The 56,584-nt window shown below is 38.8% G+C and carries 63 protein-coding genes (1 of these 63 cut by a window edge); 31 read left to right on the top strand and 32 right to left on the bottom strand.

Annotated elements, in window-relative coordinates; all coding sequences use genetic code 11:
* The 3 genes from AQF98_RS16450 to AQF98_RS16440 form a co-directional block, all read left to right on the top strand.
* Window positions 1-1,056, top strand: the final stretch of a protein-coding gene (locus AQF98_RS16450) for a transglycosylase domain-containing protein (protein ID WP_055133064.1). It extends 1,098 nt beyond the left edge of the window; only the last 1,056 of its 2,154 coding nucleotides appear in the window; its start codon lies off the left edge, out of view; its stop codon occupies window positions 1,054-1,056.
* A 9-nt stretch (window positions 1,057-1,065) separates the two neighbouring features.
* Window positions 1,066-1,602, top strand: coding sequence for a hypoxanthine phosphoribosyltransferase (hpt, locus tag AQF98_RS16445; RefSeq protein WP_055133063.1), 537 nt, complete (start codon window positions 1,066-1,068; stop codon window positions 1,600-1,602).
* A 68-nt stretch (window positions 1,603-1,670) separates the two neighbouring features.
* Window positions 1,671-2,330 carry a phosphatidylserine decarboxylase family protein gene (locus AQF98_RS16440; protein ID WP_055133062.1) on the top strand — a complete coding sequence of 220 codons (660 nt, stop codon included), beginning with the start codon at window positions 1,671-1,673 and terminating at the stop codon, window positions 2,328-2,330.
* Between the two features lie 415 nt (window positions 2,331-2,745).
* Here AQF98_RS16440 and AQF98_RS16435 read toward each other — a convergent pair whose 3' ends face one another.
* The 9 genes from AQF98_RS16435 to AQF98_RS16395 form a co-directional block, all read right to left on the bottom strand.
* Window positions 2,746-3,882, bottom strand: a complete 1,137-nt coding sequence (locus tag AQF98_RS16435) for a mechanosensitive ion channel family protein (protein WP_055133061.1) — start codon at window positions 3,880-3,882, stop codon at window positions 2,746-2,748.
* Entirely contained in the window at window positions 3,882-5,108 is a 1,227-nt protein-coding gene (locus tag AQF98_RS16430) for a Glu/Leu/Phe/Val dehydrogenase dimerization domain-containing protein (RefSeq protein ID WP_055133542.1), read from the bottom strand. Before AQF98_RS16430 ends, AQF98_RS16435 begins: the two co-directional genes overlap by 1 nt.
* Before the next feature lie 92 nt (window positions 5,109-5,200).
* On the bottom strand, window positions 5,201-5,548 hold the full coding sequence (rplS, locus tag AQF98_RS16425) for a 50S ribosomal protein L19 (protein ID WP_055133060.1): 348 nt from the start codon (window positions 5,546-5,548) through the stop codon (window positions 5,201-5,203).
* Window positions 5,549-5,735: 187 nt separating this feature from the next.
* Window positions 5,736-6,410 carry a tRNA (guanosine(37)-N1)-methyltransferase TrmD gene (trmD, locus tag AQF98_RS16420; RefSeq protein WP_055133059.1) on the bottom strand — a complete coding sequence of 225 codons (675 nt, stop codon included), beginning with the start codon at window positions 6,408-6,410 and terminating at the stop codon, window positions 5,736-5,738.
* A gap of 34 nt (window positions 6,411-6,444) precedes the next feature.
* Complete coding sequence (locus tag AQF98_RS16415) at window positions 6,445-6,861, bottom strand: hypothetical protein (protein ID WP_055133058.1); 417 nt, start codon at window positions 6,859-6,861, stop codon at window positions 6,445-6,447.
* Window positions 6,862-6,962: 101 nt separating this feature from the next.
* Window positions 6,963-7,646: a DUF4369 domain-containing protein gene (locus AQF98_RS16410; protein ID WP_055133057.1), complete on the bottom strand. Its 684-nt coding sequence runs from the start codon at window positions 7,644-7,646 to the stop codon at window positions 6,963-6,965.
* Window positions 7,647-7,648: 2 nt separating this feature from the next.
* A complete protein-coding gene (locus AQF98_RS16405; RefSeq protein WP_055133056.1) occupies window positions 7,649-7,849 on the bottom strand; it encodes a helix-turn-helix transcriptional regulator in 201 nt (66 codons plus the stop codon).
* On the bottom strand, window positions 7,839-8,723 hold the full coding sequence (locus AQF98_RS16400) for a hypothetical protein (RefSeq protein WP_055133055.1): 885 nt from the start codon (window positions 8,721-8,723) through the stop codon (window positions 7,839-7,841). Before AQF98_RS16400 ends, AQF98_RS16405 begins: the two co-directional genes overlap by 11 nt.
* A 170-nt stretch (window positions 8,724-8,893) precedes the next feature.
* A complete protein-coding gene (locus AQF98_RS16395; protein ID WP_055133054.1) occupies window positions 8,894-10,039 on the bottom strand; it encodes an FAD-binding oxidoreductase in 1,146 nt (381 codons plus the stop codon).
* A gap of 86 nt (window positions 10,040-10,125) precedes the next feature.
* Between AQF98_RS16395 and AQF98_RS16390 the strand changes: the two genes are divergently transcribed.
* On the top strand, window positions 10,126-10,821 hold the full coding sequence (locus AQF98_RS16390) for a zinc metallopeptidase (RefSeq protein ID WP_055133053.1): 696 nt from the start codon (window positions 10,126-10,128) through the stop codon (window positions 10,819-10,821).
* A gap of 127 nt (window positions 10,822-10,948) precedes the next feature.
* On the opposite strand, the gene apaG is transcribed toward AQF98_RS16390, so the two are convergent.
* Window positions 10,949-11,335: a Co2+/Mg2+ efflux protein ApaG gene (gene apaG / locus AQF98_RS16385; RefSeq protein ID WP_055133052.1), complete on the bottom strand. Its 387-nt coding sequence runs from the start codon at window positions 11,333-11,335 to the stop codon at window positions 10,949-10,951.
* 30 nt (window positions 11,336-11,365) lie between these two features.
* Window positions 11,366-12,373 carry a tRNA dihydrouridine synthase DusB gene (dusB, locus tag AQF98_RS16380; protein WP_055133051.1) on the bottom strand — a complete coding sequence of 336 codons (1,008 nt, stop codon included), beginning with the start codon at window positions 12,371-12,373 and terminating at the stop codon, window positions 11,366-11,368.
* A 53-nt stretch (window positions 12,374-12,426) separates the two neighbouring features.
* Here dusB and AQF98_RS16375 point away from each other — a divergent pair, with 53 nt between their 5' ends.
* The 9 genes from AQF98_RS16375 to AQF98_RS16335 all read left to right on the top strand — a co-directional run bounded on the left by AQF98_RS16375 (window position 12,427) and on the right by AQF98_RS16335 (window position 22,841).
* Window positions 12,427-13,377: a CPBP family intramembrane glutamic endopeptidase gene (locus AQF98_RS16375; protein ID WP_055133050.1), complete on the top strand. Its 951-nt coding sequence runs from the start codon at window positions 12,427-12,429 to the stop codon at window positions 13,375-13,377.
* Window positions 13,374-14,183: a phosphatidate cytidylyltransferase gene (locus AQF98_RS16370; protein ID WP_055133049.1), complete on the top strand. Its 810-nt coding sequence runs from the start codon at window positions 13,374-13,376 to the stop codon at window positions 14,181-14,183. Before AQF98_RS16375 ends, AQF98_RS16370 begins: the two co-directional genes overlap by 4 nt.
* A 146-nt stretch (window positions 14,184-14,329) precedes the next feature.
* Window positions 14,330-17,071 carry a M14 metallopeptidase family protein gene (locus tag AQF98_RS16365; RefSeq protein ID WP_055133048.1) on the top strand — a complete coding sequence of 914 codons (2,742 nt, stop codon included), beginning with the start codon at window positions 14,330-14,332 and terminating at the stop codon, window positions 17,069-17,071.
* Window positions 17,072-17,241: 170 nt separating this feature from the next.
* A complete protein-coding gene (locus tag AQF98_RS16360; RefSeq protein ID WP_055133047.1) occupies window positions 17,242-17,964 on the top strand; it encodes a LytTR family DNA-binding domain-containing protein in 723 nt (240 codons plus the stop codon).
* 125 nt (window positions 17,965-18,089) lie between these two features.
* Window positions 18,090-19,817, top strand: a complete 1,728-nt coding sequence (locus AQF98_RS16355; protein WP_055133046.1) for a hypothetical protein — start codon at window positions 18,090-18,092, stop codon at window positions 19,815-19,817.
* A complete protein-coding gene (locus AQF98_RS16350) occupies window positions 19,774-20,610 on the top strand; it encodes a hypothetical protein (protein WP_055133045.1) in 837 nt (278 codons plus the stop codon). Before AQF98_RS16355 ends, AQF98_RS16350 begins: the two co-directional genes overlap by 44 nt.
* Window positions 20,611-20,749: 139 nt before the next feature.
* The gene (locus tag AQF98_RS16345) at window positions 20,750-21,274 is read left to right on the top strand and encodes a hypothetical protein (RefSeq protein ID WP_055133044.1); all 525 of its coding nucleotides are present in this window, start codon (window positions 20,750-20,752) and stop codon (window positions 21,272-21,274) included.
* Between the two features lie 49 nt (window positions 21,275-21,323).
* Window positions 21,324-22,013, top strand: coding sequence for an SMI1/KNR4 family protein (locus tag AQF98_RS16340; protein WP_055133043.1), 690 nt, complete (start codon window positions 21,324-21,326; stop codon window positions 22,011-22,013).
* Between the two features lie 111 nt (window positions 22,014-22,124).
* Window positions 22,125-22,841 (top strand): DsbA family oxidoreductase, encoded by a 717-nt coding sequence (locus tag AQF98_RS16335; protein WP_055133042.1) that lies wholly within the window; start codon window positions 22,125-22,127, stop codon window positions 22,839-22,841.
* Between the two features lies 1 nt (window position 22,842).
* Here the strand turns inward: AQF98_RS16335 and AQF98_RS16330 are convergent, their stop codons facing one another.
* Window positions 22,843-23,052 carry a DUF3820 family protein gene (locus tag AQF98_RS16330; protein WP_055133041.1) on the bottom strand — a complete coding sequence of 70 codons (210 nt, stop codon included), beginning with the start codon at window positions 23,050-23,052 and terminating at the stop codon, window positions 22,843-22,845.
* 117 nt (window positions 23,053-23,169) lie between these two features.
* Entirely contained in the window at window positions 23,170-26,508 is a 3,339-nt protein-coding gene (mfd, locus tag AQF98_RS16325; RefSeq protein ID WP_055133040.1) for a transcription-repair coupling factor, read from the bottom strand.
* 732 nt (window positions 26,509-27,240) lie between these two features.
* On the opposite strand from mfd, the gene AQF98_RS16320 reads away from it, so the two are divergent.
* The 4 genes from AQF98_RS16320 (at window position 27,241) to AQF98_RS16305 (ending at window position 29,823) form a co-directional block, all read left to right on the top strand.
* Complete coding sequence (locus AQF98_RS16320; protein WP_055133039.1) at window positions 27,241-27,546, top strand: DUF2752 domain-containing protein; 306 nt, start codon at window positions 27,241-27,243, stop codon at window positions 27,544-27,546.
* 20 nt (window positions 27,547-27,566) lie between these two features.
* Window positions 27,567-27,911 (top strand): TM2 domain-containing protein, encoded by a 345-nt coding sequence (locus AQF98_RS16315; RefSeq protein WP_235524247.1) that lies wholly within the window; start codon window positions 27,567-27,569, stop codon window positions 27,909-27,911.
* A gap of 71 nt (window positions 27,912-27,982) precedes the next feature.
* Window positions 27,983-29,080, top strand: a complete 1,098-nt coding sequence (locus AQF98_RS16310) for a Nif3-like dinuclear metal center hexameric protein (RefSeq protein ID WP_055133037.1) — start codon at window positions 27,983-27,985, stop codon at window positions 29,078-29,080.
* Complete coding sequence (locus AQF98_RS16305; RefSeq protein ID WP_055133036.1) at window positions 29,080-29,823, top strand: zinc ribbon domain-containing protein; 744 nt, start codon at window positions 29,080-29,082, stop codon at window positions 29,821-29,823. Before AQF98_RS16310 ends, AQF98_RS16305 begins: the two co-directional genes overlap by 1 nt.
* 62 nt (window positions 29,824-29,885) lie before the next feature.
* On the opposite strand, the gene AQF98_RS16300 is transcribed toward AQF98_RS16305, so the two are convergent.
* The 4 genes from AQF98_RS16300 to rsfS form a co-directional block, all read right to left on the bottom strand.
* Window positions 29,886-30,956, bottom strand: coding sequence for a 3-oxoacyl-ACP synthase III family protein (locus tag AQF98_RS16300; protein ID WP_055133035.1), 1,071 nt, complete (start codon window positions 30,954-30,956; stop codon window positions 29,886-29,888).
* A gap of 75 nt (window positions 30,957-31,031) precedes the next feature.
* Window positions 31,032-31,676: an LUD domain-containing protein gene (locus tag AQF98_RS16295; RefSeq protein WP_055133034.1), complete on the bottom strand. Its 645-nt coding sequence runs from the start codon at window positions 31,674-31,676 to the stop codon at window positions 31,032-31,034.
* A 95-nt stretch (window positions 31,677-31,771) separates the two neighbouring features.
* Window positions 31,772-33,853, bottom strand: coding sequence for an ATP-dependent zinc metalloprotease FtsH (gene ftsH, locus AQF98_RS16290; RefSeq protein WP_055133033.1), 2,082 nt, complete (start codon window positions 33,851-33,853; stop codon window positions 31,772-31,774).
* Window positions 33,854-33,882: 29 nt separating this feature from the next.
* Entirely contained in the window at window positions 33,883-34,257 is a 375-nt protein-coding gene (rsfS, locus tag AQF98_RS16285; protein ID WP_055133032.1) for a ribosome silencing factor, read from the bottom strand.
* 44 nt (window positions 34,258-34,301) lie between these two features.
* Here rsfS and AQF98_RS16280 point away from each other — a divergent pair, with 44 nt between their 5' ends.
* The 14 genes from AQF98_RS16280 to AQF98_RS16210 all read left to right on the top strand — a co-directional run bounded on the left by AQF98_RS16280 (window position 34,302) and on the right by AQF98_RS16210 (window position 46,273).
* Window positions 34,302-35,078, top strand: coding sequence for a biotin--[acetyl-CoA-carboxylase] ligase (locus AQF98_RS16280; protein WP_055133031.1), 777 nt, complete (start codon window positions 34,302-34,304; stop codon window positions 35,076-35,078).
* Window positions 35,078-35,527 carry a protein-disulfide reductase DsbD domain-containing protein gene (locus AQF98_RS16275; protein WP_055133030.1) on the top strand — a complete coding sequence of 150 codons (450 nt, stop codon included), beginning with the start codon at window positions 35,078-35,080 and terminating at the stop codon, window positions 35,525-35,527. The genes AQF98_RS16280 and AQF98_RS16275 overlap by 1 nt, the downstream gene beginning before the upstream one ends.
* Window positions 35,528-35,580: 53 nt before the next feature.
* Window positions 35,581-36,024 carry a protein-disulfide reductase DsbD domain-containing protein gene (locus AQF98_RS16270; protein WP_055133029.1) on the top strand — a complete coding sequence of 148 codons (444 nt, stop codon included), beginning with the start codon at window positions 35,581-35,583 and terminating at the stop codon, window positions 36,022-36,024.
* A 103-nt stretch (window positions 36,025-36,127) separates the two neighbouring features.
* Entirely contained in the window at window positions 36,128-37,804 is a 1,677-nt protein-coding gene (locus AQF98_RS16265; protein ID WP_055133028.1) for a protein-disulfide reductase DsbD, read from the top strand.
* The gene (gene pfkA, locus AQF98_RS16260) at window positions 37,805-38,788 is read left to right on the top strand and encodes a 6-phosphofructokinase (RefSeq protein WP_055133027.1); all 984 of its coding nucleotides are present in this window, start codon (window positions 37,805-37,807) and stop codon (window positions 38,786-38,788) included.
* A gap of 278 nt (window positions 38,789-39,066) precedes the next feature.
* A complete protein-coding gene (locus AQF98_RS16255) occupies window positions 39,067-40,317 on the top strand; it encodes a site-specific integrase (RefSeq protein ID WP_019974921.1) in 1,251 nt (416 codons plus the stop codon).
* A gap of 420 nt (window positions 40,318-40,737) precedes the next feature.
* Window positions 40,738-41,130, top strand: a complete 393-nt coding sequence (locus tag AQF98_RS16250) for a single-stranded DNA-binding protein (RefSeq protein ID WP_055133026.1) — start codon at window positions 40,738-40,740, stop codon at window positions 41,128-41,130.
* A 44-nt stretch (window positions 41,131-41,174) separates the two neighbouring features.
* On the top strand, window positions 41,175-42,248 hold the full coding sequence (locus AQF98_RS16245) for a DUF932 domain-containing protein (protein ID WP_055133025.1): 1,074 nt from the start codon (window positions 41,175-41,177) through the stop codon (window positions 42,246-42,248).
* A gap of 51 nt (window positions 42,249-42,299) precedes the next feature.
* Window positions 42,300-42,506, top strand: coding sequence for a hypothetical protein (locus AQF98_RS16240; protein WP_055133024.1), 207 nt, complete (start codon window positions 42,300-42,302; stop codon window positions 42,504-42,506).
* Between the two features lie 212 nt (window positions 42,507-42,718).
* Window positions 42,719-43,327 (top strand): PRTRC system protein E, encoded by a 609-nt coding sequence (locus AQF98_RS16230; protein WP_055133023.1) that lies wholly within the window; start codon window positions 42,719-42,721, stop codon window positions 43,325-43,327.
* Window positions 43,328-43,345: 18 nt separating this feature from the next.
* Complete coding sequence (locus AQF98_RS16225) at window positions 43,346-43,564, top strand: PRTRC system protein C (protein WP_055133022.1); 219 nt, start codon at window positions 43,346-43,348, stop codon at window positions 43,562-43,564.
* 17 nt (window positions 43,565-43,581) lie between these two features.
* Window positions 43,582-44,748, top strand: a complete 1,167-nt coding sequence (locus tag AQF98_RS16220) for a hypothetical protein (RefSeq protein ID WP_055133021.1) — start codon at window positions 43,582-43,584, stop codon at window positions 44,746-44,748.
* Window positions 44,745-45,467, top strand: coding sequence for a PRTRC system protein B (locus tag AQF98_RS16215; RefSeq protein ID WP_055133020.1), 723 nt, complete (start codon window positions 44,745-44,747; stop codon window positions 45,465-45,467). The genes AQF98_RS16220 and AQF98_RS16215 overlap by 4 nt, the downstream gene beginning before the upstream one ends.
* Window positions 45,467-46,273: a PRTRC system ThiF family protein gene (locus tag AQF98_RS16210; protein ID WP_055133019.1), complete on the top strand. Its 807-nt coding sequence runs from the start codon at window positions 45,467-45,469 to the stop codon at window positions 46,271-46,273. Before AQF98_RS16215 ends, AQF98_RS16210 begins: the two co-directional genes overlap by 1 nt.
* Before the next feature lie 278 nt (window positions 46,274-46,551).
* Here the strand turns inward: AQF98_RS16210 and AQF98_RS16205 are convergent, their stop codons facing one another.
* From AQF98_RS16205 to AQF98_RS16135, 15 genes are all read right to left on the bottom strand, one after another.
* Window positions 46,552-47,001 carry a response regulator transcription factor gene (locus AQF98_RS16205; RefSeq protein WP_055133018.1) on the bottom strand — a complete coding sequence of 150 codons (450 nt, stop codon included), beginning with the start codon at window positions 46,999-47,001 and terminating at the stop codon, window positions 46,552-46,554.
* Between the two features lie 274 nt (window positions 47,002-47,275).
* Window positions 47,276-47,575 (bottom strand): helix-turn-helix domain-containing protein, encoded by a 300-nt coding sequence (locus AQF98_RS16200; protein WP_019974910.1) that lies wholly within the window; start codon window positions 47,573-47,575, stop codon window positions 47,276-47,278.
* Window positions 47,556-47,867: a helix-turn-helix domain-containing protein gene (locus AQF98_RS16195; RefSeq protein ID WP_019974909.1), complete on the bottom strand. Its 312-nt coding sequence runs from the start codon at window positions 47,865-47,867 to the stop codon at window positions 47,556-47,558. Before AQF98_RS16195 ends, AQF98_RS16200 begins: the two co-directional genes overlap by 20 nt.
* A gap of 170 nt (window positions 47,868-48,037) precedes the next feature.
* On the bottom strand, window positions 48,038-49,327 hold the full coding sequence (locus AQF98_RS16190) for a hypothetical protein (protein WP_055133017.1): 1,290 nt from the start codon (window positions 49,325-49,327) through the stop codon (window positions 48,038-48,040).
* 84 nt (window positions 49,328-49,411) lie between these two features.
* Window positions 49,412-49,693, bottom strand: coding sequence for a hypothetical protein (locus AQF98_RS16185; RefSeq protein ID WP_019974907.1), 282 nt, complete (start codon window positions 49,691-49,693; stop codon window positions 49,412-49,414).
* A 111-nt stretch (window positions 49,694-49,804) separates the two neighbouring features.
* Window positions 49,805-50,254 (bottom strand): DUF3872 domain-containing protein, encoded by a 450-nt coding sequence (locus AQF98_RS21955; RefSeq protein ID WP_034727225.1) that lies wholly within the window; start codon window positions 50,252-50,254, stop codon window positions 49,805-49,807.
* Window positions 50,255-50,266: 12 nt separating this feature from the next.
* Window positions 50,267-50,827 carry a conjugal transfer protein TraO gene (locus AQF98_RS16175; RefSeq protein ID WP_055133016.1) on the bottom strand — a complete coding sequence of 187 codons (561 nt, stop codon included), beginning with the start codon at window positions 50,825-50,827 and terminating at the stop codon, window positions 50,267-50,269.
* A 21-nt stretch (window positions 50,828-50,848) separates the two neighbouring features.
* The gene (gene traN, locus AQF98_RS16170) at window positions 50,849-51,742 is read right to left on the bottom strand and encodes a conjugative transposon protein TraN (protein ID WP_055133015.1); all 894 of its coding nucleotides are present in this window, start codon (window positions 51,740-51,742) and stop codon (window positions 50,849-50,851) included.
* A 24-nt stretch (window positions 51,743-51,766) separates the two neighbouring features.
* Window positions 51,767-53,101 carry a conjugative transposon protein TraM gene (gene traM / locus AQF98_RS16165; protein ID WP_055133014.1) on the bottom strand — a complete coding sequence of 445 codons (1,335 nt, stop codon included), beginning with the start codon at window positions 53,099-53,101 and terminating at the stop codon, window positions 51,767-51,769.
* Window positions 53,088-53,375 (bottom strand): hypothetical protein, encoded by a 288-nt coding sequence (locus AQF98_RS16160; protein WP_019974903.1) that lies wholly within the window; start codon window positions 53,373-53,375, stop codon window positions 53,088-53,090. Before AQF98_RS16160 ends, traM begins: the two co-directional genes overlap by 14 nt.
* Window positions 53,376-53,394: 19 nt before the next feature.
* Window positions 53,395-53,823, bottom strand: coding sequence for a hypothetical protein (locus AQF98_RS16155; RefSeq protein WP_055133013.1), 429 nt, complete (start codon window positions 53,821-53,823; stop codon window positions 53,395-53,397).
* Between the two features lie 12 nt (window positions 53,824-53,835).
* The gene (traK, locus tag AQF98_RS16150; RefSeq protein WP_026357463.1) at window positions 53,836-54,459 is read right to left on the bottom strand and encodes a conjugative transposon protein TraK; all 624 of its coding nucleotides are present in this window, start codon (window positions 54,457-54,459) and stop codon (window positions 53,836-53,838) included.
* A gap of 21 nt (window positions 54,460-54,480) precedes the next feature.
* Window positions 54,481-55,476 (bottom strand): conjugative transposon protein TraJ, encoded by a 996-nt coding sequence (traJ, locus tag AQF98_RS16145; RefSeq protein ID WP_055133012.1) that lies wholly within the window; start codon window positions 55,474-55,476, stop codon window positions 54,481-54,483.
* Window positions 55,477-55,478: 2 nt separating this feature from the next.
* Complete coding sequence (locus tag AQF98_RS16140) at window positions 55,479-56,111, bottom strand: DUF4141 domain-containing protein (RefSeq protein ID WP_019974899.1); 633 nt, start codon at window positions 56,109-56,111, stop codon at window positions 55,479-55,481.
* 26 nt (window positions 56,112-56,137) lie between these two features.
* The coding region (locus tag AQF98_RS16135; protein WP_152969743.1) for a TraG family conjugative transposon ATPase at window positions 56,138-56,584 on the bottom strand (447 nt) is incomplete at its 5' end.

Genomic DNA, 56,584 nt, shown 5'->3' with positions numbered 1-56,584 from the left:
GAATCTTTAGAGGGTATGCAGGTAAGTGGAAAATTGAAATACAATCTTGATTTTTACTTAGACACTTCTATGCCTGATAGTGTGAGGTTCAATTCTACCTTAACCCCAACTAATTTCAAGATTCTAAAATGGGGCAAAACCGATCTACAGAAAATTAATTCGCCTTTTGTGTATACCCCTTACGAATATGGCAAACCCATGAGGGATATCATGATCGGTCCTTCTAACCCTAACTTTACAAGGTTGGAAGATATCTCCTTTAATTTTAGAAATGCCTTGCTCACTTCAGAAGATCCATCGTTCTTTAGACATAAAGGTTTCGTAGAAGAATCCATACGCAAATCTATTGCTGTAAACTTTAAAGAAAAGCGCTTTAAACGAGGCGGAAGTACCATTTCTATGCAACTGGTGAAGAATGTTTTCCTAAGTCGTCAAAAAACCTTGGCACGTAAGGCAGAAGAAATATTGATTGTTTGGCTAATCGAAAACAATAAACTGATCAGTAAACAACGCATGTTAGAAGTCTATTTCAACATTATCGAAATGGGGCCAAATGTATATGGTATTGGCGAGGCTTCGCATTATTATTTCAGCAAATCGCCTTCAGAATTAAGCGTAGGCGAGGGCATCTTTTTGGCCAACATTGTACCCAAGCCTAAAGCTGCCTTATATAAATTTATGAGCGATGGTAGCCTAAAAGAATACCTCTTCCCGTACTTCAACTTTATTGGCAACACCATGGCCAAAAGGGGCTTAACTCCTGCAGACACCAGTGGTTATGGCTTTTATGGGGTACGTTTACGCGAAGGTTTAAGACAGTATTTACTGCCTGATTCGGCCGCTATTGATACCTCTTCTGTTGATATGGACGAAGACCTTTTGCCAACCCCTGAAGCTACACAGGAAAAATCGAGAAATTTGATTGAACGGATTTTTGGTTCGTCTAAAAAAGATACCGTTAAAGTTCAGGCCAAAACAGACACCGTTAAAACCAAAAAACAGTTGCGCCAGGAACGCAGAGAAGAACGCCGAAAGAAAAAAGAAAATGGAGGTTAAAACAAGACCATGAATAACGTTCAAGTACACGATAAAGAATTTGAAATTCTCTTAGAAAACGACAGCATTAATAAACGGATCCGCTTAATTGGCATTCAATTAAATGTTGATTATGAAAACCGTTGCCCGGTTTTTATTGGCGTTTTAAATGGCAGTTTCCTCTTTATGGCAGATCTGATCAAAGAAATTGACATTGCCTGCGAAATTGGTTTTATCCGTGTGGCCTCTTATCATGGCACCGAAAGTGTTGGCGAAATTAAAGAAGCTTTTGGCCTACCAACCGACCTCAAAGATAGGGATGTAATTATAGTAGAAGATATTGTAGATACTGGCCAGACCTTAAAATATATCTTAGCTAAAGTACAGCAACAAGAACCTGCTTCTGTAACCGTATGTAGTTTGTTATTTAAGCCCGCGGCCTTAAAAGAGCCAATAGCAGAACTCAATTACGTTGGGTTCGAGATCCCTAATGACTTTGTAGTGGGTTATGGTTTAGATTATAATGGTTTAGGCCGAAACCTCAAAGATATCTATCGGGCAGTATAGTTTTAAACCCGCACCTAAAATCTGATATTTTTTTCCGAGTTTTGCATCCATATTAAAATTAAAACTCCATGACCATACATAAAGAAGGATATACCACCATTGCCCTTAGCGTATTATTTATTTTCATTATCAACGCTATTGTAGATTATAAGTTTTCGGATATTGTTTGGCTGCGCTGGTTTGTTTACATTCTTTCTTTTGCCTTATTCGTAATCGTTTTACAGTTTTTCAGAAACCCGAGCAGAACTTTTACCACTGGCGATAATTTAGTGATCTGCCCTGCAGATGGTAAAGTTGTTGTTATTGAAGAAACTGAAGAAGGAGAGTACTTTAAAGACAGACGTTTACAGGTTTCTATCTTCATGTCGCCAATTAATGTGCACATTAACCGCAACCCCATTTCTGGTGTCGTAAAGTTCTTTAAATACCACCCTGGTAAATACCTAGCTGCGTGGAACCCTAAATCGAGTACCGAAAATGAACGTACAACAACGGTGGTAGAACATCAAAATGGTACACCAGTATTGTTCAGACAAATTGCTGGTGCATTGGCCCGCAGAATTGTTTGGTACATTAAAGAAGGTGATCAGGTGACACAGACCGAGCAATTTGGTTTCATTAAATTTGGCTCAAGAGTAGATATCTTTTTGCCAATTGGCACCAAAGTTAACCTTCAGTTAGATCAAGTTGTTAAAGGCGGCATCACTGTTTTGGCAGAACTGAGCTAAATAAATCGTTTATAAAATATGTTGGTCGGGATTTACAATCTCGACCTTTTTTATTTTTTAGTGCTTAGCATCTGTCCTTAAAAATTTCAGGAAAACAGTGCCAGTAGTTCTTCGGTCAGTCCAATCCTGCTTTCCGTTGCTGCCGATGAAAAATCGGCATACACTGCAATCAGGTTTATATAACAAAGGCAGTAGTTCTAGGCAAACCTGCAACCTTAAATAGTTACATAGGCCTGCATTAAATAAACGGGATTGGAATGAAAATCCTTTTTGTAGGCTGAGGCCTTCCGAAGCACAAAAAGATTGAAATGGAAAGCCCGACTAACGTTAAAAAGAGCTTAGAAACTTGCTTTCCCAATCATTATTAGTCCATCATCTCATTGTTGGTCGGGATTTATAATCTCGACCTTATTAATTATTTTACTGTGATCGTTTTTTCACCAACGGTTCTTTGCGTTGGGTAAGCAAAGTCTGAACCATGTTTATGCACAATTTCAATGATCTTAAAATTGACCTCTTCTTTGGTTTTAAGGTAATCGTTAAAATCTATATTCTCTACCAGATATAACACTTGAATGTTCAAGGCAGAATCTCCAAAACTGTCAAAAGTAACGGTCCCATCAGTTGTCTGCCCATTCTGCAATAAAAAGGCATTAATTTCTGCGATAATTTCTTTAATCTTGTCAGACTCTGTTTCGTAAACAATACCAATATTAAATTTAACCCTACGGAAGTTTCTACGGGTGAGGTTTTCTAAAACCCCATCAATCATTGCACGGTTAGGGATAATGATGGTTGTTTTGTCTGTACTACGCAACACTGTGCTCCTGAAGCCAACTTTTTCTATCGTTCCTTCTACACCATCAACTTTAACCAAATCGCCTACAGTAAAGGGCTTATCGATAAAAATGGTAAATGAGCCAATTAAATTCTCTAGGCTTTCTTTAGCCGCTAAGGCAATGGCGATACCCCCAATACCTAGTCCGGTAATTAGACTTAATGCATTTACTTCAAATACATAACCCAACAACACAAAAAAGCCTATAAAATAAATGATAAATTTAAAAAGCTCCTTTAAAAAAGGCACCAATTGATCGTCTGCTTTATTGGCCGATTTAGCAGCCCTGAACATAAATACATGGGCCACAAAATCAATAATCCTTAAAACAATCCAGAAAAAGGAAAGGATAATGAGAAATAAAAACACCTTGTCTAAGAGCTCACCCAAGGTAAATTCTTGAGGCACTTTTACTTTGTCGATTATTTTATTGTAATGAAATATGGCTACTTCTAGCGGGTGTTTGAGCTGATTAACCGCCAAATACAGCGAGGTTAAAGTAATGAAAAACTCAATGGGCTTTAAAAGTAGCGCAATGAATGTTTCCATTTTTACTTCATCAGCAAATTTTTTGAACAGTTTAAATAAGAGCTGGCTTAAAACACGAGATACAAAGCGTTTCAATAAAAGGCCTAGCAAAATAATGCCCCCAAACAGACAATAGGCCTGCACGGTATTCCCCCAAATTAACTGTTCAAAAAATTGACTATCCATTATACCAATTGTTTCAATGCAATTTCAAATGCTGTACTTGATAAATTTGTTCTTTCTTTAGATACAGCATATACATTTTGTAGCGCCTTATTAATTACAGAAGAAGCATCAGAGAAAATCGCATCATCGCTCATTTCTACATTTCGCTGCATTAAGTAAGCAAAAACCCTGGCCATGCCACAGTTTGCAATAAAATCTGGAATTACCGCCACATGATTGTCTGCGTGCTCCATAATGCTACCAAAGAAGATCTCTTTATCTGCAAAAGGCACGTTAGCTCCGCAAGAGATCACTTCTAAACCACCTTTGATGAGTTGGTCTACTTCTGCTTGCTGTACCAATCTAGAAGAAGCTGCTGGTACAAAAATTTCTGCACCAATACTCCAGATCTTTTCACTTGCTTCTGCAAAAGGGATCAAGTTATCAGCCACCAAAGTATTATTTTCTCTTTTATTAAATAGGTTTTTGATTTCTTCTTCGGTAAACCCTTCTGGATTGATCAAACCACCAACACGGTCAATAATCCCTACCACTTTAACGCCTGCTTGTGCCAAATAATATCCTGCCGCAGCAGCCACATTACCCCAGCCTTGGATGATTGCTTTTTTACCTTTCAATTCTCCGCCCCAGATGTTGTAATAATGTCTAATAGCTTCAGAAACACCGTAACCTGTAATCATATCGGCTACTTTGTATTTTCTTTTAATGTCTGGTGTATAATCAAGGTCTTCCAATACTTTAGAAACACCATAACGCAATTGGCCAATTTGGTGGATACGTTCGTTTTCTCTAGCCTGGTAATGGCCATTAATTACCCCTTCTTGTGGGTGCCATAAGCCATAACTCTCTGTAATTGGAATAACTTCATGGATCTCGTCGATATTCAAATCTCCTCCAGTACCGTAATAACTTTTTAGCAAAGGCATTACTGCTTTGTACCAACGTTCTAATACTTCTTTTTTACGTGGATCGGCAGGGTCGAAGTTGATCCCAGATTTTGCCCCACCAATTGGCGGGCCAGAAACAGTAAATTTAACTTCCATAGTTTTGGCCAACGATTCTACCTCACGTTTGTCTAATCCTTTACGCATCCGTGTACCACCGCCGGCAGCGCCACCACGCAAAGAGTTGATCACTACCCAACCTTCAGCTTCAGATTCTTTATCTTTCCATTCAAAAACAATTTCGGGTTGTTTTTCTTCGTATTTTTTTAATAGGTCTTTCATTTGATTCATCTAATATTTGGTGCCGCAAAGATATAAACAAAAAAACCTCCACGAAGTTAATCGTGAAGGTTATATCTTTTTATTGAAGAATATTATTTTCTTAAAGATTTGATACGAGCAGCTTTACCAGTTAACTCACGTAAATAGAACAATTTAGCTCTACGTACTTTACCGTGACTGTTAACTTCTACTTTATCAATATTTGGAGAATTAATTGGGAAGATACGCTCTACACCAACTCCATTACTCATCTTACGAACAGTAAACGTTTCGTTTGCGCCAGCACTGTTACGTTGAATAACAACACCTTGGTAAATTTGAATACGTTCTTTATTACCTTCGCGAATTTTATAGTGAACACTCACTGTATCTCCTGATTTGAAAGAAGGAAACTCATTTTTCGCGATTACCTGCTCTTCTACAAATTTTACTAAATCCATGATTTTAAGCTATTAAGCCGATTTTTTGTTGTTTAAAATCGGACTGCAATATTAGGAAATTTATTTTAAAAATAAAAGTGATGTTCAAAATAAATTTATTTTTTAACAAACTATAGTTTTTCCACAAAGCGGATGGGGTTTTAAACCTCTTCTTTTGCTTAACCTTCTCGCTTTCTGACTTGTTACTTTACTTTAACAGATCGGGCCTACGTTCTTGCGTTCGTTTAACGGCCTCATCATGTCTCCACTCATTGATCTTAGCTTCGTGGCCGCTTAATAAAACGTCGGGTACCTTGTGTCCTCTCCAGTCTGCTGGTCTGGTGTAATTTGGTGCATCGAGCAGGTCGTCCTGAAAACTATCAGACAGGGCAGAAGTTTCATCATTTAAAACACCAGGTACCAAACGCACCACAGCATCTACCAAAACCGCAGCTGGCAATTCTCCGCCAGATAACACATAATCACCAATAGAAATCTCTTTGGTTACATAAATGTCTCTTATCCTTTGGTCTATTCCTTTATAGTGCCCGCATAAAATGATAATGTTCTTTTTAATCGAAAGGGTATTGGCTATTCCTTGGTTTAAGGTTTCTCCATCTGGGCTCATGAAAATAATCTCATCGTATTCCCTTTCGCCTTGTAGTTTTTCTATACAAAGGGCAAAGGGTTCAATAGACATCACCATTCCGCTACCTCCGCCATAAGGATAGTCATCCACACTTTTTTGCTTGTTGGTGGCATAGTCCCTTAAATTATGGACAATGATTTCGGCAATGCCCTTTTTTTGTGCTCTTTGTAAAATAGAGTGCGCAAAAGGACTTGTCAATAAATCTGGTAAAACTGAAATGATATCAAAACGCATGCTGCAAAGATAAGAGTTTGCAACATGTGTTTGATTAGGGTTTAGCTATATTTCTTTGGATTGCTGTGGCCTCCCAGATCTGGCTTGGCGACCTTAATTTGTAAAAGACCAATCTATATCCTTTGGCAAGGCCATTTTTATACGCCCCGGCATCAAGATTTAAACTACCTGTTTTTGCACCTTTAAGAAATATGGTATTCGGCACCTCCGAAGGTAAACCTATAAAAAGAACCTTTACGCTCTGCAGCCCCGTATTGGAGGTAAAATACAGTACCCTATCCAGACTGCTTACTGTTTTTACCTCCATGCTAATTTTGGTCTTGTGATCATTTGGATCAAGGGGCTTTCCTTTAATTTCCCAATAGGGCTCTAAATTGATGCCCTTTTTTATTTGCGCATTTGTAGTCGCTACCGCACAAGCAAACGCCATTATCATCATTAATTTTTTCATTTGAATACATTTTGTTTTTAATGATGATGAAGCTAGCCTCTTTAAAAGCGAATCCAATTAGCTAATCGATGAAAGGATGAAGTAACTCGATGAAAGGAGGCTCATTTAGATTTTTCAAAGGTGCTTTTTGCATAGTCCGTTTGTTTGAACTGCACGGTTAACATGTTATACATTTCTAAATAATCAGCTTTGCTAAGTAAATCTTTTAATAGACAAAAGTTAGGTAATAAAGCGCCCAGCATGTTGTTCTTATATTGTGCAACATATTGCTTCAATAATGGTATTCGTTCTTTAAAAAGCATGTCATTTAATTCATTGGCAACTTTTTTCCTGCTTAATGTGTCCTTTTGTGCCACATATTGGTCGTACTGAACTTTTAGCTGTTCCCAATTTGCTACAATTTTTGCATCTTCTTTCAAGTATTTTTTAAGTACCTGATCAGCAACGGAGCCAGCAACTTGAACATCTTCGAAACGAGGTGATGGTCCGGTTATGGTAATCGTTCCAGCTTCTGCTAAAAACTCCGTTAATTTACCTTCTGTTTCATTAGCACCATTTTTAAGTTTAAATACCTGCACAAAATAAGGTTCTTTTAAGGTGTCTCCGAAAGCAAATTTACCAGCTACAACTTTTATTTTTTTGATGCTTGTAGTTTTACCTTTTTGGCTCAATATTAAAAGGCTATCGTTCTTTAAACCTTTAACATCTCCGCTCAGTTGATACGTTTGCGCCTTGCAAACTCCCGTAACAAGGAACAGGAAGCAAATATATTTTATCGGTTTCATCACTAATCTAATTCTTCTAATTGAAAAATCTCTTCAACTGGAACATTAAACACCTTGGCCATTTTTAAAGCCAGTACTGTTGACGGCACGTACTTACCCGATTCAATGGTATTGATTGTTTGCCTCGATACTTGGATAAAATCTGCCAGTTCGGCCTGCGTGATATTTTTGATGGCTCGCTGTACTCTTAAATTATTTTTCATAGGTCAAATCCTCCTCCATGGCATTTAATGATTGTTTGTTTTTAAAGCTGATATACTCCATGCGGATGATAAAGAACACCAGTAAAGAAAATTGTGCAATAGTAAGTACATATAAGAACACAAAGGAATAAAATACCATTGTAGCAACCAACAAAATTAGGTAGTTAAAATAGACAGCTAGTTGCAAACTCTCCAACCTTTGTTGCATGATCATTTCATCTTCGGTTTTAAATTGCGAGAAAGTCCAAAGCAGCAGCCCAAGCATAAAGATCAGATAGACCGCTTGTGTAGTTGTAAATACCCAATCCCCTTGCGGATCGAATTGGAGGGCAATTATAAAATAAGCAAGGCCAGCCAATGAAAGAAACACCCCTAATTTCCGATAAGGCTTATTTGATAAGAATTTAGGCTGACTAATAAGATAACTTTCTTTATTAATAGATTTAAGGTAACTATACCTTATAACAAAAATAACCAATGGGGTAAAAATGTTTAGTTCAGAAGCATGGTCGCCCACAAAAGGAATTTCGCCAATAACCATACTATATAAAAGTGCTAAACAATAAAGTACATAATAGATCATTACGCTCCAATATAATGCGTTAAGCCTTATCCTTGCGCTCAGCTCATCTTCTCTTTTGTTTTTGGAAAAGGCGATCAGCACCAAGCCGATCACCACTAAGAATATGGCAAGCTCATTGGTAAAATTCTCCACAGCCTTCTCAAAAAGATTATCTTTTGCCCGCAGCTGAAAACCAAAGTTTGGGATTTCGTACTTTTTAAAGATGTTGAGGTAACCCAACACAAAACCTGGGATAGCCAGGAGGTAACCAACAATACTACACCATGTTGGAAACAAGAATTTACTTTTCATTTTTATTTCTTTTAAGTTCTACAATAGAGTCCATGATTGCGCATCAAGTTTGCTTGAACAAATGTAAAGTAAAATTGACATCAATGTCAAGTATTTTTGACTAAAAGATTAAAATATTTTACAAAAATGCTAAATTGATCTATTTAGAAGGCTTTATGCGTAAAAATAAATTAAGCGTTTAAGGATTTGAATACCATTTCTCCGGCCTCTTGCCCGGTTTGGCTCCCAATGGCAATGCCCATTCCATTACACCTCACCGCACAAAAGATATGAGGCTGTACTTCTTCTACAATTGGTGTCAACTTTGGCCCAAATGCCATAATGCCACTCCATTTATGTTCGATTTCAAAATTAGTTTCGGGGAGGATAACTTCTTTTAATAATGTATGCAATGCTTCTTGAACCAGTTCTGTTTCTCCAAAGGCGGTGGTTTCTTCTGCCTTCATATTTAAGTTTCTGGCCCCGCCCAATAAAACACGATCGTCTATATTGCGGAAATAGTAATACCCTTTATCATAATGGAAGGTCCCTTTTAACTTTAAATTGGGTATTGGTTTGGTAACCACCACTTGTCCACGACCTGGAACAACTTCCAATTCTGGCAATAGCTCGTTTACAAAAGCATTCGTAGTCAATAATATCTTTTTACAGGTAAAAGCACCTTGATTGGTTTTTAAATAAACTCCATTACTTTCTACCTTCAACTCTTCCACATTACAATTGTTCAAAATTTGGACCCCTAATGACGAAGCCTTGGCCAATAAAGCCTTCATCATCATTCCTGGGTCTATTTGGGCTTCCAATTTACATTCTATTAAAGCAGCTATCCCCTTCAACCCAAAGACATCGATCTTCTCATCAGCCTGAACGTAAACGTTTTTTTGTAGTACAATATCTTCAATGAGGGCGTTAAAATGGCTTATTTTTGCTACACATTTTTCGCTCAGACTAGCTTGCTCAGGCCTAAAAAGTTCAAAACCACCATTATTTTGATAGGAAATTTGGGCATCTCCCAATAAGTTTCTAAGTTTTAAAAGCCCCTTCCATCTTTTAGAAATTAAAGCGTGAAGGCCATCTGTACCACTTATTTTTTCTTGTTCAATTAATTCGGAGATGCTGCCGAAACAAGCAAAGCCTGCATTTTTTGTGCTGGCCCCAGAAGGCAAAAAACCTCTTTCTAATAGCAATACGGTAGTTTTTGGTGCCAGAGTCTTTATCGCAATCGCTGCATTTAAACCAACAATGCCACTCCCCACAATGATCACATCGGCATGAAAGAAATTTTTCTTTTCCCAGTAAGAAAGGTTATCGTACATAGCTAAACGAATTGTAATTTTTTTATGTCTGTTAAATATGGGAACACTTTTTGATTTAACGAAATCGAAAAACATACACTTTTGATATGGGAACCTATTTAATTTTAATTATCCCGATATTATTGTTGAGCATGTTTGTGCAATGGCGATTTAGAAATAAATTTTCAAAATATGCAGAAATGCAACTCAACTCTGGCTTCTCGGGCAAAGAAGTAGCTGAAAAAATGCTACAGGATAATGGTATATACAATGTTAAGGTAATGAGTATGGAGGGCCAGCTCACAGATCATTACAATCCGACAGAATTAACTGTTAATTTAAGTACAGATGTTTACTATGGCCGTAGCGTTGCTGCCGCTGCCGTTGCCGCCCACGAATGCGGGCATGCGGTACAACATGCAAAATCTTACAGTTGGTTACAGCTGCGTTCGAGTATGGTGCCTGTGGTCAGTATCTCTTCTAACCTTTTACAGTGGGTATTGTTAATTGGTGTAATGCTCATCATTTTTAATGGGCCGCCAATTGTATTGGCTATTGGTGTAGCTGGTTTGGCATTGATTACCATCTTTAGTTTCATTACGCTACCTGTAGAGTTTGATGCTAGTAAAAGAGCCTTGCTTTGGTTAAAAAACAACCATAGCATTATGTATACACAAGAAGAGAATGTACAGGCAAAAGATGCCTTATGGTGGGCAGCCATGACCTATGTGGTTGCGGCCCTAGGTGCGCTTGCCAATCTGCTCTATTACGCATCGATGTTATTCGGTAGCCGCAGAGATTAAAATATAACCTATGAAAAACGGAGAGGGCTGATCTAAATTGATCGGCCTTTTTTATTGAAGTAAATTCTTGAAGCATAAAAAAGGTCAAGAAAAAATCCTGACCTCTATTTATTTACTCGTTAAATTCTTAGTTTAATTTATAAGGAACGATCAGTTGGAATTCTGGAATATCAACCTTAAAACTCGTTTCGTCAACCATGCGGTTCATCAAATAATGTCCACGCATGCTTCCTATATCTGTTTTCAAATTACACCCAGACACATAAGAATAATTGTGGCCCGGTTCTATTACCGGCTGAACACCAACTACACCTTCCCCCTCCACTTCTCTAACAGAGCCGTTCGAATCGAAGATAAACCATTGACGGCGCATCAATTGAATTGCATAATCTGACATATTTTCTATTTCTATCCGATAAGCAAACATAAAATGTTCGTTTGCCGGATTAGAATGTTCGTCTTGGTAAATGGTTTCTACCGAAATTTTTACACCTTGCGTTATAGCTGTAACCATTTGTTAAATTTATAAAATGCTTTTCAATAATCAAGCCATTTCTGAAAAAGGTAAAATATGCTCGTATTTTTCTGCCACTTCGTCTAAAATCTGATGAATAGTGTCAATATTTTCTTCTTTGACCAGCATCATTCTATAGTTTTTAAAATCGGGTAGTCCTTTAAAATAGTTGGCATAATGCCTCCTCATTTCAAACACACCCACTTTAGGGCCTTTCCACTCTATCGATTTATTAAGATGGGTTCTGCAGGCAACTATTCTTTCTTCTAAAGTTGGGCCAGCCAAAACTTCTCCTGTTTTAAAGAAGTGTTTCACCTCACGAAAAATCCATGGATAGCCAATTGCGGCTCTGCCAATCATAATTCCGTCAACCTCATACTCCATTCTCCATGCCGCAGCCTTTTCTACGCTATCTACATCGCCATTGCCAAAAATTGGTATTTTGATACGTGGATTGCGTTTAATATCTCTAATCAATGACCAATCTGCTTCGCCTTTATACAATTGTGCCCGTGTGCGGCCATGAATGGTTAAGGCCTGGATACCTACATCTTGTAAGCGTTCTGCAACTTCGTATACATTTTTGGTATTGTCATCCCAGCCTAAACGGGTTTTAACAGTTACAGGCAAGTGTGTAGCTTTAACCACAGCAGCTGTCATTTTAACCATTTTATCAATATCCTGAAGCAAACTTGCACCAGCACCACGACAGGCAACATTTTTAACTGGGCAACCATAATTGATATCCATCAGATCTGGACCTGCCAATGTTGCAATTTCGGTTGCTTCTCTCATACTTTCAATGTCACTTCCAAATATTTGGATGCCTATTGGTCTTTCGTATTCGAAAATATCCAGTTTTTTACGGCTTTTTGCGGCATCACGAATCAATCCTTCTGATGAAATAAACTCTGTATACATCATATCGGCACCGCCTTGTTTACACACATAACGGAAAGGAGGATCGCTCACATCTTCCATTGGTGCCAACAATAAAGGGAACTCTCCCAAATCTATATTTCCTATCTTTACAGACATTTTTCTATCTTCAAAGCAAAATTAAAGATACAAAGGTACGAATATTACAAATAATGCAGACCATACAAACCGCCAAGCAAGAAAACAGTCCTTTTATACAGCTTTTATTGCTAGGCATTTACGCTTTGGTAGGTCTCATTGTTTTTGCTTTGATCGCTTTTGCACTCATTTTTTTAGTTTATGGATTTGATGCCGTACAGAGTTTAGTGGGTGTTAACCCCAATCTGAAAATGCATGTGGAGGCCATGAAAATATTGCTTACGGCCCAACAAATTGGTCTTTTCTTAACTCCAACACTTTTATTGGCCATTACCGAAGGGAAAAAACCGCAGCGATTTTACGGAATGGCTATGCCAAAAACTCAGGTATTGGTATTGATCCTCCTAATCATGACCTGCTCTATGCCAATTATGGGTTGGGTGAATGAACTGAATCAGAAAATGGTCCTTCCTGATTTTCTAAAAAGCTTACAAGAATGGATGCGAAAACTAGAAGATGAGGGCGAAAAAACCACCTTGGCCATTTTAAAGATGAATTCAATTGGTGGGTATCTGATTAACCTCTTGGTAATTGCTATTGTTCCTGCCATTTGTGAAGAACTTATTTTTAGGGGTGCTTTACAACGTGTTTTTTTACGTTGGATCAAAAATCCACATGTGGCCATTTGGACTTCGGCCTTTATTTTTAGCACCATTCATTTTCAATTTTTTGGTTTTTTCCCTCGTTTATTATTAGGTGCCGGTTTTGGTTATTTCTATTTCTGGACTGGAAGCATCTGGTACACCATTTTTGCACATTTTTTAAACAATGGATTTGCCGTAACGATGGCTTGGTACTTTCAAAAAAATAATTTGCCTATTAATCAAGATGAGGGCATGACTGTTGCCTGGTATGGTTATGTAATTAGTGCGATATTAACCATAGCTTTGCTTAAATTTTTAAAAGACAGTGCAAAGATCCCAAACGGATTTGCACCCAATACCAAATCTCAAATTAAGGAATGAAAACAAGAGCAATAACCGCTTTCTTTTTTACCATCGTAATGCTTGGCTCCATTTTTTTAGGCGCCTATACTTTTACTTTTTTCTATTTGGCCTTAAGTTTAATTGCCCTTTTAGAGTTTTATAAACTGGTGAAAATAGGCGGTATTCGACCACACAGAAATGTGGCAGTTTTTGCCGCAGCAGTGATGTTTTTGTTGACCGCTGGTTATCATTTTTTTCAGTTCGAGTTGAAATACCTCCTGCTCATTGTACCCTTGATCTTTTCGGTGTTTATTCTGGAGTTGTATAAAAAGAATAAAATTCCTTTTGCCAACATCTCTTACACCTTTGTGGGCTTTATCTATGTAACCATTCCTTTCTGCTTTTTTTTCGCCTTAGGCTTCTTAGCCGATTTCAGCAACTATAGTTTCCATTTACCCTTGGCCTTTTTGTTAATGCTTTGGGCAAACGATACAGGCGCTTATCTTTTTGGTGTTAAATTCGGGAAAACCCGTTTATTCGAAAGGCATTCTCCTAAAAAGTCGTGGGAAGGATTTTTCGGCGGCATGTTTACCAGCATTGTAGTTTCCTACCTAATTTCGATGCAGTTTACAGAGATGAGCCCTTTAATTTGGGCTGGAATGTCATTCCTGATTGTTTGTTTTGGCACCCTGGGAGACTTGGTAGAATCGATGCTGAAGCGTAGCCTTGACGCCAAAGATTCAGGCAGCTTTTTACCGGGGCATGGTGGCTTTTTAGATCGTTTTGATGGGCTATTGATTGCCGCACCCGTGGTTTATGTGTATTTATATTTGATCTTGTATTAACTACGTCGATTAAATAGGGCTCTATTTGAGGCCTTATGCTCCTTATCCTGATTTAATTAACGTTGATGTAACAAATTTACAGCATGGGTATTTCAAATACTTTTCTGTTATATATTTGATATAATAACCATCAACATTCCTAAATTATGATAAAAAGCTACTTTAAAAAGCTCTGTTTGGCTCTTTTAATTGTAGGAAGCTTAAATGCTACTGCACAAGAAGTACCAACCCCTAAAGCTCACTTTGGTTTTACCATTGGCGATGATTATCAATTGGCCAACTATACGCAAACTGAAGCTTATTTTAAAAAATTAGCCGCTACTTCTAAGCGGGTAAAATTGGTAGACATTGGTAAAACTGAAGAAGGAAGGTCACAATATATGCTGATCATCTCTTCGCCAGAAAATTTGAAGAACCTAGAGCGCTACAAACAAATTTCCCAAAAAATGGCCCGTGCCGAGGGCTTAAGCCAAGATGAGGCAAAAAAATTAGCTGCCGAAGGGAAAGCTGTGGTATGGATTGATGGTGGCCTGCATGCCAATGAGGTTGTTGGTGCACACCAGTTGATCCAAATGGCCTATAACCTGTCTAGCCGTACAGATGCCGAAACTACCAATATCCTAGATAAGGTGATTGTTTTAATGACACACGCCAACCCCGATGGACAAGAACTGCAAAGCGATTGGTACATGAGAGAGAAAGACCCTAAGAAAAGATCTTTAAGTGGTTTGCCTCGTTTGTACGAAAAATATGCCGGGCATGATAACAATAGGGATTTCTTTATGTTGAACCTTAAAGAAACCCAAAATATGGGCAGACAGCTTTTTGTAGAGTGGATCCCACAAATCATGTATAACCACCACCAAGCTGGGCCTGCCGGAACAGTAGTCGCTGGACCTCCATACCGTGATCCTTATAACTACGTTTTCGATCCAATGGTATTGACCAGTATCGACGCCGTAGGTGCTGCCATGCACAATAGAATGAATGTTGAAGGGAAACCGGGCTATACCCAACGTGGGGGCTCTGTGTTTTCTACTTGGTACAATGGTGGTTTGCGTACAACAACCTATTTCCACAACATGATTGGTTTGTTAACAGAAATTGTAGGTGGACCAACGCCCTCTGATATCCCTTTGGTTCCTTCTCGTTTATTGCCAAACGGCGATTCGCCAAACCCAGTACTCCCACAAAAATGGTATTTCAAAAATTCAATTGATTATTCAGTTTCATTGAATTATGCCGTTTTAGGTTATGCACAACGTCACAGCGATGAGTTATTGTACAACATCTACCAAATGGGTAAAAACTCTATTGATAGAGGCAGCAAAGATACTTGGTCATTTTCTCCGAAAAAGATCGATGCCATTAATGATGCTTACCAAAAAGACAGAAGTACAAGTGCTACTACAAACCCTGCGGGTGGTTTTGGTGGCGGTAGAGGCATGTCTGTTAAATATTTAGATACGGTAATGAAAGCGCCACTTAATAGAGATGCTAGGGGTTATATCTTATCAGCCGATCAACCAGATTTTACTACAGCAATCCGTTTCTTAAATGCTTTGATTAGAACTGGTATTGGGGTACAAAAGGCAACTGCAGCATTTACTGTTGCTGGCAAAAGTTATCCTGCCGGAAGTTACATTGTTAAAACCGATCAGGCTTTCCGTCCGCACATTTTAGACATGTTCGAACCACAAGACCATCCAAACGACTTTAAATACGAAGGAGGGCCTCCAATTGCACCATATGATGCTGCAGGTTGGACATTGGCTTACTTGATGAATGTTAAATTCGACAGGATCCAAGATAAATTTGATGGTCCTTTTGAAAAACTTCCTTATGGCGAGCTGTTAAAAGCCACACCAAAAGCACTGCCATCGGGTAGTGGTTATGTATTGAGCTCAAGTGCAAACGAAAGCTACCTGGCCGTAAACGAATTGTTAAAAGGCGGTGCCGAAGTTTTCCGCAATAGTGCCGACGGTTCTTTTTATGTTCCTGCCTCTGCAAAAGCAAAAACGATTTTAGACAAAGCTGAGCATGGTTTTGGAATGAGGGTAATGGCGGCACAAAAGCCTGCCAAAGCAGTTAAAATTGCGCCTTCTCGTATCGCTCTTTGGGATACTTACGGCGGCTCGATGGATTCGGGATGGATCCGTTTCATTATGGAGCAATACCACTTTGATGCTACGGTAATTTATGCACCAGATATCGACGCTGGAAATTTAAAAGATAAATTTGATGTAATTGTATTTGTTGATGGCTCTATCCCTGCTTACAACCCTAACGCAACAGCGAATGCTGGCAATAGAGGTGGTGGTTTTGGTGGACCTGCACCAGAATCTGTACCAGAAGAGTATAGAGCTCGTATCGGTCGCATGAGCCAAGATAAATCAATTCCTCAATTGAAGAAATTCTTAGAGGCTGGTGGCGAAATTGTAGCCATTGGTACTGCAACCAACTTGGCCGCTCACCTAGACTTACCTGTGCGTAATGCCATGGTAGAATTGGTAAATGGTACAGAGAAAAGGCTACCTGCCGAAAAATACTATGTGCCTGGCAGTGTATTAAATGTTGCTTTAGATACCAAACAGCCTGCCAACTGGGGCATGGATCGTGCTACGGATGTTTATTTCGATAACAGCCCTGTATTTAAACTGAGCCCAGATGCGGTATCTAGCGGAAGGATTAAACCTTTAGCTTGGTTTGCCAATGCTACGCCATTACGTAGTGGTTGGGCTTGGGGCCAAAGCTACCTACAAGATGGAGTTGCAGCTTTCGAAGCTGATTATGGTAAAGGTAAATTATTTGCCTTCGGTCCAGAAATTACCTTCAGAGCGCAAACGCATGGCACCTTCAAATGGATGTTCAATCAATTGTACAAATAGTTTAACCAACTGTTAAACCTTAACTCATAAGCCTCGACCCGAATAGGAGTCGGGGCTTTTTTATGGCTATGCCATTTATTGATCATAAGATTAAAAGTGCTTTGCGGCTTTATTTTGAAAGCTCTAAACTAATTCGTTTATTTACTTACTAAGCCTTTGAACAACTCTTAATGAACCTGACCTGTTACGTAGTAGACGATGATTGCCATGCCGTAAATGCAGTGGTAAAACATATCGAAAAGACTCCTGAATTGACCTGTATTGGCACTCATACAGATCCAATCGCTGCGCTTAAAGAAATCAAACTAAAGCAACCAGACCTTGTATTTTTAGATGTAGAAATGCCTGAGTTATCTGGAATTGAGGTGGCTAGCCTACTACCAGAGGGTACGTTTATTGTATTTATCACTTCTCATTCAAAATATGCTGTAGAAGCCATTCAAAAAGACGCCATCGGTTACCTGCTAAAGCCTTTCTCCTATCACATGTTCGTCACATGCATAGATAAAATTAAAGCAAGAACCCAAAAAACCGACATGGATAATAATAATAATAAAGATTGGGGGAAGATATTTCTAAACACGGGGACTAAAGGGAAACTCACCCAGATTAACGTTTCGGAAATACGCTATGTAGAGGCCTTAAAAAATACCATCTCTATTCATGCCCAAAAGGAGGTCTTTTTGCTACGGTCGAGTATAAAAAATATTATCGCACAATTACCCAATAAAGTATTTATCCGCATCCACCGAAGCTATATCGTTAACATCGACCACATCAGGTCGGTAGACGGAAGCACAGTTACACTGCTGAATGATGCTATTATTCCATTCGGAGAACAGTACAAAGCTCGCTTTATGGATTGCATCCGGTCCCGTACTATCAAAGGTTAAAGTAGCTAATCAAGTTTTGCATACACAAAATGCTTGTTCATATACAGCATGTGCCTGTCTGTTGCAAAATTTTTTCTCTCCTGTATCTTTTTCTAATTTTCTCCCGGAAAACAAACAACTATTTTATGAGAAAAAAACAACCCGTAAAAAAATTAACCTTTTTTAAGAAAGAATTTATTGCCAGCGCACTGCTCTTCTTGTGCCTGTTTTTAGTACAATGTAAAAAAGACATTGTTAACCCAACAAATGACCAATTTGACGTAAACAAACAGGTAATTAAGGAAGAACAGATTATCAATTTGCTAAATGAAATCCCTGCAGCACAGCTCTTGACATTAGATTGGAAAAAATCGCAGCAGGCAACTGTCGATGGAAAGAAAATTGTACGTATACCGATCTTGAACATAAATAAGCTCATGAATGTTGAGCTGCCACCAGATCTGCGTCTAAATGAGAATATCAGTCAAGGTAAACAAATGAGTGGAAAGACACAATCAAATGGATCTTCAAACGAAGCAGGCACACCCAATCCAAATTATTTCGAAAAGCATCCTCCAGAATTATTTATCATCAAAGACGCAGGGAGCGATAAGCTCAGTGCCTATTTATTCAATTTTGTACCAACTAATCCGAATGTTGATTTTGGGGAAAATGGAATCTGGACAGGTAACCTTTACGAATGGAATTTAAAAGGGGAAACAGTTTGGACCCAAGAAATTGTTAAAAGTAAACTAAAGCAAAAATATGGCCTTAAAAATCCCAATCAGACAGAAAGCACCAATAAGGTAGGTGCCAAAGGTAAAGTACTCAGGGCTGATGATCAAAAGGTTGGTTATATTTTCAAATGGCTTGCCGATTTGCTTGGTGATGTTGTTGGGTGGATAGCACATACGCTTGGTATTCCAACTTACTATACAAACCACTTTGGTGGTGGATGGAGGATTGATTGGGGAGCATTCCCTACTAGCAATCCAGATAGCGATGGAGGGTTTACAGGGCCAGTAGATCGTGATGGGGTTTATGGTAGTTATGTGCCGGGTTATGGCTCAGGGGGGAATTATGACCCTTATCCAAACAATAACCCTAGTGGGCCTACTTCTGGTTCGGCAACAGTTGCAGGTTCTACGTTGTATCTCATTCGCACATTAGAATTGACAGATACGGATGAAATGGATTTTTTAGCCGAACACCCAACAAGTTCCGACAAACTTGCCACTTATTTAGAAGCAATGGGTAAAACAACAGAAAGTAAAGCGTTTGTAAAGTGGGCGATTGAACGTTTCATGAATGATAATAATGTATCTTTAGAGCAACTAGATAATATTTATGATGCAATAAGACATCAAAACTATGTGCCTAAGGATAGAGAGCCTGCTAGCTATTATTGGAGATCTAAACTCTCTACAGATGACTTTAGCAGTTTCCTTACCGAAATCACTCCTTTATGGATTAATAGAAATGGTACAGAGATAAAAAATGTGGACGCTTTTAATTGTCACTATCATGCCTTTGGCCTACAGTACGCTACTGAAACCCTCGAAGGCTACCCAAAATGGGTAACAGCGATAAAATTAGAATCGAAAGATTGGAGTACAGTGACAGGAAACATCCAAGTTGGAGATCGTGTAATGTACTCCTTAAACAATAATGGGGCATCAGGATGGACACATTCTGCCATAGTAACAGAAGTTGATGCTGATGGGTATGCAACTAAGGTAAGTAGTAAAATGGGAACCTATGAAATTATAGAACATCATCCAAGGGATATCCCTGCAGCTTATGGAACTACAGGCCCAACATTTACTTTGGATGGAAAAACAGTTCCTTCAAGAATTTATTGGAGAAAAAAATAGAGTTAGTATCATGAAACAAGTTAGCTTAATCATTATCGCGTTGTTCGCAATTTGGTCGTTGGGTAAGGCACAGCCATCCAATACAAATCAAATTGATTTAGATTTTCAAAAATTAGTTAAACTAAAATGTACTTATGAAAGGTACGGACTCATTGCAAGTCAAACATCAAAAATAGAATCTCTTAACATGAGAGATTCTATTTTTGATTTATATAAAAGTCAGGCGTATAAAATAAAAACAGCTCCCAATATTTATTTGAAACATATCAATCATGTTTTAAAAAATGACAAGAACCTATCAACGGAAGAAACGCTTCCTTATAAATATATGTCTGTAACAGGTGGAGGGTACATTAATTCTCGTTGGTATCTAATCAAGAAAATTGATCTATATCGGGTTATTAAATATAGTCTTTTCAAAAAAAAGGATAGTATTTTGCCACAGGACTTCCGTGGTTTACCTGTGGTTAATGAGAAGAATTATAATGGATATGATAAGACTAAACAAGGTGATTTTAAGAGCGCATTTAGGTTTCTTTTACATAACCTGTCGTTATCTACACAAGAGGTAAAGTTTATCAAAAATAATGATAACCAAATACACGTCCTGGACATGAAAAAATATTTGGATAAAAATGGACTAAGCATAGTTAATAAAAATTTTATAACATGGGCAATAAATTATTTCATAAAAGATCCAAAAGTTTCTTTAGCATACCTTGATAATGTTTATGAAGTGATAAGAAATCAGGATTATTTACCTAGAGATCAAAGTGCTACAAAATCTCAATAAGCTTGATAGCGAAGTAGATAAGTGTATTCAAGTGGCAGTCGCCCATATCTATATTGCAGGTCGTCTGCCAAATGCAAGATAAGACTCATAAATTTTAAAAAGATCAAATAGGCCTGTGAAATTTTCAATAAGAAATCAAATGAAAATTAATCCTCTTTTTTATTTCCTAATCTTATTTTCAGCCATGTTCAGCACAGCAATAATTAGTAGTTGTGGTGGTATCAGTAACTTTGGGGATGAACAAACAGCTGTTGAAGATTCTTTGGGTTATGAAAAGTTATTGGGCACCTATATTTTTAAACCATCTAGAGAGCAGGCCGAACGCCTACGAATAGATTCTAATGAAGTGATTACTTTGAGGATTACCAAGGATAGTTTAGTTAATTTCAAATCAGGCAGATATGAAGGTAAGTACTATATAGACAAAATGGTTTTGATGATGACTCCATACCCCAAGGAGGCCTATTCATCTACATGGTCATATAATTATTTCCGTCAAACAAAGTCTAATTCATTTGGGCTCAAACAGCCTATTGCAACATATAATAATTTGAGTTATACTATTGAGAAACTTCCTGATAATGATACTTTACACATTTGTGGTTATGGAAGTGACCCAAAACATGAGGTAATGAGGCTAGTAGATTTTAAAAAGATCAAATAGGTTTGGTTAAAATAGCTACTCCTTTAACATTTCAAAAAATGTAATTGCGATGAAAGACAATATAATTGAGGCATTTTTTTCTGCCTTTTTCAATGCTCGTAAATTAACTTCTGTTTATACAAAAGACACCCCTAAAGAAATGATGGCCTCGCCAGTTGATGAGGAGGGTTGGTTTATATGGAAACCTCTTAATGGTACATTTAGCGCTGAAGACTATCGAAAGGTTGAAGAAAAATTCAATGTGGTTTTCCCACAAAGTTTTATCAATTTTCATAAAAGATATTTTTTCCTCGATTGTGATTGTAGACTCTTAAGGCTACCCTATTCAAACCCCAATCAACCACTTCAAGAGATTACCGATCCTCTTGAAGATGCTGATTATCTTGCCTCACTTGGCTTATATCCTTTTGCATGGGAAGGTAATGATAACGGGCACCTGGTATTTGATGGGCGAGAGGATAAAGAAAACAATGAATTCCCCATAAGGCTATTCGATTATTCATGGGATGAGCTTGATGGTTTAAGCGCCATTATCTTTTCTTCATTTTCCAAACTATTGGAATGCTTGACCCATTACATGAAAGAGGTTAAGACCAGGCAAGATTTTGATGTAGTTCCAGATTTCTTAGAAATAGACCCAGAGGGGGCAGGAAAATATGGAAGAGAATACTGGTTAGGCTGGGCAGGGATGATGAAAGGTAATTATGAATATTTTAAGGATAATCCTTGGCCATTTTAAAATTCAATAGAATAACTAAGCCTTAACTCATAAGCCTCGACCCGAATAGGAGTCGGGGCTTTTTTACTTCTAGCTTACCATTCAAAAATAAAGCTGCCCTATCTTTGTATCATGAAAGTAGAAATTTGGTCAGATGTAATGTGTCCTTTTTGCTATATCGGCAAAAGACATTTTGAAAAGGCAATTGAAACCCTGCCCTTTAAAAATGAAGTAGAGATTGAATGGAAAAGTTTCCAGCTCAATCCCGAATATCAGAATACCGATAACGAAGACCTCTACACTTATCTGGCACGCAGCAAAGGCATGTCTGTAGCGCAAGCCAAACAGATGACCACCCAAGTGGTAGCCATGGCAGAAAATGTAGGCTTAAACATTGATTTTGACACCAATGTTCCAGCCAATTCTTTTGATGCCCATCGTTTAATCCATTATGCAGCAAGCAAAGGCCTACAAGATCAAGCAGAAGAAGCTTTATTCCACGCTCATTTTATGGAGGGCAAAGACATTGCCAAAGCCGATGTTTTAATCGAAATTGCCAAAAGCCTTGGCCTTGATGAAGCTGAAACATTAAGTATCTTAAAAAGCGACGATTTTGCAGAAGGTGTACGTTACGATGTTTACGAAAGTCAACAATTGGGCGTTAGGGGTGTGCCTTATTTTGTATTTGATAGAAAATATGCTTTATCTGGTGCACAACCCATTGATGCTTTTGAAGGTGCCCTTACCCAAAGTTTTACCGAGTGGAAAGCCACACAACCTCAAACACAATTGACTTCGTTAAATAAAAATGACGATGCCGTTTGCGATGAAAATGGTTGTGAGGTTTAACTTATTTCTTTAGCGGTTGCAACAGATACTCTAAACCATTCAGCTTAATTTCGTACATGGTAGCCAATAACATGCCCAATTTTCCAGGAGGGAAGCCTTTGGTATGGAACCACACCAAGTAAGTTTCTGGTAGGCTAGAGATGATCCAGCCTTTATATTTGCCAAACGGCATTTTCATTAGCACCAGTTCTTGTAATAATTGTGAGTCCATATTTGGGTTGTGGGTTGCGAGTTACGTGTTGTGAGTTACAAGTTGTGGGTTACAAGTTGTGGGTTATGGATTGAAGGCTTAGGCTATAAAATCAATCGCCTTAAACTTTTAACTGTTTTAAAGGATCAATTCTAACATTTCAATGGCCTCATCAACATTGGTAATGTTATCAAAAGAGATGCGTAACGAGTCTTTAACTTCTTTTAGGTTACACAAACGTTGGTGAACCTGTGCAAAGGCCAACACCTTATTAAACACTTCCGAATCGAAAAATTTAGATTGCTTATCGCTCACAAAATAACCTCGCAAAATATTCTTCTTAAAGCTCAGTTTCTCAAAACCTAAACGTTTACCCACCCATTGCAGGCGCAAAACCTTGAGCATTACTTTTACAGGCTGTGGCACCGGCCCAAAACGATCTTTCAGTTCTTGTTCAAAAGCATTGAGCTGGGCATCATTTTCTAATTTTGAAAGCTCGGTATACAAATTATAACGCTCTGTAATACTGGTTACATAATCATCAGGTATGTGAAGCTCTAAGTCGGTATCAACCTGCGTAAAATTAACATAGGCTCGTTCTGGTTCGTCTTTAAATAGGTCTTTAAACTCTGCCTCTTTCAGTTCCTGAATGGCCTCGTCTAAAATTTTATTGTACATTTCGAAACCAATCTCGGCAATAAACCCACTTTGCTCGCCCCCCAAAAGATTACCACTGCCTCTAATATCCAAATCACGCATAGCGATGTTGAAACCACTGCCCAGATCAGAAAACTCTTCAATGGCACTTAACCTTTTTCTCGCTTCATTGGTAAGGGTTGATAAAGGAAGGCTCAACAAGTAGCAAAATGCCTTTTTATTAGATCTACCCACACGACCACGCATCTGGTGCAAATCGCTCAAACCAAACATGTGCGCATGGTTGATGATAATGGTATTGGCATTCGGGATATCCAGACCCGCTTCAATAATCGTAGTGGCTACCAAAACATCTTTTTCGCCATTGATAAAATCGAGCATCACATCTTCCAACTGGTCTCCATCCAATTGGCCGTGGGCAATCCCAATTCTGGCCTTTGGCACTAAAGTCTGGATCAATCCGCCCAATTGTGGCAAATCATTTACCCTGTTATGAATAAAGAAAACCTGTCCTCCCCTGTCCAATTCAAACTGCACCGCCTCTTGGATCAGTTTATCATTAAAAACATGCAGTTCGGTATTTACAGCTTGCCTGTTTGGCGGTGGCGTACTCATAATCGACAAATCTCTAGCCCCCATCAAAGAAAAATGTAAGGTTCTCGGAATTGGAGTTGCTGTTAAAGTCAACGTATCCACATTTACACGTAAAGCTCTTAATTTCTCTTTTGCGGCAACGCCAAATTTCTGTTCCTCATCAATAATCATGATGCCCAAATCCTTAAATTTTACATCCTTGCTTAACAAACGATGGGTACCAATTACAATATCGACTTTTCCCTGAGCCAAGCGCTCTAAAGTCTCCTTAATCTGTTTAGAAGTTTTAAAACGATTGATATAATCTACCGTACAAGGAAATTCTTTTAATCGCGACGAAAATGTTTTAAAATGTTGTAAGGCTAAAATCGTAGTGGGCACTAAAATTGCAGCCTGTTTGCCATTGGCAACTGCTTTAAAAGCTGCACGAATGGCAATTTCTGTTTTGCCAAAGCCCACATCACCACAAACCAATCGATCCATCGGGTGCGGCGCTTCCATGTCTTTTTTTACATCGGCAGTTGCTTTAACCTGATCTGGGGTATCCTCGTAAATAAAGGAAGCCTCGAGTTCGGTTTCTAAATAGCCATCGGGCGAAAATGCCGTACCTACCTGGGCTTTTCTCATCGCATACAGCTTGATCAGGTCTCGGGCAATGTCTTTAACTTTTTTTTTTGTGGTTTTCTTCAGCTTATCCCAGGCCTCAGTACCCAACTTATTCATTTTGGGTTGTGTACCATCTTTGCCACTAAATTTCGCAATGCGATTTAGGGAGTTGATGTTCACGTACAACAAATCATTATCAGCATATACCAAGCGGATCATCTCTTGGATTTTGCCATTTACTTCTACTTTTTCTAAACCTGCATATTTTCCAATCCCATGGTCAATGTGGGTCACAAAATCGCCCGGCTTCAGCTCTCTTAAATCTTTTAAGGTAATGGCCTGGCTGCGTTGATAACCTTTCTTTAATTGGTATTTATAAAAACGATCAAAGATCTGGTGGTCGGTATAAAAGGCCACTTTTTGCAAAGCATCTACAAAACCTTCCCGCAAAGGGATATTTACAGGGGTAAACTTCGCTGTTTTATCAATGTCGTCTAAAATGGCGTATAAACGCTCGGTTTGTTTGGTAGAGTTGGTAAATATAAAATTGTGGATCTGCTGTTTCTCATTGTCTTTTAGATTCTGGATCAGTAGGTCGAAATCTTTGTTAAACGAAGGTTGTGGCTTGGTTTCAAACTGAAAAACTTGTTCTGTTTGATAAAAGAACTGTTTTCCAAACTCTACCACAGCAAAGTCTTGGAAAAGATCTGCCAACATCTTCTCATCAGAGAAAGAGAATTTAGGATCTAACCAATTCGGGTTTTGCTGCTTCTCTGCCAAAGCCAAAGCTTTCCAAAGTTCAACGGCTTTTTTATAACCCCCTTTAACAATGTCTATGGTATATTCAACATCTTTAAACCAAAGCTGGGTATCTTTTTCTATATAATCTAATAGACTGATATTGTTTTCTGTTAAAAACTTGGCCTGTACATTGGGTACAATGGTTAAGCTTTTCACATCTTCAACAGAAAGTTGGCTTTCAATTTCAAAAGTCCGGATACTTTCTATGGTATCGCCAAAAAATTCGATTCGGTAAGGTAGCTCATGAGAGAAAGAAAAAATATCTACAATTCCACCTCTAATAGAGAATTGCCCTGGTTCATATACAAAATCGGCACGTTCAAAATCGTAATCGAACAAAAACTCGTTGATAAAATCGATCCCCAATTTAATGCCCAAGCTAATTTCTAAGGTATTTTTCTCTAATACAGAGCGGTCAATTACCTTTTCTGCCAATGCTTCGGGGTAGGTAACTACTATTTTTCCATATTCAGATTGATGGTTGAGCTCGTTTAATACTTCGGCCCTTGCCAACACATTTGCCGTATCTATTTGGGTAAACTCAAAAGCTTTACGAAAAGAGGATGGAAAAAGTAAGATCTCCTTGCCCAAAATACCTTCCAGATCGGATAGGAAATAGGCCGCTTCTTCTCTATTGGGCAAGATAAACAACTGGGGCTTATGCAGTAAAAAGTAGGTTGAAACTGCCATTACAGCATCGGCCGAACCCACCAATCCCCTCAGTTGGGTTTTACTCCCTTTCCCCTTATTTAACGACTGTGCTACGGCAACAACACGCTCGTCTGTTTTATATCTGTTAATCAGGTCGCGAATGTTCACTATGTAAAGGTAAAAAATTATTGCGTATTGAGCATTGGTAATTTGGACAAGGAAATCGTTTTTAAAAACCAATAGCTATAAAGGTGGAGGGTACCGTATGTGGATTTAGGATAAATATTTTTGAAGAGCTGGTTCAATGCTCATCACTCCCGTCAACCCTGCCTGCCTACCGCAGGCAGGCTAACCGCTTTACTCCGCTATCGCTCCGTGTTCGCTCATATCAGGTCTATTTAACAAACAAATTTGCTTTCTAATAGCCCTTGTTGGCGTCCCCGCCAACAGGCATAAAGATACATTGATTGAACAAAGTTATATAAAAGATAGGTTCTCGATGGCGGGACGCCAACGATAGCAGAAAGTGCGCCGCTTTGGCCTTTCTGCCATAGTCTTGTGTTTAATAGCCCCGATTGCAGCGGAAAGCCCGGAATGTAGCGCAGCGAAATGAGGACTTGTAGCGCAAGGCGGGAATGACGTTGTGAAGAGCACTAAAATTGCGCTGCTAATCATTTTGGTATTCAAAAAGCTTAACCGAGCTTGCGAGCTCATTGACGCCAATAAAAGCGATTTCCCTGATCATTTGGCAATGAACAAATGAAACTATTGAACAATCAGGCATAATTTCTTCGAGGTAACAAGCGATTTGGTCGATATTTTTTTTCGGTTGGTCGAGTTCAATCTTATTGCTGTAACAAAAAACTTATCATTGTTTCTAAATTATATAAAACGAGAAACATGAAACACTTTAAAAGCTTTCCGCTAGAATTATTTTTCTGGATTGCAGCTTTGGTGTTGTTAGCAACAGCTGATCCTCATGAACATCACTTTAGCCTTTGCCCATTAGCAAATTTAGGTTTAACTTGGTGCCCGGGATGTGGATTAGGGAGGTCGATAACTTCATTGTTTCACGGAGATGTTAGTGCAAGCTTTTCACATCATTGGTTTGGTATACCGGCTTTGATATTGATCTGTTACCGCATCTATCAGCTCAGCAAAAATTTATTTAACAAAGATTTTAATTTAAAATATAAGGAGGATTAGCAATGTTTGACTCACAATTTATGGCATTACCGGGAATAACCCCGCAAGAATACAGCTACTTACAAACAGCCACAAACGGTTTGAATGAGCAACAGGTAAGAACTTTTTTAATGATCTATACCGGCAAAAGAAAAAATCCAAGTGATATGCTCCTTTTCTGTGTAATCGGATTGTTCTTAGTTCCAGGATTACAACGCTTTTTGGTTAACCAAATTGGAATGGGCATACTTTATCTATTTACCGCAGGTTTATGTTTTATCGGTTCAATAGTTGACCTTATCAACCACAAAACATTAGCGTTTGAGTACAACCAACGTATGGTTTTTGAAAGTTTACAAATGGTTAGAATGGGCAGTTTCCAATAAAAAACACCAACAAACTATATAAATAATCCTTATCTGTTTAAAAGCGGGTAAGGATTTATTATTTTTATAGCATGAAGTTATCCGAGATTACCAATTACCTCGAAAGCATTGCCCCATTAAATTATCAGGAAGATTATGATAATGCTGGTTTATTGGTTGGCCATGGCAATGATGAAATTCATGCTGCTTTAGTGGCCTTAGATTGCACAGAGCAAATTGTAGACGAGGCTATTGCTAAAAACTGCAATTTAATTATTACCCACCACCCCATTGTTTTTAAAGGTTTGAAAAAACTGAATGGAAAAACATATGTAGAAAGAGTAATCCTAAAAGCCATTAAAAATAATATTGCACTGTATGCCATCCATACCAATTTAGATCATGTGGCCAATGGCGTAAGTGCCGAAATATGTAAAAGATTAGGTATCCAAAATGGAAAGATTTTAGCCCCGAAAGATGGTCTTTTAAAGAAATTGGTCACCTTTTGTCCTACGGCAAATGCCGCAGCACTTAGAAATGCCTTGTTTGCGGCTGGCGCTGGCAATATTGGAAACTATAGCGAATGTAGTTTCAACACTGAAGGCACAGGAACTTTTAAGGCGGGCCAAAATACCGACCCCTTTGTAGGCGAAAGAGGCAACCAGCATCATGAAATCGAAACCCGAATTGAAACGATCTTTAAAGCGCAAGACGAACGCAATATCATCTTAGCTTTATTAGAACATCACCCTTATGAAGAAGTTGCCTATGATATTTATGCCTTATCCAATAAATTAGAAAATGTGGGTGCGGGCATGGTAGGCTGGCTGGCAGAAGAAATGGACAGCGTTGATTTTCTGAATTTGGTTAAAGATAAAATGGAAGCCAAGGTAATTAGGCATACCGAACTGTTACCACGAAAAATTAAAAAAGTTGCCGTTTGTGGTGGCTCGGGCAGTTTTTTATTAAAGGATGCCATTAAAGCTGGTGCCGATGCTTTTATTACTGCAGACTTCAAATACCACGAATTTTTTGATGCAGAAAAACAATTGATTATCTGTGACATTGGCCATTACGAAAGTGAACAATTTACATCTAATTTGTTGATAGATAATATTCAAGAAAAATTTCCTAACTTTGCAATCCGTTTAACGGAGCATAATACAAACCCCATAAATTATTTCATTTAATGGAACAAACAGTAGAGCAAAAGCTAAAAGCTTTATACGAATTACAAAACCTGCATACAAAGATTGATAAAATACGTCAAATTCGTGGCGAGTTACCAATGGAAGTAGCTGATTTAGAGGATGAAGTAGCCGGATTAGAAACACGTATACAAAAAATCAAAGCTGAATTAGACGATACTGAAGATGCTATTGTAACACGTAAAAACATGATCAAAGAAGCACAAGCTTTGATTAAGAAATACGAAAAACAACTAGAAGACGTAAAAAATAACCGTGAATACGATGCTTTAACTAAAGAAGTTGAGATTCAAAATTTAGAGATACAGGTTTGCGAGAAAAAAATCAAGGAACATGGTTTTGAAATTGCTTCTAAAACTGAGATCTACGATCAAGCTTTAGCAAACATCGAATCTAGAAAAGGCGATTTAGAACTTAAAAAGAGCGAATTAGAGACAATTACCGCAGAAACCGAAAAAGAAGAACAAGCTTTATTGAAAAAAGCAGATAAAGCAGAAACTCAAATTGAAGAGCGTTTATTAACTGCATACCACAGATTAAGAGGTAATGCGGTAAATGGTTTAGCCGTAGTAACTATCGATAGAGATTCTTGCTCTGGATGTTTCAATCAAATTCCACCTCAACGTCAATTAGATATCCGTCAACGTAAAAAAGTAATTGTTTGCGAGCATTGCGGTAGAATTTTAGTAGACGAGGCCCTAACTCACGAGTTAGCAGAAGCGTAACAATCAACCAAATATAATACTAGGCCAGATTTACATCTGGCCTTTTTTATGCCGTTTTGTTTTTAGAATTTATAAACGATGGCGTTGATGTGCATTCCTGCTCCTACCGAAGCAAAAACCGCATATTGCCCTTTTTCAATTTGATAGCCTTTCACTTTTCCTGCCAAAACAAGATCAATTAAGGTAGGAATGGTGGCTACAGAGCTATTGCCAAGCCACGAAATGGTCATTGGCACCAAGTTTTCTGGCACGCTATCCAAATCGTAAAGCTTAAACAAGCGCTTCATAATGGCATTGTCCATTTTGCCATTGGCTTGGTGGATAAATACGGTTTTGATCTGATCTAACGCAATGCCAGATTTATCTATTGCTTTTTTTACAACTTGTGGTACATTAATTACCGCAAACTCGTACAACTTGCGCCCATTCATTTTTAAATAGGTATTGCCATTGGTTTCGTTAGGGTTGTTACTGCTTCCCATAATCAATAACGAAGCATAATTGGCAAAGGTTTGGCTCTTATGGGCAATTATTCCAATTGGCTCTTCAGATTCTTTGGCTTCAAAAACGACCGCTCCAGCACCATCAGAAAAAATCATGCTATCCCTGTCGTGTGGGTCAATAATTCTTGAGAGCGTTTCTGAGCCAATTACTAGTACTTTCTTTGCATCACCACTTCTAATCAGGTAATCGGCCTGTATAGCGCCTTGTACCCAGCCAGGACAGCCAAAAATAATATCGTAGGCAACACAGTCTGGATTTTCTATGCCAAGCTCTTGTTTAACCTTTGCGGCTAAAGCTGGCAACATGTCCATTCGATTTGAGCCGTTTTTAACATCCCCAAAATTATGACAGAAGATAATATGGTCTAAGCTTTCCTTGTCAGCTCCTGCAGCAGCTAATGCCTTTTGAGCGGCAATTGCAGCGATGTTGCTGTTCACTAAATCGCAATCTGCATAACGGCGTTCAATGATCTCTGTAATTTCACTAAACTTGTGAATGATTTCTATATTTTCTTTGTCCAGCTTAACGCCGTTGTCGAAAAAAGAAGCTTCCATAAAATGGTCGCCAGAGATGATATTTTCGGGTATATAGCTCCCAGTCCCAGTAATAACCGAATAAATTTTGTTCATAATGCCCTTCGTGTACCGTATACCAATATGGTATTTAGTATAAAAATATTATATTTTAATTGAAATTAAAAATAATTATGAGAAATCATCAATTAAAAATACAAATAATTCTTTGGGGCCATGTGCGCCCAACACCAAAGTCTTTTCGATATCTGCTGTTCTGCTAGGTCCGGTAATGGTGCTGATCATAGATGGGATTTGGTTCCCATATTTGTTTTTAATCAACTGAAAGGCGTCTTTCAAATCTAAAACCAATTGGCCTGTTCTGGCAATTACAATATGCTGATGCGGAAAAATACTCAACCTACGTCCAGCAGCATGCTGATTACTGACCATTACAGAGCCGTTGCGGGCAATCAGTGCTTCGCATAAGGTAATACCTACCTCTGCCTGCTCAAAACCCTTGTCTGTTTGGTAAAATGGGAACTCGTAATGGCTCAATAGCGCTTGCAGTTCTGGTTCCCAACAATAAATCTTCCGCCAGTTGAAACGATCGGCCAGCTCTAAAATATTCTCTATAAAATCAACTCCGTTTTCGCAAAAAATAAAATTACCTGCCACATTTGTCAATTGTTCTGCAAATAAAATTTCTAGCTCTTCTGTATTGGCTTGATAAAGTTGACTTTCTTCTAAATTAGGATAAGGATTGTCTCGCTTTTCAAGCAAGGCCTTCCTAATTTTCTTTAGCATGAGTTCTTTTGAAGAAATGTTCTCTTTCATAGTTGATGTCCAAAATTACTTAACCTAGCCCATATAAGCAAAGAAGCAGTCTTAATAATTAAGACTGCTTCTCTGGTAAATTAATTACGCTATTCTTATTTAGTTTCTTCTGAATGAGTTGAAGGAGCAATTGTATCTGAAACGCTTGGGGTATTTAGCGCTTTATCATCTACAACAACAATGTCCGCTAGTAATTCTGTACCTTCAGTATCAAAATCACGTTTACCAAAAATCTCTTCCAAATCCTCTTTAAAAATTACCTCAGCTACTAATAATTTTTCTGCAAGTTTGATCAAATTCTGTTGGTTATCTGCCAAAATTTGTAAGGCTCTTTGGTATTGCTCTTCAATAATTTTACTCACCTCTTCGTCAATAATTCTTGCTGTTGCTTCAGAATATGGTTTTGTAAAACTCTCTTGTCCTCTCGAGTCATAGTAAGACATGTTTCCTATTTTATCATTTAATCCGTAAATAGAAACCATGGCATAAGCTTGCTTGGTAACTTTTTCCAAATCGCTTAATGCCCCTGTACTAATTTTTCCAAAGGTAATTTTCTCTGCAGCTCTACCGCCCATAGTGGCACACATTTCATCTAAAATTTGCTCAGTAGTGGTAATGCTTCTCTCTTCTGGTAAATACCAAGCTGCACCTAAAGATTGGCCACGAGGAACAATAGTTACCTTAATTAGTGGATGAGCATGTTTTAACAACCATGAAACTGTTGCATGACCTGCCTCGTGGAAAGCAATCGCTTTTTTCTCTTCTTTGGTAATGATTTTATTTTTCTTTTCTAAACCGCCAATAATACGATCAACTGCATCCAAGAAATCTTGTTTGGTTACAGATTCATGTGCTTTTCTCGCAGCTATTAGCGCCGCTTCATTACATAAGTTTGCGATATCGGCACCAGAAAAGCCTGGGGTTTGTTTTGCCAAGAAATTAATGTCTATGTTTTCTTCTAGCTTAATTGGCTTCAAGTGTACATTAAATATTTCTTTACGCTCGTTAATATCAGGCATATCAACATAAATCTGTCTATCAAAACGACCAGGTCTTAATAAAGCGTTATCTAACACATCTGCTCTATTGGTTGCACCCATGATGATGATCCCCGAATCAGTACCAAAACCGTCCATCTCTACCAGCAATTGATTTAAGGTATTCTCACGTTCATCATTTCCACCCATCATGCTACCTTTACCTCTAGCTCTACCAATAGCGTCAATTTCGTCAATAAAGATGATACAAGGGGCTTTATCTTTTGCTTGTTTAAACAAATCACGAACACGAGAAGCACCAACACCTACAAACATCTCCACAAAATCAGATCCTGATAAAGAGAAAAATGGAACTTGAGCCTCGCCAGCAACTGCCTTAGCCAACAATGTTTTACCAGTACCTGGCGAACCAACCAATAAGGCTCCTTTCGGGATTTTACCTCCTAAATTGGTGTATTTTTTAGGGTTTTTAAGGAAATCTACAATTTCCATCACCTCAACTTTAGCTTCTGTTAAGCCTGCAACATCATTAAACGTAATGTTTACTTGACTTTCTTTATCAAACAATGTGGCTTTAGATTTACCAATACTGAAGATTTGGCCGCCGCCGCCACCGCCGCCGCCACTCATTCTGCGCATCATAAAAATCCATAGACCAGCGAAAAGCAATAATGGAAGTACAATGGTAATAAACCCACTTAACCAAGGACTAGATTTTGAACTTGCTGAGATATCTATCTGTTGCTCTTTTGGAAGTCCAGCTTGGGCTTTTTCTAATTTATCTTGCAAAATTTTAGGGTCTGTCATTACAATTTTTGCGATAGGCCCATTTTTCGTCATGCTCAGCGAGTTGGTGTTGAGGTAGGCTTTATATTTCGGATCTGATTTCTTAGCATCCTTAATGTAAATTTCTGCAGTATAGGTTTCGCCATCTGAAGATCTATAACCTACCAATTGTTTAACATCGCCCGGAATTAGCATCTTTTCTTCAAAATCTTTATAGCTAATTGTTTTAACCTCGTTGTTGTTAAACATAAAGTTAACAACCAACAAGCCTACAATAATGGCCGCATATACCCAAAATATATTAAATTTTGAGCCTTTTTGTGGTTTCTTAGGGATATTAGGGATACGTTTAATCTGTTTAGGTTTGGTATCTGTATTTTGATTTTCTTTCATCTTAGTTCAAATCTGTATTAATAATTGGCTCAGGCACTTTTATAGGTTGTGGTTTCTGCATCGCCCCATAGGTCTTCAATTCCGTAAAAATCTCGTTTTTCGGTTCTAAAAATATGAACGACAACATCAAAATAATCTAGGATGATCCATTCGGCATTGTCTAAACCTTCTTTTCGCCAAGGGTGGGTTTGTGTTAATTTATATATTTCATCTTCAACACTATCGGCAATTGCCTTTACCTGTGTAGAAGAATCTGCATTGCAAACAACAAAATAATCGGAAACAGAACTATTCAGTTCTCTCAAATCTAAACGCACAATGTCGTGTCCTTTTTTTTCTTGGATGCCTTGAATAGCTATTTCTGAGAGGTATGTAGAAAGGTTTGCGGTTTTCTTTTTTACCATTAAATTTTTTTAATTTTGATCAACAACAAATATAAAATCAACACTTGCAAAATAACACTTTTTCAACATTATTTGTTGGTCAAAATCTTATCAATTTATTAGCGGTTGATTCTACTAATAACTTTTTGAAGAATTTACTGTCAAAATCCGAGCCATTACCAGAAGGAACTGTAATTATGGCAGAAGATCAGTTTGCCGGAAGAGGACAACAAGAAAACAGCTGGCATGCAGAACCCGGGAAAAATTTAACTTTCAGTCTTTTATTGAGGCCAAGCTTTTTACCTTTAAACAAACAATTTTTGTTAAATATGGCCATTAGCATTGCCATAAACAATGCTTTGCGTGTTTATTTACCTGAGGGGTTAAGTGTAAAATGGCCTAATGATATCTATTATAAGAATCAAAAATTAGGGGGGGTACTGATAGAAAATTCAATTGTTGGTACCACCATTAAAAATGCCATAATTGGTATTGGTTTGAACGTTAATCAGACAACTTTTCCAGAAGAATTAAGTACAAAAGCGACTTCTATCTATCAAATTTTACAAGAAAATGTTAATTTGCAAAAATTATTGGCAGAGATTTGCAGTCAAATAGAAAGTTTATATTTACAACTTAAAGCAGGTAATTATACATTTTTGACTAAAAATTACGTTGATAAGCTGTATAGAATTAATGAGTTAGCGCTGTTCCGCCAAAATGGCGAAGTTTTTGAAGGAATGATTACCGGAGTAACAGACACGGGCTTGCTCAATATATTAAGAGACAACGAAACAAACCAATATAACTTTAAAGAAATAGAATTTTTAAACCCAAAATAATGAAAAGAATAACCTTAATTTTAACCCTAGTTTTTTTTAGCAGTGTAGCCGCATTTGCACAACTTGAAAATCCGGTAACTTGGTCTTATAAAGCAACAAAAATTAGCAAAACAGAAGCTGAAGTATACATTAAAGCAAGTATTGATGAGGGATGGCACATCTACTCTCAAACCCTTAAACCGGGTGGCCCAAATAAAACTGAAATTACTTTTAAACCATCAAAAGATTTTACTTTGGTTGGCAAAACAGCTGAGCCTAAACCAATTTCGAAATACGAAAAGACCTTTAAAATGGATGTAGCCTATTTTGAAAATGACGTAATTTTTAAACAAAAGGTAAAATTGAACAAAGGTACCACGGTGATTAAAGGAAGTGTAAATTATTCGGTATGTAATGAGAAATCATGCTTACCTCCAGCTGATGTAGAATTTAGTATTCCAATCAAATAGTTGATCAAAACCCATAGAAAAGCTCCTTATGGGAGCTTTTTTTATTTTTAGTCATGAAAAAAATCCTCCTTTTTATTTCGCTCGTTTTTATTGGTTCAAGTGCTTTTGCGCAATTAGAGCAACCTGTAACATGGTCTTACAAAGCGAAAAGAACCAGTAAAACAGAAGCCATTTTATATTTAAAGGCTACCATGAGCGAAAAATGGCATATTTATTCTTTACATGTGAAGGGTATACCTGCCAAAACCACATTTACGTTTACGCCTTCTAAAGATTTTGTATTGCTTGGTCAAACTATCGAACCAAAACCGATCTCAAAATACGATCAGATCCTCAAAACAAACTTGACTTACTTTGAAAAAGAAGTAACCTTTACACAAAAGGTAAAATTGAATAAATCTACCACAACAATTAAAGGTATGGTAGAGTTTATGGCCTGTAATGACAAACAATGTCTTCCTTCTGATGCCATTTCTTTTAGTATCCCGATCAAATAAGTTAATTATATCTACTCAAAGTAAAATAAACCACGATAAAAAGAAGCGCTCGGCTTAAATAAAAAATAATGTTTATTTTCACTGCATTTTTAAATCTACAAACATGAAGAAAATAAGTTTACTGATCTTTTTAATCAGTATTTTTTGGTTCATCCAACCCAACAAGAGTTTTGCCTTAAAGTTACAGGCCGATACCACCGCTAACGCATCAACAGATGATGGCTTTACCACAGTTGGTTCTGCAGAAGATAGCCTTGCTAATAGTAAAGTTAAACCTGCTTCACAGGTTGATACCGCCAAAACTATTTCGCCAACTGTAAACGATAAAGAAGCAGCTAAACCCGTGTCTCTATGGGTTACTTTTGGCCTTGGCCTCCTTGCTGGGATCGCTGCTTTCTTTTTGCCTTGTATATTTCCAATGGTACCATTAACTGTAGGCTTTTTTACGAAAAGGGCTGAAAGTAAGGCTAAAGGGATAAAAAGTGCTGTTATTTATGGCCTTTCCATTATTGTAATCTATGTTGCACTAGGTGTAATCATTACATTAATTTGGGGAGCAAGTGCCTTGAATCAAATCTCTACCGACGGTTTTTTTAATATCTTCATCTTTATCATCCTTATTATTTTTGGAGTTTCATTTTTGGGTGCTTTCGAAATTACCTTGCCGAGCTCATTTGTAAACAAGTTAGATGCAAAATCAGACTCTAAAGGTCTTGGTGGTATCTTTTTTATGGCCGCAACATTAGCGGTTGTTTCTTTTTCTTGTACTGGGCCTCTTATTGGGACATCGTTGGTTGCAATTAATACTGACTTACTTACCCCAATTGTGGTAATGTTTGGTTTTTCACTGTCTCTTGCATTGATATTTACCATGTTTGCCATATTTCCAAGCTTAATGACTGGTTTACCAAAATCTGGTGGATGGTTAAATTCTATTAAGGTTGTTCTAGGGTTTTTAGAGCTGGGATTATCATTAAAGTTTTTGTCAACAGCAGATCTGGCTTACCATTGGGGCATTTTAGATAGAGAAGTTTTCTTAGCTATTTGGATCGTTTTAGCTATACTTTTGGGCGTCTATTTATTAGGAAAGATTAAATTTTCTCATGACAGTGATTTAGCCTATGTTTCTGTGCCTCGATTATTTATTGCGACGGCAAGTTTTGTTTTTGCTGTTTATTTAATTCCTGGTTTATGGGGCGCTCCATTAAAAGCGGTAAGTTCATTGGTTCCTCCTTTATCTACCCAAGATTTTGTGTTAACCGAAGGTGGAAATTCAACACCGACAAAAACAGATGTCCATACTAAAAGAAAATACAGCGAATTTTTGCACATCCCTCACGGCATTGATGGCTTTTTTGACTATGAAGAAGCATTGGCTTATTCAAAAACAGTAAATAAACCTCTATTTTTAGACTTTACTGGGCATGGTTGTGTAAACTGTAGAGAAATGGAGGCTAAGGTTTGGTCTGATCCAAGAGTACTTAAGAAATTGAAAGAAGATTACATTGTTGTTTCACTATATACTGATGATAAAACCACTCTTCCAGAAGCCGAACAATTCAATTCGAAAGTTTTAAAAACTACAGTAAATACTGTCGGGAAAAAATTCCAACATTTGCAAGCTGAAAAATTCAACACGATTTCTCAACCTTATTATGTCCTTTTAGGAACAGAGGGACAAGAGTTGGTTTCGCCACCAATTGGTGTCGAATATGATATAGATAAGTATTTAGCTTACTTAGATAAAGGATTAGCTGAGTTTGCCAAGCAAAAAAAATAAATGAGCGAAATTAAGAATATCGGGGTATTAACCTCTGGCGGCGATTCGCCAGGCATGAATGCCGCAATTAGGGCTGTAGTTAGGGCCAGTTTATACCATAATTTAAAAGTAACGGGTATTTTAAGAGGTTATGAAGGATTAATCAATGCCGACTTCATGCCTATGGACGGAAAATCTGTAGCCAACATTATCCAACGTGGTGGAACCATTTTAAAAACGGCCCGCAGCGATGCTTTTAGAACCAAAGAGGGCAGAGCATTGGCCCACAAAAATTTAGTAGAAAGCGACATTGACGCCCTAGTGGTAATTGGTGGTGATGGAACTTTTACCGGGGCAGACCTATTTTCGAGGGAATTTAATTTTCCTGTAATTGGACTTCCCGGAACTATTGATAACGATTTGGAAGGAACCGACTTTACCATCGGTTACGATACGGCCATTAACACCGTTGTAAATGCGGTTGACAAAATTAGAGATACAGCAGAATCTCACGACCGTTTATTCATTGTTGAAGTAATGGGACGCGATTCTGGCCTAATTGCCTTAAGAAGTGGAATTGGCGTAGGAGCAGAAGCCATCATGATTCCAGAAGCCAAAATGGGAGTTGAAGATCTGGTAACCAGAATAGAAAATGGGCGTAAAGACAAGGCCTCTAAAATTATCATCATTGCCGAAGGAGATGAGGCAGGTGGTGCCTACAATGTTGGCGAAGCGCTAAAAGTCAAGTTCCCAAAATACGACATCCGTATTTCGGTTTTGGGCCATATTCAACGTGGAGGAAAACCAAGCTGTATGGATAGGGTTTTGGCCAGTCGCTTAGGTGTGGCTGCCGTAGAAGGGCTTATGGCAGGTAAAACAGATGTAATGGCCGGGCAGGTTAATCGGGAAATTATTTTCACTCCCTTCTCTCATGCCATTAAACACATTGATGCCGAAAAGATAACTCCGGCATGGTTAAAACTGGTAGAGATTCTTTCTCTATAGTTTAAAGCATTTTTATAAAAAAAGATTAGTAAAAAGCAAAAATAAGCAAAACGATTAAACCCGTTGCTATACAATGCTTTATAAAACAGTAGTCTTAGTTTGGAACTCGGTGTCTGATAGGTTTTGGTCGTGAAAACACAAGGTTAGGTTACTAATTCGTTACCGATTGATAACGGTAATGATATAGCTTAACTGATTATATTTCAGTCTTTTGCACCCATTTTTATATTCCCTTGTAACTCAATGTAATTTAATTTTAAACATTAAACATTTGAGTTATGGAACAGACAAAAAAGTCCACGTTCAAACTGCTTTTCTACCTGAAAAAGAACGAACTGAAAAAGAACGGTAATGCACCAATTATGGCACGTATTACCATTGATGGAACACCTAAAACTTTCGGAACAAAGTTAGAAATCAATCCTAATAATTGGGATTTAAAATACGGAAGAGTTGAGGGAAAGAGTGCCACCGCTTTGAGCGTTAACCAAAAATTGGATAACATACGTGGACGTATCGACAAGATTTACGAAGATATGCTGAAGCACGAGGGGTTTGCAACCGCCCAAAAAGTAAAGCTCTCGTTTTTAGGTGTTGGTGTAATGGAAGATGCCGTACTAAAAGTCTTTAAAGACCAAAACGAAGACTTTGAAAAAATGGTCGCTAAGGGAAAACGCTCTCAAAGCACATATAGCAAGTACAACACTGTTTACAATCACCTTAGCGAATTTATAAGGGAGCGTTACCATCGTGACGATATGGCTTTCCGAGAACTCACTTCTGATTTTATCCGTGAGTTTGATTTCTTTCTTCGCATTGATAAGGAATGTACCCATAATACGGTTTGGGTTTACACAATGCCAGTTATTGCTTTGGCAGAATTGGCTATCAAGAAAGGCTTGATACGGGATAATCCTTTTGAAGATTATGAAATCAGTATGGAAGAAACCGACCGCAGCTACCTTTTAAAAGAGGATGTGGAAACTTTAATGCTCCTGAAACCATCTAAGCCCCGATATGAACTTGTAAAAGACCTTTTTATTTTCAGTTGCTTTACAGGGCTTTCTTACATTGATATTAAGAAACTGAAATGGAGCAATATCCAGTCTTTCTTTGATGGACACCAATGGATAATCAGCAGGAGGAAGAAATCAGATGTTGCCTCCAACGTCCGTCTTTTGGAAATCCCCAAACGCATCATTGAGAAATATCGTGGAGTTACAAGAAATGATTTTGTATTCCCAATGCCATCCAATGCGACTTGCAACACGCATATAGGTAAACTTATTGAGGAAGCGAGTATTGTTACAGAACAGAAAGTTACATTCCACACCGCCCGTCACACATTCGCCACAATGTTTTTGACCGAGGGCGTACCGCTTGAAAGCCTTAGCAAAATGATGGGGCATAAAAATATTTCCACCACACAGATTTACGCCAAAATCACAAGCCAAAAAATCAGTAAGGATATGGATTTAGTTGCCCCAAAATTTCAGGCTATGGAAGAAGCATTTTTAGCCGCAATCTGATTAACTTTTATTACTTCACTACAGAGCAGAACTTAACGGTTCTGCTTTTTTTATGCCCTTACTTTTCGATTATTCCAACCTCTATTTCAGGCTCTCATAGCCTGGTCATTTATTCCATAAAAATTAGAACAGAATATTTCCACAATCAACCGGTAAAAAGGCAGCTAAGTTATAGCGGGCAGCCACCGCACCCACCCACCAATAAAAAAAATGAATGAACGGTTTCCCCCTAAAGGAACCCCCATTAAATCATTTTTTTTCTTGGTCTTCGCTGTTGCCCGCTTGGATTATCTGCTTTCTTTTTTCCGGTTTTTCTTTTGGAAAAAATTATGCGAAGCGAAGCGGAGCAAACCACAACAGGAAGCAGGAAACGAGAAAAGCGAACGTAACAAAATGTACAACTTTTAAAACAGGACGATTATGAACATCACAGGAAGACTGACAAGGGATGCGGAAGTACGCACAACGTCAAACGGAAAACAAGTAGTAAACTTTTCAGTAGCGGTAAACGACAGCTACAAAACCAAACAGGGCGAACGAGTGGAGCAAACCGCCTATTTCGACTGCTCATATTGGAGAACCCCGAACGCAGTGAAGATACTCACCAAAGGTCTATTGGTAGAAGTGACTGGCAGGGTAAGCACAAGAGCGTGGGTAGGCAAAGACGGAGAAGCAAAGGCAGGTTTGAACTTTCATACCTCTGACTTCAAACCGCTTGCAGGAGGCAGGAGAGCCGAAACCATACAGGCTACTGCACAATCTGAAAGCAACGGATTTACAACACAGGGAGTAGATGACGACCTCCCATTTTAACAACGAGTATTCAATCATTTTTTAACATCAAAATTTTAAGCATTATGGCACATAATATCAATTTCAACGAGAGAACAGGGCGTTATTCATTTTTCAGCGTTCAAAAAAAAGCGTGGCACAACTTGGGGCAAATCGTGGAGCAATACCCGACAAGCGAGGAAGCTATCAAATACGCAGGGTTAGATTACGAAGTCATAAAATCCCCACTATTTACAAAAGGTTCGGGCATTATCGAAACTGCCAACGGCATAGAGATAGGCAGTAGCGAATTGGAAGTACCTAACTATTTCGCCAACATACGCACCGATAACAACGCAGTATTGGGCGTAGTCGGCAAGGATTACCACATAGTACAAAACCGTGAAGCCTTTAATTTCTTTGATGCTATTGTAGGTGGTGGCGAGGGGATTTTATACGAAACCGCAGGAGCGTTAGGCAACGGAGAACGCATTTTTATCACAGCCAAATTGCCCGACTATATCCGTGTAGGTAATGGCGATGATGTAACAGAAAAGTACATTTTCCTAACCACTTCGCACGATGGTAGCGGAAGTATTACAGCCGCATTTACGCCTATCAGAATTGTTTGTCAAAACACCTTAAACGCTTCGTTACGCAGTATGACCAATGTAGTCCGTATCAAGCACACTTCGGGGGCAAAACAACGTATCGAGAATGCTCACAAGATTATGGGACTTGCCAACACATTGAGCAACCAATTAGAGGGCATTTTCAACGAATGGGCAAAAGTAAAGGTAACAGACCGAGAGGTAAGAAAGCTAATACAGTTGGCACTTTGCCCAAATAAAGAAACGCTTGACCTAATCAAAAAAGGTGCGGATGATGAAATTTCCACCGTGTTCAAAAACACCGTTGAGGATGCTTTTGCTTATGCGATGATAAACGATACACAGCAAATGGACACTACCAAAGGCACGTTGTTCGGAGCGTATAATGCTGTGACAGGGTACTATCAGAACGTGAGAAATTACAAGAACGATGAAGCCAAGTTGCAAAGTATTGTATTGGGTGGTACTGCCCAACTCAAATCACAAAAAGCATTTGAATTGTGTAGTGATTTTGCCTTAGATGGTGCGGAAATCCTAAACCTTAATTAAATAACAACAGGCTACCGCCTTAATCGGTGGTAGCCTTATAAAACAACGGATATGAAAGCAAAAACAATAGAGGAAGCAAAAAGTATGGCTAAAGACAAGAGCCTTGAAACACAATACAAAGACGAAGCTATTTACATCATCTATTGCAGTAGAACCGAGTATTTCTATGTAGATACCAATAGCCTAATACGACTTTGGGAACAGCTATTTGGCTATTATGAAAATGGAGTTTATACCGCTGAAAAACCACACTCATAAAGCTATGCAAGTAACAGATTTGAACGGTTGCCCCATTGAGATAACGAACCTTAAAGAAGCCATTAAAATGGCAAGGCAATATAAAGAGTACCGACACGAGGACAAAAGTTTTTCAGAGTTCGACAAAAAGCTAAAAGCCTATTGGACGGATATGTTTGAGAAACTGACAACAATCAAAAAACGATTAGACGAAACTTTAAAATTTTAGAACAATGAACACAAATTTTTTCAATCAGATACAGCAGTTGGACTTTACAGGAGTTTTACAACTGAACATTTCAAAAGGAATAGAAAGCAACTTAATCGTAACAGTATTGCTCAACAACGAACAATGCGGAGATAGTGCCAAAAACGGTATTCCCCCATTGACATTTAACGCCACGCCCCAAGAGTTTGACGAGGGATTTTTTGAGCAGATAACCACACCTATACAAAAGGTATCGGGCTTAATGGTGGATATGGAGAAATTCTTAAAGCAATTGGAAGAAGTTAAAAAGCAATCGGCAATCGAGAAAGAAAAAGCCGAAAAGGAGAAAAAGGAAAAAGAAGCCAAAGACAAGAAGTTTAAAGATGCTATGGCAAAGGCTGACGAGTTGGAGAAAGAGGGCAAGTTCCGTGATGCGTGGATGAAAGTACCCGATATAACGGAGTTCCCCGAAAAAGCGGACGAGATACGCAAGCGTAAAACATCATTGTCCGACAAGTTTGCCACACCAAGCCTTTTCGGGGCAATGGAAGAAGCAAAACCCGAACCGCAAAAAGAGGAAGAAGTTACTGCCGATTATCCTATTGATGAAGCGGACGAAGAAGAACAGTATTAACACTTAAAAACGACCATTATGTTATTAGCAACCCAATTAGAGCGAGTATTTATCCTCAATGATAAAGGACAGGACATCAGACTGACCGACCCAGAACCACGTTGGAGCGTGGAAGCCGTAATGAATTTTTACGCCAATATGTACCCGATTTTGACAACAGCAAAAGCATCCGCACCGCAAATCAAAGATGATGCGGTAGAGTACAAATTTGAAAGCGTAATGGGTACGAAAGGTTAAACAAAAATTATAAAACGATGAATTATGCAACGCAATATCATATCGGGAACAATCAGCATACCCGAACAGAAACGACAACAGCAGTTACACCGACAGTTGGGCGAGTTCGCAAATTGGCTACAAAGACCAAAGGACGCAAACCAAGTGCAGAAAGACAAACAGAAATCCGTACCAATAGCAATGCTACCAATGGTATTCTAAAGTGTACGTTTCTGCCTAAACTGAAAATAGCACAATCCGTACAGGCTTGTCAGAAAACGGAGAGGGATTTTTACAAGTCCCTTTCCCGACTTGCTGAACATTACAGCATTGAGCCAATGCAGACCAAAGATTTTGATTTTCCATACAATATAACATTGTCTATGTGGGATATGGAAACCAAAGTAAAACGTACCAACATAAATTGGGATAGTTTCAAATTGGTACAGGATAGTAAGAAAACCTTTTTTGTGAGCGAGGAAAGGTATAATGTAGGTACAACCTTGTATTATATTCCTATTGCACCACTCTTTAAAATGCTCAAAGACCCGAAACGTAAAAAGACCGCACAGGTACTTTTATCGGTATGCAGTTATCTGTACCATATTGCCGATGTACCGTATTACAGGCAGGAAGACAGCTATTTGTATTGGTTGTATGAAACGCATAAAGATTGGGTAGAACAGGATGATGAAACAGACGAAACCGAAACGTATAAAAGTGAGTTGAGAAATGCCGAATATATTGGCGACAATATAGAACAAAAGCTATTTAACCGTATCAATCTAAAGGTATTTGAACAGCGTTTGAGCCGATTTAAAAGCCTTGATACATTCGACAGGGAATGTTGGCAGATAGCTTGTAATGCTTTTGTCCTTTATACGGAATATCCGAACGCAACCATTTTCAGAAATGCACCATTGCCCGAAGAAGACCCCTATAATGATGATTACGAAAATGAAGCAATCGGAATGGAAAAGTATATCTCTTTTATTTCCGATACCAAAGGTTGGTTATATGAAAGCCTTAAAGAAAGCATCAACAACGAGTTTAACGAGTGCGGAGTATTGGAAGAACCGACCATTTGCAAAGCCTTTGACGGAAGCAAAATAAAGACAAACAACCTTGATTTTGAAAACCGCCTGTTTACCTTATTGGACGACCTATGCACTCTATTGTATGACTATAAAACAACAGAAAAATGAACACCATAAACAACATAACCAAAGATTTCGGCACATTGTACTATCCAAAATCCGCTTTGGTTTTCTATGAAACCAAAGGAACAGATACAGCAATGTACGTGGAGCATTTCGATATGGATAGCAACGGAACGCCTACCAATGCCCACCCATTGACAGTAAAAGAAGCCAACGTATTATCAATGGCTTTACAGACCGATGAAGAAAAGAATAAAGCCTTTTTAAAGCCAAAGGGAATTTTGCCGACAAACATTTTGCATATCAATCAGAGTGCAGAAAATGGTGCGGTACTTTGGTACACCAAATCAAAGCAAAGGCAACTGTATTTTGTAGATAGTTTGGGCATACCCAACGGAAAGGCACAAGTACCGCCAATGCTTTGGTTAGCGAGCAAAAGCAGTCTTACTGTATTTGCTTTGGCAAACGACAGAAGACCCACCGAGAAAACGCCATTGCATTACGTTCCTTTCTTCAATATCTATGAAAAGGGCAATGTATGTATGGGTACTGTTAGTATTGACATTAAAAATTCGACTTCGGTTGAGGAATTTATACAGGCGTGGGAACATTATTTTTTCAATTCCTATTTCAGCCATTCATTATGCGAGAACCTCACGAAAAAAAACATTGTAAACCTTTGGAAAGACCTTATCAATACTGATAAACCTTTTCCGAAAGAAGTATTAAAAAAGAATAACAAAACCCTTAAAAATCTATTGTGATGAATACAGCAAAAACAGCAATCCATTTTACGGACAATTATCTGCTCAATCCGACAAACCCAATTTCGGTAAACCTTATCGGGGCAGGTGGCACAGGCTCAAAAGTATTGACCGCTTTAATGGAAATAAACGAGAGCTTGATAGCGTTGGGACACGCAGGGTTGCAAGTCCGCCTTTGGGATGATGATGTTATCACGAGTGCCAATTTAGGCAGACAGCGTTTTTTTGAAAGTGAAACAGGATTGTACAAATCGGTTGCATTGATAAACCGTATCAATCGTTGCATCGGTACAAATTGGAAAGCCGAAACGGTAAAATTTGAAAAGGACAAGTTTGGCAGAATACCCGAAAAAGCAAGGGCAATCATTACTATTACTTGTGTGGACAATGTACAGGCGAGGTTTGGCGTTGCTGAAATTCTTAAAGAAATAAGTTACCGCAGACACTACCAAGATGAGCCGAAATATTGGTTGGATTTTGGCAACAGCCAAGATACAGGACAAGTGCTACTATCTACTATCGGAGAGATAAAGCAACCCAATTCAGAGAAATACCAAACGGTGGCAAGCCTGCCATTTGTTACCGATGAATTTGGCGAATTGCTGAAGCAATCCGAACAAGAGGATAACACGCCAAGTTGCTCACTTGCCGAAGCGTTGGAACACCAGGACTTGTTTATCAATTCCTCATTAACCCAAATGGGTTGTTCTTTGCTGTGGAACTTATTTCGCAGGGGAATGACTGAATACAAAGGATTTTTTCACAATCTGAAAGATTTCCGCACCCACCCGATAAAAGTCGCCTGACCCGAAAAGTCGGGCGGCAAAAAGACAGATCCTCCCGATGGTCGGGACAGTCTTTTTGCATCAAATCGGTGCAACCCCTTTGTCAAAATGCACCGCTACACAATTTCCTTTCTCTACCTTTTACCAAACAGGTTGCGACATTATTGTGTGGGATATTCATTATCCCAATGATTAGGTATGCAATGACTTCTTTTCTTTTCACATAAGCGACCAAAGAAAAGAAGCAAAAGAACGCCGCTTGATTAGAACAGATATTTTATACTATTATAATCGGAACGTTACTTATTACTGAAATATTCCTGTGCAATTTCCGCTACTCCCACACTAAAATATCTTCCGCCATTGGTAACAACATCAATAGCTTTTTTAAAATCGTCCGTATCGCTACCAATGAGCAAATAACCTGTAAAACCAATTTCCAAAAGAGGTTTTACGGCTTTTTCTGCATCAATATCATTATGTGCAATCAGGTTAATGGTTGGATATTGTGTTCTCAATTCTTGAAGCTGTGCCAGCACATTCTTATTGTAAAAATCAAGGTCAATAATACAAACGTTGGGGAGTGTTTTTAATGCTGATAATTGGGATAGTCCGTCTTCAATGTTTTCAGAGCGGAACGATACTTCAATTCCTGAAGCAGCGAGGTCGTTGCAGGTCAAATCCAAAATCGGGCTTTTATCATTGATAAAGGCGAGGGTAATTTTTTTTTGTGCTGTACCAGTTTCCATATCATTACTTTTTTGAGTTGATGTAGCCCTGCACAAAAAAAAGAAGCGCAGGCAACCACACTTACCGATACTGAGGCACTGGTACGCCTTAATCCCCGAATAAGCGAGCGCCCACGCCTATGACGTGAGCGTTCTTACTTATTGTCTTGGGGATACAAAAAATTACCAGTTTTCAGTACCAAGACCTAAAGCAAAAACACTTTAAGTATTGTTATATTTTACATAGCAAATATACTAAAGTCCTTCCGTTGAAACATAGTCAGAACAAAATTAATTACAAGCAATGTCTGTCATTGGCTATATAGTTCTGTTCTAAGACGGTCAGAATATCACTTTCCTTATAGATTATCTTGCCCCCAATTTGTATAAACGGCAGGATATTATCGTCACGGTATTGCTGTAAAGTCCGTTTGCTGATATGGAGCAGCTTGCATACATCTTCGCCCGACAAGTATATTTCTCCGTTCATTACAGGACGGTAGTTTTTCAATATTTCTTCAATACGGTTTCTCAACTGCATTATCATTTCCTGATGGGCGATGATTTCTTCCGTTTCATTCGTCAGTAAATCCATTGTCGTTGGTATTGTACGGCTGTCCGGCTTCGAGTAAAGCCTGTACGTCCGAGCGTTTATAATAATTCTTGCGGTTCAGTTTGGAATATGGCAATAAGCCTTTGTCCTTATAGGTCTGCAAAGTCCGTTTGGTAATGTTCATCATCAAACACACTTCCTGGTTGTCGAGCCATTGCTCTTCTTTGAAAATCGGCGTGTATTTCCGTACAGCATTTTCGGTCATTTCCAAAATTTCCCTTAGCTCATTTTTCATTCCGTCCAATGCGGATTTTTGTATTGCGATAACTTCCATTTTTTGCTCATTTTTTCTGTGGAAGTCGAAGATATTAAGGGGTGTTACAGGGTTGGAAAATGTAGTATTGATTGGCGTTGAAAGGTAGTGTTTGGCGGTTTACTACCTCTGTAAACAAAAAATCGGATAACCTTTTGGCTATCCGATTTGATATTGCTTATTCACAATATTTAAGCAAAGTATTTTTTTAATTTCTCTGGTATCTCTACATTATCAGTTTGCAAAATATTTTTATATTCAATGGTAATGGTACTACCATCAATAAATATATTATTAAATCTTTCCAATAACCAATCAGAATTATCTCGTTGATTATAGTGCTCAACTAATCTCATAATTATATCCTTATCGGACGGGCAATTTTTGATTATTCCGGAAATAATATCAGCTCTATCGTTTACCCATAAATATGACTTATACCCAATAAAACTAATGTTGTTTAAAATCACTTGTTTAAAAGTATCTAAGATGCCATTTCCTGATAATATCTGATGCTCATTGATGGTTGGAGAATATTCTCTTATAGCATTTAATATAGTTTTATTTGCTTCTGCTATTTCATTTTGTGGGATTAAACCATTTCTTAAAAAAGAAGTATATAATCCTAAAATGTTGTTGCAAGAAGTTAATTGTGTTTTCCAAAATTTTCGGACTTCTTCCTCATTAAAATTAAAGCTCAAAATTTTATCAGGATGGTTCGACAGAAAGTCTTTTAAATAATACTTATTGGCTTTGACAATAGCAATCAAACTATCGTTTACAAAACCTTTATTTACCTCTAAACTTTTACTAATTAGTTCCTGTTTCCTTATAGATAAGTCGAAATCCCATTCTCCATTATTTAATAATGCTTCCCAAAAATGTTTCAATTTTGACCTTTCTACTGAAAATTCAATCTCTTGAATTAATGGAGAAATGTCTTTATCCGGTGGAGTAATAGTTGGGTCAAAATGTTTATGAATTTTATTTATCAGAGATTGCATTCCACCCTCTATTGTTATTTTGGACATATTACTCTCTATAAATGCCCAAAAAGCCTCAATATGAAAAGTGTCTATAATATTATCCTTGTAATGAGCGCAGTCATTCCTTCTATCTTTCCAATATTTTATTTGTAATCGTAGATTGTCATTAAGGTTAAATATTGGGTCTTTAGTGCGTTCTTTTGTAGTCTGGTCAGTTTTTTCTTGTTGTTGAGTTGCATCAAATACACTTGCTTCCCACAAGTCTTCATTTTGTAATTTTGAGATTATTTTGTCCCATTCCCCTTGGGGAAATAAGTTTGGTTTAGTTCCTCCAATTATTCTTTCCTTCAGTATCGTCAGAAAAGCCAAATATGAAAATAATAATGAGGCTCTATTCGCTCCAGCTTTATAGCAAGTAACGGCATCTGTAAATAGTACATTTACATCTTCTGAAAAATTATTATTATCAATCCAATTTTCAATTCGTAGTTTCATTCAAATTATATTTTGCCTAAAGCTGTTTAAGATACTACAAAATTATACAAATATCTTAAGTGGCAACTTGAATGAGCAGATTGATTATCGAGGGTTTTGTATCTCCACTTTTTGCAGTTCCTTTTCCTTTTTCATTTGGCTGTAAGTCCATATACAGACAATACCGACAACAATTAAAGCATAGGCAATCCATTTGCCGATACGTTCTATAAAACGGGTAAATACAGATGCTTCAAAACTCGAAAATCCCTCTGCACCCATACCATTACGCCTGTAAAATTTCCTGCGGTTTATCCAATAAATAAGCACTATCGCAATAACGATAACAATAATACCAAACACCAATTGAGCCGTAACTGTATCCATACCCGTTAAGATTATAATTCAAGTAAATTTAAACAAAAAACAACGTACACCGAAAGCTGAAAAGCAAAAAACCGACCTGTAACAGTCGGTTTTGCTTTTATATAAGTAGCATTAATCACTACTGTTGAACTGAAAGCTCAACTGCTTTTCGTTACCGAAGTTATCCGAAATCCAAACCTCAAAGGATTGTGATACGGTAGATGACGAAGTGTAATACAACCGGAACTGCTCCGTTGGCAACGAATACAAATCGTTTGGCAAATACGGTGGTTCGTCATAATACCGCAATGTGCCTTGACCGTCAAATTGGAAGTAGCGGAGAAAATATTGCGTATTGCTGTAATTGCCTGTTCGCTGTATGGTAATCCGTATCTCTACGGTCTGCCCACTGGCAACATCTTTGGGTACAGGCATTACTTTGACCTCAAAAGGGAAATCGTTCTGTATTTCGAGTTCATCGTCTTTGCTACAAGATACCAACGTAACCGAAGCTGTGAGGATTGCCAAGAGTACATATATTGAGCTTAATCCTATCCTGAATTTATTGAATATTGCTATCATTGTTTTTACGTTTTAAAAATTAAACCTTAATCCCACGCCTGCGGACGGTCGGAACTGTTCCAAGTCTGTACCCCACAAAACCTTTGTACGCCCTTGCAGGACTAACACAAAACGGTCGGACAGGTACGTTTCAAATGTGAGCCGTCCACCAGCTCCGTAGATAAAATTATCCTCGCTCAAAATTTTTGCTCCGTCATACAACATTGCTTCGCCACGGTTGATACTTTCGTAACCGACTACACCTGTTATTCCGAAGTTCAGCGTGATGTTCTTACGGGCATCGCCCAAGAGGAAGAAGCTGTAACCGCCCTCTGCGGTATAAGTTTCCTGCGGTATGCGGAGGGCTTTATAATCGTGGTATTGATGAGTGTATTCCAACGCCCAAAGCTGATAGTTACCATTTTTGCCGTTTACGGTCATTGCTACATTGATATAATAATCGTTACCGATTTTATCATTGGACAGCACACCCGTACTCACTTCCAATCCTTTCTGTTTAGGTAACATTCTTTGTGCCTGTGTGACCGTGATGGCCATAAAGATGAGCATCACGGTATAGATATACTTTTTCATATTATTTACTTTAAAAGGTTATTAAAATTTCAGGTGCATATCGTTAATCAAACGGGCTTTGATTAAGTCGGAATTTTCTATCTGGAGCGTTTGATGCCTGCCTCCGTTTTTCTCGAAAATCTCAATCAGCAGTACCTTGTCATCGGCAATGGTAAATTGGTCTAACAGGAAGACGTTTTGTTCGATTGTTTTTCCGGCAATGTCGTCCAGTGGCTTGTAAGTCCTAAGCGGTATCATCGGGCGTTCCTGTACTACGGTACGTTTGGCTACCTTTTTATCCACTACCTTGAAATTCACAAAATCAATCTGAAATGGCACATTGGTACGGTTTCTCAATTCCGTATGGAAATAGTATTTGCCGTTGTGTATGTAAATGCCTTTGAGGATAAACTGAATACCGAAGCTCTTAGCCCCGATATGCTTTACAATACGTTTGTCTTTCTTGTAAATCGTTTCCAACAGCAAGCCTGCCAATGACGGAGAATTGTTGCCCAATTCTTCAAAAAGCACATCGTTACCATTGGCTTTATCTACTGCCTTTTGCATCGTGAGCAGGTCATAGCTCATTGCCTCCGGATAGGAACTGTAATACACATTGAAGCTGTAAAAACGCCCGTCATTGGTAATGACAGAAAAATTGGTTTCGGGTTCAAAATCCCTTACCGATGCTTTTACACGCAACACGTTTTCCGCATCTTCCGCTTTCCCTGCAATCAGGTATTCGCTACCCAAATCCACGTAACGAATGGCAGTCGGGAAAATCAGGTGCGAAGTTTTATCGTAGGTCACTTCCATTTTATACGGTTCTATCTTGCCCAATGCAAGTTTAGTTCTTGCACTATCCTGTGCGTAAGACTGTACGGCAAAGCCGAGTATCAGGGCAAATGCCCAAAAGATTTTTAAATGATTTTTCATTGTTTTATTTATTTGAGTTCAACATTATTTTTTAGATACAAGGAAGACCTGATGCCCTGCTTTTAGCGTAACCTTTGGGGTTCTCACCTTTTTTGTGAAATAGCCCGAAACACCCTGTACCACGCCACGGCTTAAATCAGCAGCAACCTGTTGTCCTGCATTCTGCGTGAGCATTATGCTTGTTCCCGAAGTCTGGCTCATATTGCCCGCCATTTCGGTAAGGGCGTTCATTTCCGGCGAATACGGAACGTACAAGCCTTGCTGTCCGTCCAAATCGTAAATGGTTATATCAACCGGAATGATGTTGCCCTCTAATTCTACGGAGGTAATCTTTAGCTGTAATCGACCTCCCTGAAATTTGGCATTAGCTGTTACAATCGTTCCTTTCGGAATGGTACGTTGAGGCGTTTGGGCTGGCTCTAACAATCGCAATCGTACCCCTGTTTCGCCGATAACCGTTTGCGCATCGTGTACACAGGCTTTGATACTGTTTTTCGGTTGTGCCGTTTGCTCAATAGAACCTGCGGTATAAAAGCCCCGGTTTCTTGTTTCGCTCCAATCGGCTAAAAAGGCACTGTCCGTAGGCTCACGATACAAAGCGGAAACGGTGTTCTTTCTTGTAGGTGTGAATGCCACAAAATGCTCCTTTTGAGTTGAACCTGCGGTAGCCGTACCTGCATCCTTAGCAGGTGGAACTTCTGTCGAATTTGTACCCGTTGGCAGATACTTTGCCGCCATCTGGTAGGATTTCTCCATTAGGGCAAGCTGGTCATCAACGGTTACAGATTTAGGCACATCTTTCTCGGCTAATTGTTCTTTTAGTTCGTCCAATTGCCTGCGGAGTTCTGTTGTTTCAGAGTTGTTATCCTGATAAAATGAACCCAATGTGCTTTGTGCATTGCGGTAACTGCTCAATGCCGGATTGCCGTTTCTGCCCGAACCTCTGCCACCGCCATAGCTGTTGCTTTCGTCTTCTTCGGGAAATTCATCATTAGGCTCTTTTTTGTCTTCAGTATTCCAATAGTCAGAAAGCGTGGTAAGTGCATTGCGTTTTTCTTGCTCTTTGCGTTCCAGCATTTCCAACTCATAAGCCTTGCCTTTGTCGGCAGGCATTCCTGCTCCGGTAGCCTCTGGTACTGCATCGTTCAGCCCAATGTTCTCGATTTCCTTTTTGTCTGCGGATGGTTTAAATATGAGGTACATACAACCTACGAAGACAATTCCCATTAAGCCAAAGATGAGCGGCTTTTTGAGCTTTTCGGCTTTGTTCTGTGTACCGTCTTGCGGTACATCAGCGGTTGCTGCCTGGTTCCCTTCCGTTACCCGAACAACCGACTTTTTGTTCTCATTTTCTTTCATAAATCTTGTTTTTTAGAATTGTTGATAATGTGTCCTGCAATCTTGCAGGGCTTTCACTTTTTTTGAGGACAGGGTTTTCGATATGCTCAATGACCATATCGTTACCCGACTTTGAGGTATCGTACCATACTTTGCAAATGACCCCTGCCGTAAGCAGTAGATACCCCACAAAAAAGTAAAGTGTGTATTGGTGCTGTTTCCGCAAGGGCAATGCCCGCCAGCGTTCGTCCAGCTTGTCAAAGTACCTGTCCATATTTGCTCTTAGTTTTTTCATAACCTTACTGTTTCTGTTGTTATAGCTTGAAACGCTTAGGACTTTGACCTGCCTTTTGCTTCGGTTCTTCATTGACCAAAGCGACTGCCTCAACCGCTTTGGGTGCGGATATTACAGACAGGTTTGTCAGTTCCGATTTTTTCAGCAGTTGCCCAAATTGGTCTTTCCTTGTAACCTCCATTCTGTTGAGCGAGAATTTGCCGTTCAGGTATTTTACCCACATACTGCATTCTACACTTGGCTTGTCTTCGCCCGACCATTGCAGGTAGCCCGTCAGCAACAAGTCCTGTTTAGGCAAACTATCTGTACCTTTTTGGCAGTTTTCGAGGTATTCGCCGATACTTTTCTTCAACTTTCCGGCATACGCTCCCTGCGTATGGAAATAGCCGTTATATCCTTTATCGGTAAGGATTTTTGCAAACGTGTTTAAATCTGATAATGCTTCCATAAGATTGTTTTTTTAGCGTTCGATAACTTCTATATCCCTGTTTTCTATCACTGCAAACTTTTCGATGTTGAAGCCTTGCGGGTTGTTGTCCGAACGGACAGAGTTCACGAGATAGCAGGAAGTAATCAGGTTACGCCTGGTCACGTTGCTCGAACGGATAATGAATTGTTTGGCGTAAGTACGCACCGCATACGGATAGGTGTCGAAATTGCACACGACACTATCCACCTCAATGCGTTGCTGTACATTCCCCGAAATAATCCTGCTGTAATAACCCTTTTCCGACAGGTCTTTGTAATAATCAAAAGCTGATTTATCGGCAAGGTTGAATGCCCTGCTCATATTGCTTTCGATAGCGTTCTTGTCGGGAGCAAGCGTAAAAAAGAGCTCGTGAAAACGTCTGACGTGCTCCCTTGCTTCCACAGGTCGGTTGATACTTGCATCTTGCGATAAGGCAAGCATCAACGATTTTCCATTATCCAGCACATAGATTTTTTGGCGTTGTTCGTCTGCAAAGCTGTAAGATTTCCAAAGTGAAAATCCTACCACGCTTAGGCAGAGAACGGCAAATACAATGGCATACAGCCGTATTTGCCTAAAACTGTTTTCGATATTTCTTAATGTTTTAAATTCCATTTTTAAATGATTTGATTGTTTTTATTTCCCCATTAACCTGCCACCGATATTTCCAACAGCCGAACCTGTTCCTGCTCCGGCGATATTTCCGGTTTTCATTGCCGCTTGGTTTACGTTACGGGTAAAGTTTCCTGCACCGCCTGCCTGAATAATCCAGCCTGTTACCGTTGGGATAGTGAAGTAACCCACGATACCGATTATCATAAAGATGATGTACACGGTATTGGATGTGTCGGGTATATAGGTCGGGTCGGCAAGCATTGCTATATCCTTTTCGATAATGAGGGATTGTATTTTGGCAAGCATAGAGCTGAACAGGTCTGCCACGGGCAACCACAGGTAAACGCTGACGTATCGGGTCAGCCATTGCGTGAGCGTGGACTGAAAACCGTCCCACACGCTTATCGCAAAGGCTATCGGCCCGAGTATGGACAGGACGATGAGAAAGAACGTCCTTATGGTATCAATAACCAAAGCTGCCGCCTGAAACAGTACCTCTAACAGATTGCGAAACCAATTCTTAATAGCTTGTTCGGTTTGGTAGGCAAACCTATCCATATACATTCCCGACATCGTAATCAAATCGCCGGGCGACCAGCCCAATTCTTCGAGCTTTTTATCAAATTCCTCATTTGATACGAGATAGGCTGTTTCAGGATTTCGTAGCATAGCTTCCCGTTCCAACAGGTCTTTTTTCGCCTGCAAATCGTTGAGGTCAAGCACCTGATTTTCGAGGATTGTGTGAGTACCCTGTACCACCGGACTTAACACGGCATTGATTGTTCCCAATACGATAGTTGGGAAAAACATAATGCAAAGCCCCAAAGCGAAAGGACGGAGCAAGGGGTACATATCAATGGGTTCAGCCCTGCTCAAAGCCTGCCATACTTTTATGGCAACATAGAACAAAGCCCCCAATCCGGCTATCCCTTTAGCCACTGCCGCCATATCGGCGGACAGTGGGAGCATCTCATCATATAATGAGCGTAGGACTTCGTGAAGATTTTGAAATTCCATAACTACCAGTATTTTTGGTTAGGAGTTCCATAGAGGTCAAGCACTCTTTTGGTATTGTTCTGCTTTTTTGCTCTTAGAATACTTACAGAGATATTCTTATTGGTATAGTAGCGTACCAAGCTGTGGTATTCCTTTACTTCTTTGTACACTCTATCAATAATATCCATACGCTCTTTGTCGTTCAGCGAAAGGCTTGATGAGGTTACAATCTGTTTGAGTTCTTTCAGCAGTTCGGTACTTTCATTCAGCAATGCCGAATAACCATTGCTGATAGCTGCCAATTCCTGTGCAGAAAAATTCGGGTCGTTCATCATCTTACCGAAGTTGGTAACATACATTTCGGATACGTCACCGACAAGCAATACAGTCTGCTGTACCTTACGTGCATCTTTTACAAGATTATTTACAGCTTGTAGCTTGTCGTAATACTCCTTACCCTGTTTATACACCTTTTCCACTTCCTTGAAATTTTTAATTACATTGGATACCGTGGAAGAAGTCTGTACGATTTCATTCGCACTGTTGAGAATACCCGATGCCAGATTTGTGGGGTCGGTTACTACCCATTGTGCTTTTGCGGACGGTGCTACGGCGAGCATTAGTGCCGTACACACCATAAAAAGGAACTTTTTCATTTTTATGAATTTTAAAATGTTAATGACTATTGATTTGCTTTGTCACGCCTTTGCATTGCGATATGCTTAATGGCGAGTTCTACGTTACCGTCCAATTCGGAAGCAAGCTGCATCACTTCCATTTTTTCGGTTTCTTCGGTGGTGTATGCGAGGTATTCCTCCAAACTAACTTCGGTGGCATAGACTGCCGAGTGCGTACCACCTAAGCCAATCCAAACCTCTTTGTAAAGTCGGCTTGCATCGTTGTTCATATTGATGGAAAGTACCTGTCCTTTTTCTTTGTCGGTAAGCCCCAACATTGCCTGTATATCATCGAACTTGTTCATATACTTGCGTTGGTCTAAGAGGATTTTGCAATCAGAATTATTGATGATACTTTCTTTGACGATGGGTGATTGGATAATATCATCGACCTCTTGCGTTACGACAATCGCTTCTCCGAAAAACTTACGTACGGTTTTAAACAAATACTT

The sequence above is a fragment of the Pedobacter sp. Hv1 genome, from assembly GCF_001412215.1.
In the GTDB taxonomy this organism is placed as follows: domain Bacteria; phylum Bacteroidota; class Bacteroidia; order Sphingobacteriales; family Sphingobacteriaceae; genus Pedobacter.
The sequence above is the reverse complement of the archived record's forward strand: the minus strand, read 5'-3'. Positions and strand labels throughout refer to the sequence as shown.

What these genes read in the sequence shown, in the direction of transcription:
- AQF98_RS16355 (WP_055133046.1), top strand. Translation starts at nt 18,090, where the DNA reads ATGAGAAAAAAACAACCCGTAAAAAAATTAACCTTTTTTAAGAAAGAA.
- AQF98_RS16295 (WP_055133034.1), bottom strand. Translation starts at nt 31,676, where the DNA reads ATGAAAGAGAACATTTCTTCAAAAGAACTCATGCTAAAGAAAATTAGG.
- AQF98_RS16195 (WP_019974909.1), bottom strand. Translation starts at nt 47,867, where the DNA reads ATGGAAGTTATCGCAATACAAAAATCCGCATTGGACGGAATGAAAAAT.
- AQF98_RS16340 (WP_055133043.1), top strand. Translation starts at nt 21,324, where the DNA reads ATGAAAGACAATATAATTGAGGCATTTTTTTCTGCCTTTTTCAATGCT.
- AQF98_RS16430 (WP_055133542.1), bottom strand. Translation starts at nt 5,108, where the DNA reads ATGAAAGACCTATTAAAAAAATACGAAGAAAAACAACCCGAAATTGTT.
- AQF98_RS16330 (WP_055133041.1), bottom strand. Translation starts at nt 23,052, where the DNA reads ATGGACTCACAATTATTACAAGAACTGGTGCTAATGAAAATGCCGTTT.
- AQF98_RS16360 (WP_055133047.1), top strand. Translation starts at nt 17,242, where the DNA reads ATGAACCTGACCTGTTACGTAGTAGACGATGATTGCCATGCCGTAAAT.
- AQF98_RS16140 (WP_019974899.1), bottom strand. Translation starts at nt 56,111, where the DNA reads ATGAAAAAGTTCCTTTTTATGGTGTGTACGGCACTAATGCTCGCCGTA.
- trmD (WP_055133059.1), bottom strand. Translation starts at nt 6,410, where the DNA reads ATGCGTTTTGATATCATTTCAGTTTTACCAGATTTATTGACAAGTCCT.
- AQF98_RS16310 (WP_055133037.1), top strand. Translation starts at nt 27,983, where the DNA reads ATGAAGTTATCCGAGATTACCAATTACCTCGAAAGCATTGCCCCATTA.
- AQF98_RS16345 (WP_055133044.1), top strand. Translation starts at nt 20,750, where the DNA reads ATGAAAATTAATCCTCTTTTTTATTTCCTAATCTTATTTTCAGCCATG.
- AQF98_RS16335 (WP_055133042.1), top strand. Translation starts at nt 22,125, where the DNA reads ATGAAAGTAGAAATTTGGTCAGATGTAATGTGTCCTTTTTGCTATATC.
- AQF98_RS16300 (WP_055133035.1), bottom strand. Translation starts at nt 30,956, where the DNA reads ATGAACAAAATTTATTCGGTTATTACTGGGACTGGGAGCTATATACCC.
- AQF98_RS16305 (WP_055133036.1), top strand. Translation starts at nt 29,080, where the DNA reads ATGGAACAAACAGTAGAGCAAAAGCTAAAAGCTTTATACGAATTACAA.
- AQF98_RS16405 (WP_055133056.1), bottom strand. Translation starts at nt 7,849, where the DNA reads ATGAAAAATAATTTAAGAGTACAGCGAGCCATCAAAAATATCACGCAG.
- AQF98_RS16245 (WP_055133025.1), top strand. Translation starts at nt 41,175, where the DNA reads ATGGCACATAATATCAATTTCAACGAGAGAACAGGGCGTTATTCATTT.
- AQF98_RS16255 (WP_019974921.1), top strand. Translation starts at nt 39,067, where the DNA reads ATGGAACAGACAAAAAAGTCCACGTTCAAACTGCTTTTCTACCTGAAA.
- AQF98_RS16160 (WP_019974903.1), bottom strand. Translation starts at nt 53,375, where the DNA reads ATGAAAAAACTAAGAGCAAATATGGACAGGTACTTTGACAAGCTGGAC.
- traN (WP_055133015.1), bottom strand. Translation starts at nt 51,742, where the DNA reads ATGAAAAATCATTTAAAAATCTTTTGGGCATTTGCCCTGATACTCGGC.
- pfkA (WP_055133027.1), top strand. Translation starts at nt 37,805, where the DNA reads ATGAGCGAAATTAAGAATATCGGGGTATTAACCTCTGGCGGCGATTCG.
- AQF98_RS16275 (WP_055133030.1), top strand. Translation starts at nt 35,078, where the DNA reads ATGAAAAGAATAACCTTAATTTTAACCCTAGTTTTTTTTAGCAGTGTA.
- AQF98_RS16205 (WP_055133018.1), bottom strand. Translation starts at nt 47,001, where the DNA reads ATGGAAACTGGTACAGCACAAAAAAAAATTACCCTCGCCTTTATCAAT.
- AQF98_RS16365 (WP_055133048.1), top strand. Translation starts at nt 14,330, where the DNA reads ATGATAAAAAGCTACTTTAAAAAGCTCTGTTTGGCTCTTTTAATTGTA.
- AQF98_RS16435 (WP_055133061.1), bottom strand. Translation starts at nt 3,882, where the DNA reads ATGGATAGTCAATTTTTTGAACAGTTAATTTGGGGGAATACCGTGCAG.
- AQF98_RS16315 (WP_235524247.1), top strand. Translation starts at nt 27,567, where the DNA reads ATGGCATTACCGGGAATAACCCCGCAAGAATACAGCTACTTACAAACA.
- AQF98_RS16225 (WP_055133022.1), top strand. Translation starts at nt 43,346, where the DNA reads ATGTTATTAGCAACCCAATTAGAGCGAGTATTTATCCTCAATGATAAA.
- traM (WP_055133014.1), bottom strand. Translation starts at nt 53,101, where the DNA reads ATGAAAGAAAATGAGAACAAAAAGTCGGTTGTTCGGGTAACGGAAGGG.
- AQF98_RS16265 (WP_055133028.1), top strand. Translation starts at nt 36,128, where the DNA reads ATGAAGAAAATAAGTTTACTGATCTTTTTAATCAGTATTTTTTGGTTC.
- hpt (WP_055133063.1), top strand. Translation starts at nt 1,066, where the DNA reads ATGAATAACGTTCAAGTACACGATAAAGAATTTGAAATTCTCTTAGAA.
- AQF98_RS16220 (WP_055133021.1), top strand. Translation starts at nt 43,582, where the DNA reads ATGAATTATGCAACGCAATATCATATCGGGAACAATCAGCATACCCGA.
- AQF98_RS16185 (WP_019974907.1), bottom strand. Translation starts at nt 49,693, where the DNA reads ATGGATACAGTTACGGCTCAATTGGTGTTTGGTATTATTGTTATCGTT.
- AQF98_RS16415 (WP_055133058.1), bottom strand. Translation starts at nt 6,861, where the DNA reads ATGAAAAAATTAATGATGATAATGGCGTTTGCTTGTGCGGTAGCGACT.
- AQF98_RS16390 (WP_055133053.1), top strand. Translation starts at nt 10,126, where the DNA reads ATGGGAACCTATTTAATTTTAATTATCCCGATATTATTGTTGAGCATG.
- AQF98_RS16440 (WP_055133062.1), top strand. Translation starts at nt 1,671, where the DNA reads ATGACCATACATAAAGAAGGATATACCACCATTGCCCTTAGCGTATTA.
- AQF98_RS16240 (WP_055133024.1), top strand. Translation starts at nt 42,300, where the DNA reads ATGAAAGCAAAAACAATAGAGGAAGCAAAAAGTATGGCTAAAGACAAG.
- AQF98_RS16270 (WP_055133029.1), top strand. Translation starts at nt 35,581, where the DNA reads ATGAAAAAAATCCTCCTTTTTATTTCGCTCGTTTTTATTGGTTCAAGT.
- AQF98_RS16320 (WP_055133039.1), top strand. Translation starts at nt 27,241, where the DNA reads ATGAAACACTTTAAAAGCTTTCCGCTAGAATTATTTTTCTGGATTGCA.
- AQF98_RS16155 (WP_055133013.1), bottom strand. Translation starts at nt 53,823, where the DNA reads ATGGAAGCATTATCAGATTTAAACACGTTTGCAAAAATCCTTACCGAT.
- AQF98_RS16215 (WP_055133020.1), top strand. Translation starts at nt 44,745, where the DNA reads ATGAACACCATAAACAACATAACCAAAGATTTCGGCACATTGTACTAT.
- AQF98_RS16175 (WP_055133016.1), bottom strand. Translation starts at nt 50,827, where the DNA reads ATGAAAAAGTATATCTATACCGTGATGCTCATCTTTATGGCCATCACG.
- AQF98_RS16400 (WP_055133055.1), bottom strand. Translation starts at nt 8,723, where the DNA reads ATGAAAAGTAAATTCTTGTTTCCAACATGGTGTAGTATTGTTGGTTAC.
- AQF98_RS16250 (WP_055133026.1), top strand. Translation starts at nt 40,738, where the DNA reads ATGAACATCACAGGAAGACTGACAAGGGATGCGGAAGTACGCACAACG.
- AQF98_RS16410 (WP_055133057.1), bottom strand. Translation starts at nt 7,646, where the DNA reads ATGAAACCGATAAAATATATTTGCTTCCTGTTCCTTGTTACGGGAGTT.
- rsfS (WP_055133032.1), bottom strand. Translation starts at nt 34,257, where the DNA reads ATGGTAAAAAAGAAAACCGCAAACCTTTCTACATACCTCTCAGAAATA.
- AQF98_RS16200 (WP_019974910.1), bottom strand. Translation starts at nt 47,575, where the DNA reads ATGGATTTACTGACGAATGAAACGGAAGAAATCATCGCCCATCAGGAA.
- AQF98_RS16375 (WP_055133050.1), top strand. Translation starts at nt 12,427, where the DNA reads ATGCAGACCATACAAACCGCCAAGCAAGAAAACAGTCCTTTTATACAG.
- AQF98_RS21955 (WP_034727225.1), bottom strand. Translation starts at nt 50,254, where the DNA reads ATGATAGCAATATTCAATAAATTCAGGATAGGATTAAGCTCAATATAT.
- rplS (WP_055133060.1), bottom strand. Translation starts at nt 5,548, where the DNA reads ATGGATTTAGTAAAATTTGTAGAAGAGCAGGTAATCGCGAAAAATGAG.
- apaG (WP_055133052.1), bottom strand. Translation starts at nt 11,335, where the DNA reads ATGGTTACAGCTATAACGCAAGGTGTAAAAATTTCGGTAGAAACCATT.
- AQF98_RS16230 (WP_055133023.1), top strand. Translation starts at nt 42,719, where the DNA reads ATGAACACAAATTTTTTCAATCAGATACAGCAGTTGGACTTTACAGGA.
- AQF98_RS16395 (WP_055133054.1), bottom strand. Translation starts at nt 10,039, where the DNA reads ATGTACGATAACCTTTCTTACTGGGAAAAGAAAAATTTCTTTCATGCC.
- dusB (WP_055133051.1), bottom strand. Translation starts at nt 12,373, where the DNA reads ATGTCTGTAAAGATAGGAAATATAGATTTGGGAGAGTTCCCTTTATTG.
- AQF98_RS16370 (WP_055133049.1), top strand. Translation starts at nt 13,374, where the DNA reads ATGAAAACAAGAGCAATAACCGCTTTCTTTTTTACCATCGTAATGCTT.
- AQF98_RS16190 (WP_055133017.1), bottom strand. Translation starts at nt 49,327, where the DNA reads ATGAAACTACGAATTGAAAATTGGATTGATAATAATAATTTTTCAGAA.
- AQF98_RS16210 (WP_055133019.1), top strand. Translation starts at nt 45,467, where the DNA reads ATGAATACAGCAAAAACAGCAATCCATTTTACGGACAATTATCTGCTC.
- traK (WP_026357463.1), bottom strand. Translation starts at nt 54,459, where the DNA reads ATGGAATTTAAAACATTAAGAAATATCGAAAACAGTTTTAGGCAAATA.
- ftsH (WP_055133033.1), bottom strand. Translation starts at nt 33,853, where the DNA reads ATGAAAGAAAATCAAAATACAGATACCAAACCTAAACAGATTAAACGT.
- AQF98_RS16350 (WP_055133045.1), top strand. Translation starts at nt 19,774, where the DNA reads ATGGAAAAACAGTTCCTTCAAGAATTTATTGGAGAAAAAAATAGAGTT.
- traJ (WP_055133012.1), bottom strand. Translation starts at nt 55,476, where the DNA reads ATGGAATTTCAAAATCTTCACGAAGTCCTACGCTCATTATATGATGAG.